We start from the raw sequence: 55,079 nt of genomic DNA, 5'->3' as shown, positions 1-55,079 counted from the left end.
ACCCCGCCCTGCGGACCGCCCTCGACGACCTGGCCGACGCCCAGAGCCGCACGCCCGAAGAGGTGGCGCTGGACGCCGTACGCGTACACCTGCGCCAAGAGGGCGCCCGCGTGCGCGCCGTCGCGGAGGGGCTCGCGCGCCACCACGCCGACCTGCTGAGGAGGCTCGGCGAATGACGAGGGAGACGGGTGACACCCGGTACCTGACCGTCGACGAGGTCACCGCCATCGCCGAGGTCGCCTTCGGCGGGCGGCCGCCCGAGGCGCGAGCCCCCGGGCTGCTCGCCTCCGCCGTGCACCGCCCCCGCGCCCGCATGTTCGGCACGGCCGCCTACGACGACCTGTACGAGCAGGCCGCCGCCCTGCTGCACGCACTCGCCGCCAACCACCCCCTCGTCGACGGCAACAAGCGCACCGCCTGGCTGTCCACCGCCACCTTCCTCGCCCTCAACGGCGTCGACCTGGCCGGCGCGGACCAGGACACGGCGTACGCGCTGGTCGTCGACGTCGCCTCCGGCGCCGAGGCGGAGGTCGGGAGGATCGCGGGGCGGCTGAGAGGGCTGTGACGTCGGTCCCACCCACAGGTGACCCGGCCCGGTCCGCGCGTTGACCGGCTCGGGGCGCCGGTAGGGTGGCCCGGTTGTCATACGTAGCCGAGCCGTCAGGCTCCCTCGCACGAGCCGCCCGACCCCCAACGGAGACCGTGACTACCACCGCCGGCACCAGTTCCGCCTCGCACCACCTGTCCCCGGCGTTCCCCGGCCGCGCCCCCTGGGGTACCGCCAGCAAGCTGCGCGCCTGGCAGCAGGGCGCGATGGAGAAGTACATCCAGGAGCAGCCGCGGGACTTCCTGGCGGTCGCCACCCCGGGCGCCGGCAAGACGACCTTCGCGCTCACCCTGGCCTCCTGGATGCTGCACCACCACGTGGTGCAGCAGGTGACCGTGGTCGCCCCGACCGAGCACCTGAAGAAGCAGTGGGCCGAGGCCGCCGCCCGCATAGGGATCAAGCTCGACCCGGAGTACAGCGCCGGGCCGCTCGGCCGGGAGTACCACGGGGTCGCCGTGACGTACGCCGGTGTCGGCGTCCGGCCCATGCTGCACCGCAACCGCGTGGAGCAGCGCAAGACGCTCGTCATCCTCGACGAGATCCACCACGCCGGTGACAGCAAGTCCTGGGGCGAGGCCTGCCTGGAGGCCTTCGAGCCGGCGACCCGGCGGCTCGCCCTGACCGGTACGCCCTTCCGGTCCGACACCAACCCCATCCCCTTCGTGACGTACGAGGAGGGCAACGACGGCATCCGGCGGTCGGCGGCCGACTACACCTACGGCTACGGCAACGCCCTCGCCGACAACGTCGTGCGGCCCGTCATCTTCCTCTCCTACAGCGGCAACATGCGCTGGCGCACCAAGGCCGGTGACGAGATCGCCGCCCGGCTCGGCGAGCCGATGACCAAGGACGCCATCAGCCAGGCCTGGCGGACCGCGCTCGATCCGCGCGGTGAGTGGATGCCGTCCGTGCTGCGGGCGGCCGACCAGCGGCTGACCGAGGTCCGGAAGGCCATCCCGGACGCGGGCGCCCTCGTCATCGCCTCCGACCAGGACTCGGCACGCGCGTACGCCAAGCTCATCCGGGAGATCACCGGCAGCTCGGCGACCCTCGTCCTGTCCGACGACTCCGGCGCCTCCGAGCGGATCGACGAGTTCAGCGCGAACAACGACCGGTGGATGGTCGCCGTGCGGATGGTGTCCGAGGGCGTCGACGTGCCGCGGCTGGCGGTCGGGGTGTACGCCACCACCATCTCGACGCCGCTGTTCTTCGCCCAGGCCGTCGGTCGTTTCGTGCGGTCCCGGCGGCGGGGCGAGACCGCCTCGGTGTTCCTGCCGACCGTGCCCGACCTGCTCTCCTTCGCCAACGAGATGGAGCGCGAGCGCGACCACGTCCTCGACAAGCCCAAGAAGCAGGGCGAGGAGGACCCGTACGCCGAGTCCGAGAAGGAGATGGACGAGGCGAACCGGGAGCAGGACGAGGACACCGGTGAGCAGGAGCAGTTCTCCTTCGAGGCGCTGGAGTCCGAGGCCGTCTTCGACCGGGTGATGTACAACGGCGCCGAGTTCGGCATGCAGGCCCACCCGGGCAGCGAGGAGGAGCAGGACTACCTCGGCATCCCCGGGCTGCTGGAGCCCGACCAGGTGCAGCTGCTGCTCCAGAAGCGGCAGGCCCGGCAGATCGCGCACAGCCGCAAGAAGCCGGACGAGGAAGCCGACCTGCTCGAAGTGCCCGCCGAGCGGCGGCCGGTGGTCTCCCACAAGGAGATGATGGAGCTGCGCCGGCAGCTCAACACGATGGTCGGTGCCTACGTCCACCAGAGCGGCAAGCCGCACGGGGTGATCCACACGGAGCTGCGGCGCGTGTGCGGGGGGCCTCCGGCGGCCGAGGCGACGGCGGGGCAGCTGAAGCAGCGGATCACCAAGGTGCAGGAGTGGGCCACGCGGATGAAGTGACCTCCGTGGTGCGTCTGCGGGTTGTGGGTGGTTGCTCGCGCCCACGCGGCGGGAGCCGCACATCGACACAGCCCCCCGCCCCTTCGAGGCGTGCATACCGCCCCAAACGGAAGCACTACACCCCGTCCCGTGCCCGGATTCTGGACGGAGCCTTCCGCTCAGCGAACCTGCTTCGCTACTGTCCCGCTACGCACACGCCCCGTGGCAGCGCCGCCGCGGAGCGCAGCCGTGAAGCGACGCGGCCCGGACAGGCCGGGCCGCCGGCCGATCGGCGGCCTCTGAAGCGCGTTACCGACGGGACTCGGTGACGCATCCGCCGACCGGGGGGCCGCCGACCTCACCACTAAGGAGTGGGCGTCGTGACCGCGGAGACCTCCCAGACGCTCGACCGGGGACTGCGTGTCCTCAAACTGCTCGCCGACACGGACCACGGGCTGACCGTGACCGAGCTCTCCGTCCGGCTCGGCGTGAACCGGACCGTCGTGTACCGGTTGCTCGCCACCCTGGAGCAGCACGCCCTCATACGCCGTGACCTCGGCGGACGTGCCCGGGTCGGGCTCGGGGTGCTGCGGCTGGGACGGCAGGTCCACCCCCTGGTCCGCGAGGCCGCGATGCCGGCGCTGCGTTCCCTGGCCGAGGACATCGGCGCGACGGCGCACCTGACCCTGGTCGACGGGGCGGACGCGCTGGCCGTGGCCGTGGTGGAGCCGACCTGGACGGACTACCACGTCGCCTACCGGGCCGGATTCCGGCACCCCCTGGGCCGCGGCGCCGCCGGCAAGGCGATCCTCGCGGCCCGCCGGCACCCGATGACCGACCCCGGCTACACGCTGACCCACGGCGAGCTGGAGGCGGGCGCGTGCGGGGCGGCGGCGCCGCTGCTGGGCGTGACGGGCGTCGAGGGCAGCGTGGGTGTGGTGATGCTGGCCGAGGCGGTGCCGGAACGGGTGGGGCCACGGGTCGTCGACGCGGCCCGGGAGGTCGCGGAGGCGCTGCGCTGACGCCCGCCGGGTAACGGGGGAGAGGGCCCCGCACGCCCTGGTCCCGGCGGTCTCCCCCTCCCGCGTTAGATTGATCCCGTGTTCTCTCGCCTCACGCGCCCCCGGACCATCGCCGTCTGCGCCCTGCCCGTCGTGGCCCTGCTCGCGACGGCGGCGCTGGCGCCGTTGCCGTTCTCGGTGGCGCAGCCGGGGCTGACGGCGAACGTGCTGGGCGAGAACAAGGGCACGCAGGTGATCACCGTCTCGGGTGCGCCGGTCCGGGACACCCGGGGCGAGCTGCGGATGACCACCATCGAGGCGACGTCCCCGGACACCCGCGTCTCGCTGCCCGAGGTCATCGACAGCTGGTTCCGCACCGACCAGGCGGTCATGCCGCGCGACTCCGTCTACCCGAGCGGGGACAGCGTCAAGGAGATCGAGCAGCACAACGAGAAGCAGATGAGGGAGTCCCAGGACGCGGCGACCCAGGCCGCGCTGGGATACCTAGGCCTCGACGACAAGGACGTGAAGGTCAGCCTGAAGCTCGCGGACGTGGGCGGGCCCAGTGCGGGGCTGCTCTTCTCCCTGGGGATCATCGACAAGCTCGACGGCGACGGCACCGGCGGGGATCTGACCGGCGGCCGGGTCATCGCCGGTACGGGCACGATCGACGCGGCCGGCCGGGTCGGTGCGGTGGGGGGCGTCGCCCTCAAGACCCAGGCCGCGAAGCGGGACGGGGCGACGGTGTTCCTGGTCCCCAAGGCGGAGTGCGGGGATGCGCGTGCCAACCTGCCGAAGGGCCTGCGGCTGATTCCGGTGACCACGCTGAAGAGCACGGTGAGTTCCCTGGTGGCCCTGGAGACGGGCAAGGGGTCCGTGCCGAGTTGTTAGTGGGCGGTCGCCGTTCCGGGGCGGGCGGCGAGTCTTAAGCCCACTTCCACGAGGGTCCAGCCCAGACGCGTACGCAGGTCGGGGCGGTGCGGCGGACGTGGTCCGGCCTCGGCGCGCAGTTCGGTGGCACGGGCGTGGTGCAGGGTGAGATGGATGTCCGGGTGCATGGGTGGGGGCCTTTCACGGCGTCGTCTGGGTGGGGAAGACGTGCGTGTGGACGCGTACGGTCTCGGCGTCCGGGGTGCCCTCGGCCAGCGGACGGTAGCTCTGGACGAGGTCATGCATCTTGGCGACCAGCTCACGGGCGAGTTCGGGAGTGAGCCGCAGGGTGAAGTCGCTGAGGTCCGTGGCCCCGTCCCATTCCTCGCCCCACTCACTCGTGTTGCCGAGCCAGGTCGCGACTTCCCGGGTGTGCACGTTGGCGAGCTCGTACCGGAAGAGGGCGACAGCTCCCCGCACGGCCGGGTCCGGGTCCTTGATCAGGGTCTCGTCGAGTTGCACGCCCTGGTCCACCGCCTTCCACCAGCGCTCCCGTCCCTTGCCCCGCTCCGGGTCGTCGGCGACGAAGCCGTGCGCGGCGAGCTGCCGTAGGTGGTAGCTGGTCGCACCGCTCGACTCGCCCAGTTTCTCCGCCAGCCCGGAGGCGGTCGCCGGCCCGCCGCGGCGCAGGGCGATCAGCAGCTGCATCCGCAGGGGATGGGCCAGGCCGCGCAGGGAGCGGGCGTCGAGAAGGCGGGGTGCCGGTTCGTCGGGCATGCATGCAAAGGTAGCGTTGCAAAGCTCTCTTTGCAACGGGTTCTTTGTACCTCACCCCTCCTTGACGAACCCCTCCTCCACCATCCAGTCCAGCGCCACCTGGTGCGGGTCCTCCCCGTCCACGTCCACCTTCGCGTTCAGCGTCTGCGCCACGGAGTTGTCCAGCCTCGCCGTCACCGGGTTCAGGACGTCCGCGATCGCCGGCCACTCCTTCAGGGACTTCGCGTTGATCATCGGCGCGGCGTTGTAGTTGGGGAAGAACTTCCGGTCGTCGTCCATCACCGCCAGGTTCATGGACTTGATGCGCCCGTCGGTGGTGAACACCTCACCGAACGTGCAACTGCCCTTGTTCGTCTGGGTGTAGATGATCCCGGTGTCCATCTGCGTGATGTTCCGCGCCGGGACGTCCATGCCGTAGGCCTTCTGCATGCCCGGCAGCCCGTCCGCCCGGTTCGCGAACTCGACCTCCACGCACAGCTTCACCGCCCCCGGATCGGACTTCGCCAGTTTCGCCACGTCCGACATGGTCTTCGTGCCGTACTTCTTCGCGTTCTCCTGGTTCATCGCCAGCGCATAGGTGTTGTCGAGCTTCGACGGCGGCAGCCAGACCAGCCCGTTCCCCGCGTCCTCCTTCTTCACCGCCTCCCACTGCTCCTGCGGATCGGTGATCGGCTTGCTGTGTCCGAGGTAGGTGATCCAGGCCGTGCCCGTGTACTCGTACCCGGCGTCCGCGTCGCCCTTGCGGACCGCCTCGCGGCTGCCGATGGAGCCCTGGATGCCGGTCCGGTCGATCACGTCCGCCCCGGCCGCCTCGAACGCGATGCCCATGATCGAGCCGAGGATCAGCTGCTCGGTGAACGACTTCGACGTCACGGTCAGTTGCGCGCCCTTCAGCGGCTCACCCCGGCCGATCGACCCCGGCTCCACGTCGTCGGTCAGCGGGGATCCGCTGGTCAGGCCGCAGCCGGCCGCCGCCAGCAGTAGGCCGGCCGCCGCCAGGCACGTACGCCGCCTCATGGCTGCAACCCGCGTGGCCGCAGCAGCAGTTCGGCGATGGACGCCAGCCAGTCCACCAGCAGCGCCAGCACCACCGTGAGGATCGAGCCCAGCACCAGCACCGGCATCCGCTGATTGGTGATGCCGGTCGTGATCAGCACGCCGAGGCCGCCGCCCCCGCCGAAGACCGCCAGGGTCGCCGTACCGACGTTCAGGACGAGGGCCGTGCGCACGCCCGCCAGGATCAGCGGGACCGCCAGCGGGAGTTCGACCCGGGTCAGCACCCCCGTCGGGGACATGCCGATGCCGCGGGCCGCCTCCAGCAGGGTCGGGTCGTTCGCCTTCAGGCCCGTGATCGTGTTGGAGAGCACCGGCAGGATGGCGTAGACGATGATGCCGATCAGGGCGGCCCTGCGGCCGATGCCCAGCCAGATCACCAGGAGCGCCAGCAGACCGATCGCCGGGGTCGCCTGCCCCATGTTGGCGAACGCCATCGCCACCGGGGTGGCCCTGCTCACCGCCCCGCGGGTCAGCAGGATGCCCAGCGGGATCGCGATGATCAGCACGAAGAACGTGGAGATCACGGTCAGTTCGATGTGCTGCCACAGCGCCTTGCTCACCTGGCCGCCCGACAGGGCGTTGCGGGTCAGCGCGTCCAGGTCGGCCTGCTGGAACCACAGCCAGGTGGCGAGCAGTACGGCGATCAGGGCGACCGGCAGGAACGTCAGCTTCTGCCAGGTGAGACGGGGCGGCCGGCGCTCGGGCGGTGGCGCCTCGGGCTCGTCGAGGTGTTCGGAGGTCTCCTCGGCCTCCGTGGCGGTCACCGCTGTCCTCCCGGGCCGCTCACGCCCGCCGGACCCGCGGCCCCCTCCTGCTCCGCGTGCGTCTGCGAGGCCCGCAGCGACTCCAGTTCGTGCTGGTGCTCCATCGCGTCGAGGCGGTCGGCCTCCAGCATCTCGTGCACGGAGTTCATGAGGGTCTCCATGTCGACGACGCCCGTGTACTCGCCGCGCCGCCCGGTCACCACCACCCGCCCGGCGTTGTCCGTGAGCACCGCCTCCAGCGCGTCCCGCAGCGTCGCGTCCCGGGTGACCGTGTCGCTCACCAGGGTCCCGGCGCGGGCCAGCGAGCCCCGGGCCCGCATCAGGTCGCCGCGCCGCAGCCACTTGTAGGGGCGGCCGCGCCGGTCGAGCAGCAGGATCTCGTTGCTGCCGCTGGTCCGCAGCCGGTTGAAGATCTGCTGCAACGGGTCGTCGACCGTGACCGTCGGATACTCGGTGATCTCCACGTCCCGGACGCGGGTCAGGTTCAGCCGCTTCAACGCCGCACCGGCGCCGACGAAGCCGGACACGAAGTCGTCGGCCGGGTTGGTCAGGATCGCCTCCGGAGTGTCGAACTGCGCGATGTGCGACCGCTCGCGCAGCACGGCGATCCGGTCGCCGATCTTGATGGCCTCGTCGAAGTCGTGGGTGACGAAGACGATCGTCTTGTGCAGCTCGTGCTGAAGCCGGATCAGCTCGTCCTGGAGGTGGTCCCGGGTGATCGGGTCCACCGCCCCGAACGGCTCGTCCATCAGCAGCACCGGGGGATCGGCGGCCAGCGCCCGCGCCACGCCCACGCGCTGCTGCTGCCCGCCGGAGAGCTGACGCGGGTAGCGGCCGTGGAACTCCCCGGGGTCCAGGCCCACGAGGTCGAGCAGTTCGTCCGTCCGCTCCTTGATCCGGGTCTTCGGCCAGCCGATCATCTTCGGGACGATGCCGATGTTCTGCGCGACCGTCATGTGCGGGAAGAGCCCGGCGGACTGGATGGCGTAGCCCACCTTGCGGCGCAGCTTGACCGGGTCCATGTCGGTGACGTCCTCGCCGCCGATGCGGATACGGCCGCCGGTCGGCTCGATCAGCCGGTTGATCATCTTGAGGGTGGTCGACTTCCCGCACCCCGAGGGGCCGACGAAGACGACGACCTCGCCCGCCTTGATCTCCATGCTGACGTTGTCCACGGCCGGCTGCGGACTGCCGGGGTAGCGCTTGGTCAGGCTCTCCAGCTCGATGGACGCGCCGTGGTCGCCGGTCGTCTCAGGCACGGATCCCCCTGGGGATGGTCAGCCGTCCGATCAGGACGTACGCGGCGTCGAACAGCAGGGCCAGGACGATGATGCCGAGCGTGCCCGCGAGGACCTGGTTGAGCGCGTTGGCGCTGCCCAGCGAGGCGAGGCCGCGGAAGATGACGTTGCCGAGACCGGGGCCGGAGGCGTACGCCGCGATGGCGGCGATGCCCATCAGCATCTGGGTGGACACCCGGATCCCGGTCAGGATCGGCGGCCAGGCCAGCGGCAGCTCGACCCTCAGCAGCCGGGCCGGGCGGGACATCCCGATGCCCGTGGCCGCGTCCACCAGCGTCGGGTCCACCCCGCGCAGCCCGACGATCGCGTTGCGCACGACCGGCAGCAGCCCGTACAGCGTCAGCGCGATCACCGTGGGCGGCACGCCGAGGCCCACGAGGGGGATGAGCAGACCGATCAGGGCGAGCGCCGGCACGGTCAGGATGGTGGCGGTGGTCGTGGTCGCGAGGTTCCCGGCCCACTCGCTGCGGTAGGTGGCGACCCCGATCAGCACCCCGAGCAGGGTCGCCACCACCATGCACTGGAAGACGGCGCTCGCGTGCTGGTAGGCGTCCGTGAGCAGTTGCTGGTGCCGGTTGACCAGGTACTCCCAGAAGTTCACACGCGCTCACCCCACGACTCAGGTCTCCTCCGCGGCCTGCTCCACGAGCGGGATGATCCGCAGCGGAACGGGGTTCTCCATGACGATCGCCGTGGAGGCCCGGACGATGCCATCAAAACCGACGACCCGGTCGATCACACGCTGGAGATCGGCGTTGGAGCGGGCCACGAGGCGGCACATCATGTCCCCGGTGCCGGTGGTCGTGTGCAGCTCCAGCACCTCCGGCACGGTCGCCAAGTGGGCCCGTACGTCCGGCCCTTGCCCCTGCCGGATCTGTAGCGTGGCGAACGCCGTGACCGGGTAGCCGAGCGCGGCCGGATCCACCTGCGGGCCGAATCCGCGGATGACTCCGTTCGACTGAAGCCGGTCCAGCCGCGCCTGCGCGGTGCCGCGGGCCACCCCGAGCCGCCGGGACATCTCCAGCACCCCGATCCGCGGCTCGCGGGCGAGCAGCAGGATGATCCGGCCGTCCAGATGATCGATCGCCACAGCAGCCTCCCGGCATGGTCATCCTGTACAGAAGGGCGGCCGATACGGCCGTATTGCTGAACAGATTGCCCAGTCAAAACACAAACTATTGCGCACCTTGCCGAGCAGGGAGACCCTGCGGCTATGACGCAGACCACACACCACACTCCCGACACCGCCCGGCAGGCCGACCCCTTCCCGGTCAAGGGAATGGACGCGGTCGTCTTCGCCGTGGGCAACGCCAAGCAGGCGGCGCACTACTACTCCACCGCCTTCGGCATGCAGCTGGTCGCGTACTCCGGACCGGAGAACGGCAGCCGCGAGACCGCTGCGTACGTCCTGGAGAACGGCTCCGCCCGCTTCGTCCTCACCTCGGTCATCAAGCCCACCACCGAGTGGGGCCACTTCCTCGCGAAGCACGTGGCCGAACACGGCGACGGGGTCGTCGACCTCGCCATCGAGGTCCCGGACGCCCGCGCCGCCTACGCGTACGCCCTGGAGCACGGCGCCCGCTCGGTCGCCGAGCCGTACGAGCTGAAGGACGAGCACGGCACGGTCGTCCTGGCCGCCATCGCCACGTACGGCGAGACACGCCACACCCTCGTCGAGCGCTCCGGCTACGACGGCCCGTACCTGCCGGGTTACGTCGCGGCCCAGCCGATGGTCGAGCCGCCCGCGCAGCGCACCTTCCAGGCGATCGACCACTGCGTCGGCAACGTCGAGCTCGGCCGGATGAACGAGTGGGTCGGCTTCTACAACAAGGTGATGGGCTTCACGAACATGAAGGAGTTCGTGGGTGACGACATCGCCACCGAGTACAGCGCGCTGATGTCGAAGGTCGTCGCCGACGGCACGCTCAAGGTCAAGTTCCCGATCAACGAGCCGGCCATCGCCAAGAAGAAGTCCCAGATCGACGAGTACCTGGAGTTCTACGGCGGCGCGGGCGTGCAGCACATCGCCCTCAACACGGGCGACATCGTCCAGACGGTCCGTACGATGCGGGCGGCCGGCGTCGAGTTCCTCAACACGCCCGACTCCTACTACGACACGCTGGGGGAGTGGGTCGGCGAGACCCGGGTCCCGATCGACACCCTGCGCGAACTGAAGATCCTCGCCGACCGCGACGAGGACGGCTACCTGCTCCAGATCTTCACCAAGCCGGTCCAGGACCGTCCGACCGTCTTCTTCGAGATCATCGAGCGCCACGGCTCGATGGGCTTCGGCAAGGGCAACTTCAAGGCCCTGTTCGAGGCGATCGAGCGCGAGCAGGACCGCCGCGGCAATCTGTAGCCGCCGGTGCCGCCGGTGCCGCCGGTGCCGCCGGTGCCGCGGGTCGTGCGGGGTCATGGGTCGTGCGGGTGTCACGGGGCACCTGCACGACCCGTCGGTACGACGACCCCACCCGGGCAGCCCAAGGGTGCCGCCGACGGGGTTCACACCGATGGCGCCGGCTGCGAACCTGTGATCATGAGCCGTATCGAAGCGCCCCGCTCCGAGGACACCGCAGCGACCGGCGACCTCGTCGACCTGCTCCTCGGCGGCCTCCCCGCCGAAGCGGTCCTCACCGATCCCGACGTCACGGCCTCCTACGCCCACGACATGGCGAGCTTCTGCCCCGCCGGCGCCCCGGCCGTGGTCGTGCTGCCCCGCACGACCGAGCAGGTGCAGCACGTGATGCGCACCGCCACCGCCCTGCGCGTCCCCGTCGTCCCGCAGGGCGCCCGCACCGGGCTGTCCGGCGCCGCCAACGCCTCCGACGGCTGCATCGTGCTGTCCCTGACGAAGATGGACCGGATCCTGGAGATCAACCCGGTCGACCGCATCGCCGTGTGCGAACCGGGCGTGGTCAACGCCGCCCTGTCCCGCGCCGTCGGCGAACACGGCCTGTACTACCCGCCGGACCCCTCGAGCTGGGAGATGTGCACCATCGGCGGCAACATCGGCACCGCCTCCGGCGGCCTGTGCTGCGTGAAGTACGGGGTGACCGCCGAGTACGTCCTCGGTCTCGACGTCGTCCTCGCCGACGGCCGCCTGATGTCCACCGGCCGCCGCACCGCCAAGGGCGTCGCCGGCTACGACCTGACCCGCCTGTTCGTCGGCTCCGAGGGCTCCCTCGGCATCGTCGTGCGGGCCGTCCTCGGGCTGCGCCCCAAGCCGCCCGAGCAGCTGGTGCTGGCCGCCGAGTTCGCCTCCGCCGCCGCGGCCTGCGACGCCGTGTGCCGGATCATGGAGGGCGGCCACGTCCCGTCACTCCTCGAACTCATGGACCGTACGACCGTCAAGGCCGTCAACGCCATGGCGCAGATGGGCCTCCCCGAGAGCACCGAGGCGCTGCTCCTGGCCGCGTTCGACACCACCGCCCCGGCCGCCGACCTCGCCGCCGTGGGCGCCCTGTGCGAGGCGGCCGGTGCCACCCAGGTCGTGCCCGCCGACGACGTGGCCGAGTCCGAACTGCTGCTCCAGGCGCGGCGCCTGTCGCTCACCGCGCTGGAGGCGGTCAAGGGCGTGACGATGATCGACGACGTGTGCGTGCCGCGCTCCCGGCTCGCCGAGATGCTCGAAGGCGTCGACAGGATCGCCGGAAAGTACCGGCTCACCATCGGCGTCGTCGCCCATGCGGGGGACGGCAACACCCATCCGACGGTCTGCTTCGACCCGGCCGATCCCGACGAGTCCCGGCGCGCCCGCGAGTCCTTCGACGAGATCATGGCCCTCGGCCTGGAACTGGGCGGCACCATCACCGGCGAACACGGCGTCGGCGTCCTGAAGAAGGAATGGCTCGCGCGCGAGATCGGCCCCGTCGGCATGGAGATGCAGCGGGCCGTCAAGCAGGCCTTCGACCCGCTGGGCATCCTGAACCCGGGCAAGCTCTTCTGAGCCCGGGGCCCTCACTGGGCGAGCAATTGGGCCAGCTCGTCGTCCAGCCCGAGCTGCTCGCCCTCCGTCCCCGGCGGGACCACCCGCAGCGTGCGCTCCAGCCAGGCCGACACCGCCGCCGCCGGGGCCTCCAGCAGGGCGTCCCCGTCGGGTGAACTCAGCGCCATCAGCACCACGCTGCGCCCCTCGGTCTTCGTCGGCCACACCCGCACGTCCCCCTGCCCGCACGGCCGGAACACGCCCTCGACGAGCAGGTCCCGGGCGAACGTCCAGTACACCGGGTGCTCGGTGTCGGTGTGGAAGGTGACGTGGACGGCGTAGGGGTCGTCCGTGAGGTACCCGAGCCGGGCCGGCACGGGGATCCTGCGCTCCGGCGACAGGACGAGTTTCAGCTCCAGTTCCCGCTCCACCACGGTGTGCACGGCGGTCTCCCTTCTCCTGACGGCTGCCCGCGAGGGCCGGTCGGGAGGAGAGAGCGGGCGGGGGACGCGGCATTACGCGCCTTCCCGGAAGTTTTTTCGCAGGGGGATCCGCCGGAGCGGCGCGGTGCGTAGCACATCGGTGCTCGAAAGGGGTGGGTCCGGTGGGAGCGGCGGTGGGCCCCCCGCACGTCTGATAGATGTGGAGGCCCCCATTTGGCCCCCGAGCAGATACGGGACGACGGACATGAGCGCCCCAACCCCGGCCCCCGGTGACGACAGGCCCCGCGAAGGGTATTACCCGGACCCGTCCATTCCTGGATATGTCCGGTACTGGAACGGCGCTTCCTGGGTGCCGGGCACCAGCCGTCCGGCACCCCGGGACGGCGAGTCGCTCGCGCCGCCGCCCGGAGCGGGGGCGGCGCAGCCCGCCTCGGTCGAGGAGACCGGCCCGCACTTCTTCGACGAGGACCCGGTCGAGGAGGCGTCCGAGGCGCCGTCCGCCGCCGACGTCCAGCACGGCAGCCGTCCCGAACCGGCCTCCGCCTGGGGCGCGGACCGCTCGCGTCAGTCCGGCTTCGGCGGCGACCAGGACCGCCGTGTCTCGTGGGGTGCGCCGCAGGGCGCGCAGGGCGCCGACCCGAGGGTGTCGCCCGCCGGCCCGCGGCCCGACGGGGAGTCGGCCCGCGGCGACGGCACGGCGGACGCCCCGCAGGCCGACCGGGAGGCGAACGCGGCGGCGGGGGGCAGCACGTTCGTGTTCCGCCGTCCGACGGGGCAGACGGGACAGCCGGGTGGAGGGGCCCCGGCCGATGCCCCCGACGACGGCACGATGACGTTCCGCGCGGTGTCCCCGCGCCCGGGTCCGGCCGGCGGCGGCTCGAAACCGGCCGGGGGGCCGGGGGGTTCGGGTTCGGACCGCGGGGCGGCGGGATCCGGTGGCAGTGCCGGCGGCGCCGGCTTCGGGCCGGCGGGATCGGCCGGCGGCGCGGCGGCGCCCGGCTTCGGAGGGCCGGGCGGGGCCGCGGGCTCCGGTTTCGGGCCGGTGGGGTCGGGCGGCGACCCGGCCGCTCCAGGCTCCGGCGGGCAGGGCCGTGCGGCCGGTTCCGGCTTCGGTCCGGCCGGCTCGGGCAGCGCTGCGGCGCCCGCCTTCGGCGGGACCGGAGCGGCGGGCTCAGGCGCGGGCACGTCGGGACCGGCGTTCGGTGCGCAGGGCGGGCCGGCCGGTTCCGGGAGCGGTTCCGCGGGGCCCGGCTTCGGTGCGGGCAAGGCGGCAGCCGCCCGCGCCTCCGCCGCGCAGCCCGGGGCCGGGGGCGCGGCGGCCCAGGCCCCGGGGGCAGCCCCGACGGCGTTGTCCGGACCTCAGGCGGCGCCCACCGTCCCCGCACAGTCCGGCGGGCCCGGCAGCGGCCGGCCCGGCGCCGCGGCCTCCGGTACGCCCCTCAGCGCGGGTCCCGGCGGCGGCCAGTCCTCCTGGGCGCAGCAGGTGCACCGGCTCGCCGGAGCCGGCGGCGGTGACGAGCAGCCCGTCACACCCTGGAAGCCGCCGGTCGAGGACGTGTTCCAGGCGGCCGCCCGGCGCCAGGCGGAGGCCCGCCCGGCCGGACTCGGCAAGCGGCTGGTGGCCCGGCTGCTGGACACCGTCGTGCTCGCCGCGCTCACCGCCGCGGCCGCCGTCCCGCTCGGCACCAAGGCGATCGACCACGTCAACGAGAAGATCGACGCGGCCAAGCTGTCCGGCGAGACCGTCACGGTCTGGCTGCTGGACGGCACCACCTCGCTCTACCTCGGCATCATCCTGGCCGTGCTGCTGCTCGCCGGTGTGCTCTGCGAGGTGCTGCCCACCGCCAAGTGGGGCCGCACCCTCGGCAAGCGGCTGATGGGCCTCGACGTCCGCGACATCGAGGGCCACGACTCGCCCGGCTTCGGCGCGGCCCTGCGCCGCTGGCTGGTCTACAGCGTGCCCGGGCTCCTCGTGGTGGGGATCGTCGGCGTCGCCTGGTGCCTCTTCGACCGGCCCTGGCGCCAGTGCTGGCACGACAAGGCCGCGCACACGTTCGTGGCGGGCTGACCTCCCTCGGACGGATGTCCGCCGGATGCGAAGCCGGGGGGTTCGCGGTCGACTCGGGCCATGAGCAGCGAACCGCCCTCCGGCTCCGGCCAGGAGCCTCCGGAAGACGACCCGTTCCGCAAGCGCCCCCCGAACGAGCCACCGGGCCAGGGCGCGGACTCGCCCTACGGCAGCGAACCCCCGCCGTACGAGGGCGGCGGCCCGGGCGGTCCCGGCGGTCCGGCTGACGGCTCCGGAGGCGGCCCCTACGGCGGTGATCCGTACGGCGGCGGTTCCTACCCCACCGACCCCCTCGCGGGGATGCCCCCGCTCGCCGACAGTGTCAAGCGCACGCTCGCGCGCGTCATCGACATGATCCTGGTGGGTGCCGTCGTCTGGCTGATCACGTGGGGTTTCGGCGTCAACGAGTACGACGTGGACAGCGACCGCATCGAGGTCAGCAAGTCGTTCTGGCAGTCGGGGGTCGCCGCCGTCCTCTACATCGCCTACGACACCGTCCTGACCGCGCGGACCGGCCAGACCCTCGGCAAGAAGCTGCTGCACATGCGGGTGGCCAACCTGGACAACGGTGCGACGCCCTCCGTGCAGAACGCGCTGGCGCGAGCCGCGGTGCTGTGGCTCCCGTTCGCCTTCTGCTGCGCGTGCGTCTGGACCGCGATCTGCGGAGGCTGGAGCTTCTTCGACCGGCCCTACAAGCAGGGCCTGCACGACAAGGCGGCCAAAACGGTCGTGGTCAGCACCGATTGAGGCGCAGAACGATCAACCGGGGTGCAGCGGGTGGTCAGGAGGCCGCCCGTTCGCGTACCGGTTCCGGGGCCGGCGCCGGGATCGAGGCCCGTACGGGTTCCAGGGGTACGGGCTGTGCCACGGCGGCGGGGCGCTTCCCGGACAGCGGCACCGTCATGGCGACCAGCAGTCCGAGGGCGAGCGCCGCGACGGCGATGACCGCGATCCCCGCACCCGAACTCGTCTGAGACAGCAGCAGCATGGCGAAGGTCGAGAAGATCACGGTGCACGAACCGTAGGCGAGCTGTGCGGCAGTCGGACGGGGCATGGCCATCATGTCCTCGAAGTGGGGGTCCACGGCGGTGTCGGGCTGGCATTGCGCCGGTTTCCGGGCGTCCGGCCTTCCGACATTCTCACCGGCAGGGTGCCCGACCGGAACCGGCGGTAAGCGTGACCTAATCAACAAGGGCGGTGCACAGGGGGCGCACGGAGTCATGACGTCCACGTAGTGGACATATGCACGCGCCCGCACGGCCGGTGGGGAGGGCCTCGGGACAACCGTTTGGTTGTCCGTAAAACGAACGTTGCCTCCGCATAGTGCACTTGACTTGTGCAAGTCAAGGTCTGTCTTTTCTTCTAAACCTCTAGTCAAATGTCGTCACTTGACTACACGCGTTGATCACGCGCGCGCGGATTTCCACGACCGGGACCCTGCCTGCCGCGCGCCCGAACGCGGGGGAGGATCTCAAGTGACCAGTAGACCCTGGACGTTCAGAGCGGCCGCCATAAGCGTGGCGCTCACGGCGGCCACTGCCACCGCCTCGACCTACGCGGTGGCCGACGACGCCCCGGCCCCCCGGTCCACCACCGTGGACCGGCACGACCCGGCGGAACGTCACCACGACGAGCACGACCTCGAAGGACCGCTGAGCAAGACGCAGGACGCCCAGCGCCAGGAGGCCCTCAACCAGGTCCTGTCGGGCAAGAGCAAGGTCAAGAACCGCGAGGGCTCGAAGGTCGTCCAGCTCAAGAGCAAGAAGGGCGACGCCAAGTACGTCGAGCTCGGCCGCGAGAAGACCGACAAGATCTTCACGATCCTGGTCGAGTTCGGGGACCAGATCGACAGCCGCTACGGCGGCACCCCGGGCCCGCTGCACAACGCGATACCCAAGCCCGACCGCAAGAAGGACAACTCCACGGCCTGGCGGGCCGACTACGACCGGGACTACTTCCAGGACCTGTACTTCGGTTCGGGCAAGGGCGTCGACTCCGTCAAGACCTACTACGAGAAGCAGTCCTCGGGCCGCTACTCGGTCGAGGGCGAGGTCTCCGACTGGGTCAAGGTCCCCTACAACGAGGCGCGCTACGGCAACAACGCCTGCGGCGACACCAACTGCTCCAGTGTGTGGAACGTCGTCAGCGACGGTCTGAACGCCTGGGTCTCCCAGCAGAAGGCAGCGGGGAGGACCGACGCGCAGATCAAGGCGGACGTCGCGCGCTTCGACGAGTGGGACCGCTACGACTTCGACGGCGACGGCGACTTCAACGAGCCCGACGGCTACATCGACCACTTCCAGATCGTGCACGCGGGCGAGGACGAGTCCGCGGGCGGCGGCGCCCAGGGCACCGACGCGATCTGGGCGCACCGCTGGTACGCCTTCGGCACCGACGCCGGCGCCACCGGCCCCGAGAACAACAAGCTCGGCGGCGCGAAGATCGGCGACACCGGCATCTGGGTCGGCGACTACACCGTCCAGCCGGAGAACGGCGGACTCGGCGTCTACGCCCACGAGTACGGCCACGACCTCGGTCTGCCCGACCATTACGACACCGCGGGCGGCGAGAACTCCACCGGCTTCTGGACGCTGATGTCGTCCGGTTCCTGGCTCGGCACCGGCAAGAACGAGATCGGTGACCTGCCCGGCGACATGACCGCCTGGGACAAGCTTCAGCTCGGCTGGCTGAACTTCGACAAGGCCAAGGCCGGCGTCAACTCCTGGCACAAGCTGGGCGTGGCGGAGTACAACACCAAGCACAAGCAGGCCCTGGTCGTCGACCTCCCCAAGAAGGCGGTCACCACCGAGGTCGTCACCCCCGCCGAGGGCAAGACCCAGTGGTGGAGCGGCAGCGGTGACAACCTCAAGAACACCCTGACGCGTTCGGTCGACCTGACCGGCAAGGCGAAGGCGCAGCTGACCCTCGACGGCTGGTACGACATCGAGGCCAACTACGACTTCCTCTACACCGAGGTCTCGACCGACGGCGGCGCCAACTGGACCGCTGTCGACGGCACGGTGGACGGCCAGCCGATCCAGCGCGACGCCAGCGACAAGCCGGTCCTGACCGGCACGGTCGACGGTTACAAGAAGCTCGCCTTCCCGCTCGACGCCTACGCGGGCAAGAAGATCGACCTCCGCTTCCGCTACCAGACCGACGGCGGCGTGGCCCAGAAGGGCTTCGCGGCCGACGCGATCACGGTGACGGCCGACGGCGCCCCCGTCTTCACCGACAACGCCGAGAGCGCGGACGCCGCGTGGAAGGCCACCGGCTTCTCCCGCATCGGCGCGTCCTTCACCAAGGACTACGCGCAGTACTACATCGCCGAGAACCGGCAGTACGTGTCGTACGACAAGACCCTGAAGGTCGGCCCGTACAACTTCGGCTTCACGGCGCGCCCGGACTGGGTGGAGCACTACGCGTACCAGAACGGCCTGCTGATCTGGAAGTGGGACACCTCCCAGGCGGACAACAACACCAGCCAGCACAAGGGCACCGGTCTGGTCCTGCCGGTCGACTCGCACCCGGACGCGCTGAAGTGGGCCGACGGCACGCTGATGCGCAACCGCATCCAGTCCTACGACTCGCCGTTCAGCCTCTACCGCACCGACGGCATGACGCTGCACAAGGCGGACGTGGCGAAGTACATCCCGGGCTCGAAGGGCGTCTCGGTCTTCAACGACCGGAAGAACGACTACTACGACGAGTCGAACCCCACCGCGGGTGTCAAGATCACTGACACCAACACGAAGATCAAGATCCTCAAGGAAGCCAAGGACGGCTCGACGATCGAGCTGGAGGTCGGCGCCGCGGGTAGGTAATCCGCATCCTTGCAGGTCAGAACATGATCGGCGGTGACCCACTGGCGGGTCACCGCCGATCCGTGTTTAGGTGCGTCCTGTGGCTCTCTTATTGACACCGACCGACACGGGGGGATGAGCGCATGGCCGCAGGAGGCTTCTGCAAGCTGCCGAACGGCACGGTGGTGGTGGCACTGAACCTGCCCAGCCCCGCCGCCGACGGCCCCGGCGCCGTCCGCGTCCTCGTCCACTCGGTGAACCGGGCCCGGGCCCTGACCAGGCTCCGCAACCTGGGTCTGCGGTCGGTGTACCTGCGCGGCAACGCCGCCCCGCCGACCCCCGACGAGATCACGGCGGTCCTGCACCACCCGGACGGCCTCATATGGCGCACGGCCCCCGACAACGGTGTCGCGTCGAGCCCGGACCTGGCCCAGGAGCTGTGGCGGCCGATCAGGGCGCTCCTCAGGCGCCCGACGGCCCAGACCTGACCGGCGGACGCCCCTCCGGCCCCCGGGGCTACTGCACGACCGGCTTGCCCGACAGCTCCACGCCCGCCCGGCGCAGCTCCTCCAGGGCCCGCTCGGTGCTCTCCTGGGCCACCCCGGCCGTCAGGTCCAGCAGGACCTGCGTACGGAAGCCCTCCCGGGCGGCGTCGAGGGCCGTGGCACGCACGCAGTGGTCCGTGGCGATGCCGACCACGTCGACCTCGGTGACCTCGCGCGAGCGGAGCCAGTCGGCCAGGGGCGTGCCGTTCTCGTCCGCGCCCTCGAAACCGCTGTACGCCGCCGAGTACGCCCCCTTGTCGAACACCGCGTCGATCGAGCCGGAGGCGACAGCGGGGGCGAAGTTCGGGTGGAAGCCCACGCCCTCCGTGCCGGCGACGCAGTGCGCGGGCCAGGAGCGGGCGTAGTCCGGGTTGGTGGAGAAGTGGCCGCCGGGGGCGATGTGGTGGTCGCGGGTGGCCACGACGTGCTGGTAGCCGGAGCCGGCCGCCTGCCCGATCAGTTCCGTGACGGCTGCGGCCACGTCGGCACCGCCGGCCACCGCGAGGCTGCCCCCTTCGCAGAAGTCGTTCTGCACATCGACGACGATCAAGGCGCGGCGCATGGTCGGTGTCCTTCGGCTATGAGGTCGGCAAGCCCGGCCGTTGAGCCACCGAGCCTATTGACAGAGGGGAGCGGACGGGAAGGGCCACAGGTCGGCGCATCTCGGCACACCGCCTTTAGCTACCCGAGCTGTCGTGCAGGTACTCCGTGGGAAGGACGGGCTCCCCGCGCGAGAGCTGCGTGGCCGACATCGGAAGACCCGCGCGCGCCCTCGTGTGCCGCTCGCGCGCCGCGTCCAGGGGCTCGCGCGCCACCACCTCGCCGCCCTTGACCAGCTCCACCAGCAGCTGCCGGTCCGCGAGCCCGGCCGGCACCGGCCCGGTGCCGATCACCTCGGCCTCGGCGACCCCGTAGGAGTCCAGCCGCCGCGCGGCCCACTTGCGTCCGCCGATCGACGTCTTGCCGCCGCTGGACTTCTTCGCCACCGGCACCAGCGGCGCCTTCGGGCCCGCGGACTCGGCCCGCGCGACCAGCTTGTAGACCATCGAGGAGGTGGGGTGGCCGGAGCCGGTCACCAGCTGCGTCCCGACGCCGTAGGCGTCCACCGGGGCCGCCGCCAGCGACGCGATCGCGTACTCGTCCAGATCCGACGTCACCACGATCTTCGTACCGGTCGCGCCCAGCTCGTCGAGCTGCTGCCGCACCCGGTGCGCCACCAGCAGCAGATCACCGGAGTCGATGCGGACCGCGCCCAGCTCCGTCCCGGCGACCTCGACGGCCGTGCGGACCGCCTCGGCGACGTCGTAGGTGTCCACCAGCAGCGTGGTGCCCCGGCCGAGGGTGTTCACCTGGGCCTGGAAGGCGTCCCGCTCGCTGTCGTGCAGCAGGGTGAAGGCGTGCGCGGAGGTGCCGACGGTCGGGATGCCGTAGCGGAAGCCGGCCGCCAGGTCGGAGGTGGTCGCGAAGCCGCCGACGTACGCGGCCCGGGACGCGGCCACCGCGGCCAGCTCGTGGGTGCGCCGGGCGCCCATCTCGATCAGCGGCCGGTCGCCCGCGGCCGCCGACATCCGCGAGGCCGCCGCGGCGATCGCCGAGTCGTGGTTGAGGATCGACAGGATCACGGTCTCCAGCAGCACGCACTCGGCGAAGGTGCCCTCGACCCGCATGATCGGCGAGCCCGGGAAGTACACCTCGCCCTCCGGGTAGCCCCAGATGTCGCCGCGGAACCGGTAGCCGGCCAGCCAGTCCAGGGTCTCCTCGTCGACGATCTCCCGCTCCCGCAGGAAGGACAGCACGGCCGAGTCGAAACGGAAGTTCTCCACCGCGTCCAGCACCCGGCCGGTGCCGCCCACGACGCCGTAGCGGCGCCCGTTCGGCAGCCGCCGGGTGAAGACCTCGAACACGCTCCGCCGCTCGGCCGTGCCCGCCGTCAGGGCGGCCCGCAGCATCGTCAGCTCGTACTGGTCCGTGAAGAGCGCCGTCGAGGGAACATCCACCGGCAGCCCAAGGTCCGCTGTGTTCATGAGGAGGAGCGTACCCCCATTTCGTCAATCTGACGATTGCAGTCCGCGGACACGCGATCGCCTTGCGGCCAGGCCCGTTTGTGCGACTACCCCCCTCGGGTGGCAGCATGGGCAGTGTGACGTCACCCGCGCCCCTGGAGATCGAACGCACCGAGTCGGCGGAGGAGGTCTTCGCCGTACCCGAGCCGGACGTCCCGTGGGTCACCATCGTCCACAACGACCCGGTCAACCTCATGAGCTACGTGACGTACGTCTTCCAGTCGTACTTCGGCTACTCCAAGGACAAGGCCACCAAGCTCATGCTCGACGTCCACCACAAGGGCCGGGCGGTCGTCTCCAGCGGCAGCCGCGAGGAGATGGAACGCGACGTGCAGGCCATGCACGGCTACGGCCTGTGGGCCACCCTCCAGCAGGACCGCAAGTAGCCAGCACCCCGCCCAGCAGCGAAAAGGCGTTCATGCCCGGAACCTTCGAACCGCTCCCCGGCGGCGGCGCGGCCGTCGCCCTCGACGACGTCGAGATCTCCATCATCCGGTCGCTGGCCGTCCAGCTCCTGGAGCTCATCGGCCCCGGCCCCGCCGAGGACAGCGGCGACCCGCTCGCCGACCTGTTCGCCGAGGGCCCCAGCGAACCGCCCAGCGACCCGGTCCTGAGGCGGCTCTTCCCGGACGCCTACAGCGACCCCGAGCAGCCCGCCTCGCCGCGGGACGCCGAGGAGCAGAAGGCGTACTCCGCGGAGTTCCGGCGCTACACCGAGAACGACCTGCGGGCCGGCAAGCGGGACAGCGCCCTGGCGGTGATCCGCTCCCTCGACGCGCTCTCCTCGGCCTCGGCCGGCGAGGGCGGCGCGGTGCTGAAGCTGTCGCCGGCGGAGTCCCAGCAGTGGCTGGGCGCCCTGAACGATCTGCGGCTCGCGATCGGCTCGCGGCTGGAGATCACCGACGACGAGGACACCGACCTCCTCTACCGCCTCCCGGACACGGACCCGCGCAAGCCGATGGTGATGGCCTACCTGTGGCTGGGTGGACTCCAGGAGACGCTGGTCGGAACCCTTATGGCCTGATCAGTGCAGGTTTTGTGACCGGCGGGTGACCGAAGGGTGTTCGCTCAGAGGACACTCAAATCCGGATAACGATCCCGTCACCGCACCCGCCTCCTATGGCCCCCTCGAAAGCGTTTTGTCCGCTTTTCCCTGTGTGGTGTGCCACATCCCACCCCTGTGATCAGTGTTGCGGCCGTGATAAATCTTCACGACCGCCCGGCAGAACACCACCCGAATGTTCGGCCGGGTGCGCCACCGAGCCGGCAACCGCCGGCCAGGCACGAGCGGGCTTCCGGGCCCGCTCAGCTCCATCATTCCGGGGGGATCGAAACCCGATCCGAGGCCGACGAGGGCCGGGATCGGCATGGAGAAAGGCGCACCACACATGACCTCTGCGCAGGTCGAATCGGAAAACGTCTCCGAAGAGGGGTACGAGCGCGGACTCGGCAGTCGCCAGGTCCAGATGATCGCGATCGGCGGCGCCATCGGCGTCGGCCTGTTCATGGGTGCCGGAGCGAACATCGCCAAGGCGGGACCCAGCATCATCCTCATGTACGCCCTCGCCGGCGTCGTGATCTTCTTCATCATGCGGGCCCTGGGCGAGCTCCTCCTCTACCGGCCCGTCTCCGGCTCCTTCGCCGAGTACGCCCGCGAGTTCCTCGGCCCGTTCTTCGGGTTCGTCACGGGCTGGACCTACTGGCTCATGTGGGTGGTCACCGGCATGGCCGAACTCACGGCCGCCGCGATCTACATCCACTTCTGGTTCCCGGAGATCCCCCAGTGGGTCAGCGCCCTGGTGTTCCTGGTGGTGCTCTTCGGCGTCAACCTGATCTCCGTCAAGATCTTCGGCGAGGTCGAGTTCTGGTTCTCGATGATCAAGGTCACCGCCATCATCGGCATGATCGTCATCGGCCTCGGCGTGCTCACCCTCGGCTTCTCCGACGCCGGTGACACCGCCACCGTCTCGAACCTCTGGGCGCACGACGGTTTCTTCCCGAACGGCATCGGCTCCAGCCTGATGACGCTCCAGGGCGTCATGTTCGCCTACCTCGCCGTCGAGCTCGTCGGCGTCACCGCGGGCGAGTCCGAGAACCCCGAGAAGACGCTGCCCAAGGCCATCAACACCCTGCCCTGGCGCATCATCGTCTTCTACGTGGGCGCCCTGCTGGTGATCCTCTCCGTCGTCAAGTGGACCGAGTTCTCCGCCGGCGAGAGCCCCTTCGTGCACGCCTTCGGCAAGATCGGCATCCCCCTCGCCGCGGGCATCGTGAACTTCGTGGTGCTCACCGCGGCCCTGTCGTCCTGCAACTCCGGCATGTACTCGACCGGCCGGATGCTGCGCGACCTGGCCGCCAACAGCGAGGCTCCCCAGGCGTTCGGCAAGCTCAACGCCCGCAAGACGCCCGCCGTCGGCATCACGGTCTCCGTCGCGCTCATGGGCATCGGCGTGGTCCTGAACTACGTCGTCCCGGAGAAGGCGTTCCTCTACGTCACCTCCGTCGCCACCGCGGCCGGCATCTGGACCTGGATGATGATCCTCGTCAGCCACATCCGCTACCGCTCCGCGGTCGACGCGGGCCGGCTGCGCGCCTCGTCCTTCCCCGCTCCCGGCGGTGCGCTCTTCAGCTGGGTCGCGCTGCTCTTCCTCGTCGGCGTGACCTGCATGATCGCGTACGACAAGGACGCGCGCGTCTGCCTGTACGTCGCGGCCGGCTGGGCCGTCGCCCTCGGTGTCGGCTGGGCGGTCCTCAAGCGCCGCAACCCGCAGCTCACCGAGCGCCGCGGCGACGCGGAGTTCGAGAAGGTCGGCTGACCACCCCGCGGGACGCCCAGCCGCAGGGAGTACTCGTGGCACTCCCTGCCGCTGCCGCTCAGGGCGTCCGGCATATGGGCCGTTCCGTATCAACCCTCGGTACGGAACGGCCCTTCTGCTTATCCTGACGAGCATGCTGACCATCACCCAGGCCCTCGTCGACCAGATCGTCGCCCATGCGCGCAAGGACCACCCCGACGAGGCGTGCGGCGTCGTCGCCGGCCCGGCGGGTTCGGACCGCCCCGAGCGCTTCATCCCCATGCTCAACGCGGCCATGTCGCCCACGTTCTACGAGTTCGACTCCGGCGACCTGCTCAAGCTCTACCGCGAGATGGACGACCGCGACGAGGAGCCGGTGGTCATCTACCACTCCCACACCGCGACCGAGGCCTACCCCTCCCGTACCGACATCTCCTACGCCAACGAGCCCGGCGCCCACTACGTCCTCGTCTCCACCGCCGACACCGACGGCGCCGGTGAGTTCCAGTTCCGCTCCTTCCGGATCGTCGAGGGCGAGGTCACGGAGGAGGAGGTCCAGGTCGTCGAGGCATACTGAGGACGCCTGAACAGCACGGTCTCACTCCCCGGCCCGGAAACGTCCGCGATGTGGGATCACATTCCAGAACCCGGACCGGGAATCGATACGATGAGCCCATGGTTTTCCACGACGTGAGCGACAAGACGCCGGGCGAGCTGCTCGTGGCGCGGCTGCACGTCGACCTGTGCAGGCTCGCCAGCGCCATCTGTTGACGCAGGTCCCTGCCGCCGTACGGCCGTGAGCCGCGGCGCCGCACACACGCACCACCCCGCCGTTCCTGCGCTGCCGCGCGCCCTGACCGACTACTCCCGACAGGAGCCCTGAAGCCATGGCCATCGAGGTCCGCATCCCGACCATCCTCCGCACCTACACCGACGGTCAGAAGGCAGTGGAGGGCAAGGGAGACACCCTCGCCGAGCTCTTCACCGACCTCGAGACCCGGCACGCCGGCATCCAGGCCCGCATCGTGGACGGCGACAGCCTGCGCCGCTTCGTCAACGTCTACCTGAACGACGAGGACGTCCGCTTCCTCGACGGCATCAACACCAAGCTGTCGGACGGCGACAACGTCACGATCCTGCCGGCCGTGGCCGGCGGCATGGTCTGATCACCGATGCGCTACGACTCCCCCCTGGCCGCGGTCGGCAACACCCCCCTGGTGCGCCTGCCGCGGCTGTCGCCGTCCGCCGACGTGCGCATCTGGGCGAAGCTGGAGGACCGCAACCCGACGGGGTCCGTCAAGGACCGTCCCGCCCTGCACATGATCGAGCAGGCGGAGAAGGACGGCCGCCTGACCCCGGGCTGCACCATCCTCGAGCCGACGTCGGGCAACACCGGTATCTCCCTGGCGATGGCGGCGAAGCTCAAGGGCTACCGCATCGTCTGCGTGATGCCGGAGAACACCTCGCAGGAACGCCGGGACCTGCTGGGCATGTGGGGCGCGGAGATCGTCTCCTCCCCGGCGGCGGGCGGTTCCAACACCGCCGTGCGCGTCGCCAAGGAGCTCTCGGCCGAGCACCCCGACTGGGTGATGCTCTACCAGTACGGCAACCCGGACAACGCGGGCGCCCACTACGCCACGACCGGCCCCGAGATCCTCGCCGACCTGCCGTCCGTCACGCACTTCGTGGCCGGCCTCGGCACCACCGGCACCCTCATGGGCGTCGGCCGCTTCCTGCGCGAGCACAAGCCGGACGTCCAGATCGTCGCCGCCGAACCGCGCTACGACGACCTGGTCTACGGTCTGCGCAACCTCGACGAGGGCTTCGTCCCCGAGCTGTACGACGCGTCCGTCCTCACCAGCCGCTTCTCGGTCGGCTCGGCGGACGCGGTCACCCGTACCCGCGAGCTGCTCCAGCAGGAGGGCATCTTCGCCGGCGTGTCCACGGGCGCCGCGCTGCACGCCGCGATCGGCGTCGGCAAGAAGGCCGTCAAGGCGGGGGAGAGCGCCGACATCGTCTTCGTCGTCGCCGACGGCGGCTGGAAGTACCTCTCGACGGGCGTCTACACGGCGGCCACCACGGAGGAGGCCATCGAGACGGTCCAGGGCCAGCTCTGGGCGTAGCCGACGGCGACAACCGACACACGAAGGGCTGGAGTCCTCGACTCCAGCCCTTCGCGGTGGCTCAGCCCGCCAGGTACCGCACCCGGTCCCACAGCGCCGCGTCCACCACGCCGACCCGCCGCCGGAAGCCCCACACCGGGACCTCCCGCAACTCGTCCGTCTCCAGGAAGCTCGCCCGGGCCCGGACGTCACCCACCGAGCCGGGCGGCAGCGGGATCACTCCGGCGCCCCCGCCCCGGAACCGGGTGGTGATCTTCGCGACCGTCGCCCGCTCCCCGCGCACCGCCAGCACCAGACAGGGGCGGTCCTTCGTACGGGCCTCGTCCTCGTAGGGCACATCGGCCCACCAGATCTCCGCCGGCTGCGGCCGGCCCTCCGGCACGGCGGCCGGTGCCGCCGTCCGGATCCGCCGGGCGGACGGCCGCCGCCCCCGGCCCCAGCCGTCGACGAGCGTGGCGACGAGCGCGAGCAGTACCACCGCGGCGAGCGCCAGCCACCAGGACGTGTCCATACTGAGACGTTACCGGCGCCGCCCCTGCCGCGCGCCCCCCTCGCGAGGATCACCTGCCGGCCGTGCCAGCCGAACCGGTGACACCACAGGTGAGTTCGCCCACAACAGGCCTTTGTGGAGGAGCTAACGGAGGTTTTGCGCCTTACGCTCGACGGACCGCACGACCCCCGACGCCCCTCTCAGACTTATCCCGCCAGCGGAGGTTTCTGCTTCATGAAGCTCACCGTCGTCGGCTGCTCGGGGTCGTTCCCGTCCGCGGAATCGGCCTGCTCGAGCTACCTCGTCGAGGCCGACGGCTTCCGGCTGCTTCTCGACATGGGCAACGGTGCCCTGGGCGAGTTGCAGCGCCACTGCGGTCTCTACGACCTCGACGCGATCTTCCTCAGCCACCTGCACGCCGACCACTGCATCGACATGTGCGCGTACTTCGTCGCGCGCTACTACCGCCACGACGGCGGCCGCTGCGATCCACTCCCCGTCTTCGGCCCCGAAGGCACGGAACACCGGCTGACCACCGCCTACGCGGACACTCCCTCCGCCTCCTCGATGAGCGAGGTCTTCGACTTCCACACGGTCAAGCCGTCCACCTTCGAGATCGGCCCGTTCACGGTGCACACCGAGCGCGTCGCCCACCCCGTGGAGGCGTACGGCATCCGGATCGAGCACGGCGGCAGGGTCCTGACGTACTCCGGCGACACCGGCGTGAGTCCCGCGCTGGACGAACTCGCCCGGGACGCCGACCTGTTCCTGTGCGAGGCGGCGTTCACGCACGGCAAGGAGAACATCCCCGACCTGCACCTCAACGGCCGCGAAGCGGGTGAGACGGCGGCCCGGGCCGGAGCCCGCCGGCTGGTCCTCACGCACGTCCCGCCGTGGACGGACCCGCAGGTCAACCTCGCCGACGCCCGCGAGGTGTACGACGGTCCGGTGGACCTCGCCGCGCCCCGGCAGACGTACGAGATCTAGCCCCCCACGCGTTCCGGTACCGCACATACCGCGCACGCGGAGGGCCCCGGAACCCGCTCGGGTTCCGGGGCCCTCCGCGTGGCGCGGGCCTACTTGGCCTCGGCCTTCTGCAGCTCGGCGAGTTCCTCGTCGGACTCGCGGCCCGGCGTCGGCAGGTTGAACTTGGTGATCGCGAAGCGGAACACCGCGTAGTAGACCGCCGCGAAGCACAGACCGACCAGGGCCAGGCCCCACGGGTTGGTCGCGATGCCGAGGTTCAGCGCGAAGTCGATCGCACCGGCCGAGAAGCCGAAGCCGTCCTTCATCCCGAGGGCCCAGGTCAGCGCCATCGAGACACCCGTGAGCACCGCGTGGATCGCGTACAGCACCGGCGCGATGAACATGAAGGTGAACTCGATCGGCTCGGTGACGCCGGTGACGAACGAGGTCAGCGCGAGGGAGAACATCATGCCGCCGACGACCTTGCGGCGCTCGGGCCGGGCGCAGTGCACGATCGCCAGGCACGCGGCCGGCAGGGCGAACATCATGATCGGGAAGAAGCCGGTCATGAACTGCCCGGCGGTCGGATCGCCGGCGAGGAAGCGGGCGATGTCACCGTGCTTGCCCTCGTACTCGCCCGCCTGGAGCCACGGGAAGGAGTTCAGCAGGTGGTGCATGCCGACCGGGATCAGCGCACGGTTGGCGACACCGAAGATGCCCGCGCCCACGGCGCCGGAACCGACCAGCCACTCACCCAAGTTGTGCAGGCCCGCGCCCAGGACCGGCCAGATGTATCCGAAGACGACGCCGATGATCAGACCCGCGAAGGCCGACAGGATCGGGACCAGCCGGCGGCCGCCGAAGAAGCCGGCCCAGTCCGGCAGCTTGGTGCGGTAGAAGCGCTGGTAGAGCAGGGCGACGACGATGCCCATGACCACGCCGCCGAGGACACCGGCGTTGACCGCCTTCTCCACCATGACGACCTTGCCGTCGACGGCGGTCTCCACCTTGGGCTGGTTCGGGTCGGTGAAGGTGGCGAGCACCCGCTGGAAGACCAGGTAGCCGGTGACGGCGGCGAGCGCCGTGGAGCCGTCCGACTTCTTGGCGAAGCCGATCGCGATGCCCACGGCGAACAGCAGCGCCATGTTGTCGAGGATCGCGTTGCCGCCCGCGGCCATGAAACCGGCGATCTTCGTCAGGAAGGCGGGGAACTCCGGGCGGCCCAGCATGTCGTCGTTGCCCAGCCGGACCAGCAGGGCGGCGGCGGGCAGCACGGCGACCGGCAGCATCAGGCTGCGGCCGATGCGCTGCATGACGGCCATCACGGCCGAGCCCTTCTTCGGGCTCGCGGGCGCGGCGGTGTCTGTGGACATGAACTTCCTCCAGGGGGCACGGCGCCGCCCAGGGAGAATTCAGCGGGGGACGGCGGCGTCTCAAAGAAAGGGGAACGCGGTCATCACCGCGCGACCTCCACCAGTGAGTGGTGTAGACCAGTTGTAGCACGGTAGGCCGAACGAGTGGAACCCGCCAATTCCACCCGCTGTGACGATCACGCCTTGGCGCTGTCCTCGACCTCTTCGGCGGGTTCACGCCCCGGAGTCCTCAGGTCGAACTTCGTGATCGCGAACCGGAAGATCACGTAGTAGAGGAGCGCGAACCCCAGCCCGATGGGGACGATCAGCCACGGTCTGGTCGCCAGATTCCAGTTGATGACGTAGTCGATCAGCCCCGCCGAGAAGCTGAACCCGTCGTGCACCCCCAGCCCCCACGTCACCGCCATCGAGGCCCCCGTCAACAGCGCGTGCACCACGTACAGCGCCGGCGCGACGAAGAGGAACGAGTACTCGATCGGCTCCGTGATGCCCGTGACGAACGACGTCAGCGCCACCGACAGCATCAGGCCGCCGACCTCCTTGCGCCGGTCCGGCCGTGCACAGTGCGTGATCGCCAGCGCCGCCGCCGGCAGCGCGAACATCATGATCGGGAAGAACCCGGAGGTGAACTGGCCGGCATCCGGATCCCCCGCCAGGAACATGTTGATGTCACCGTGCACCACCGTCCCGTCCGGCTTCGTGAACGAGCCGAACTGGAACCAGATGGGCACGTTCAGGAACTGGTGCAGCCCCACCACCAGCAACGCCCGGTTCGCCACGCCGAACACGCCCGCGCCCCACGCGTCCAGCCCGTCCATCCAGTCGCTGAAGCTCTCCAGGGCGTCACCGACCGGCGGCCACACCCACAGGCACAGCGCGGCGAACGCGATCGCCACGAACGCCATGATGATCGGCACCAGCCGCCGCCCGTTGAAGAACCCCAGCCAGTCCACCAGCCGCGTCCGGTGGAACCGGGCCCAGAAGAACGCCGCCAGCAGCCCCATCACGATCCCGCCGAACACCCCCGGGTTCTGGAACGCGAACGCCGTGACCTCCCGGTCCCCGTCGGTCACCTGACACCCGACGTTCGGCACCGCCACCGACCCCTCGGGGCAGTCCTCGGGGAACTGCCGCAGCACCGTGAAGTACACGAGGAACCCGACCACCGCCGCCAGCGCCGTCGAACCGTCCGACTTCTTCGCCATCCCGATCGCGACGCCCACGCAGAACAGCAGCGGCAGCCCCAGCGAGCCGTCCAGCAGCGCACCGCCCGCACCGACCATCACCTTCGAGACGTTCGTCCAGCCGAGCCCGTCGTCCCCGAACACATCCGGCTGCCCCAGCCGGTTGAGGATCCCCGCCGCCGGCAGGACCGCGATCGGCAGCTGAAGACTGCGGCCCATCTTCTGCAACCCCTGGAACAGCCGGTTCCAGCGAGCGCGGGCGGGGCTGACGGCGGCATCGGCGCCGGCAGGGCTGTCGGCACTCATTCCGGTCCCCTTTGTCGAGAGGCGGGTTTGTGGTGTAGACCAGTCGTTCGACGGTTGCGCCGACGTGACGCCATCCTTGGGCACACACGACAGGGCCGCTCGCGAAGTTGGGCCAACTGTGGGTTACTGCGACAAAGCGGTTCGGATCAGGGAGAACGAACATGGCCAGCAAGGCTGAGAAGATCGTTGCCGGGCTCGGCGGCATCGACAACATCGAAGAGGTCGAAGGCTGCATCACCCGCCTGCGGACCGAGGTCGTCGACCCCACCAAGGTCGACGAGGCCGCCCTGAAGGCCGCCGGCGCCCACGGCGTCGTCAAGATGGGCACCGCGATCCAGGTCGTCATCGGCACCGACGCCGACCCCATCGCCGCGGACATCGAAGACATGATGTGAAGAGCGGGGATCGTCCCGGGTTTCACCCCCTGACACCCCCAGCGCATCACGGGCCCCTCCCACCGCGGGAGGGGCCTTCCGCACGTACGGATAGGCTCAGCCGCATGTCTCGAATCGACGGCCGCACCCCCCAGCAGCTCCGCCCCATCACCATCGAGCGCGGCTGGAGCAAGCACGCCGAAGGCTCCGTCCTGGTCTCCTTCGGCGACACCAAGGTCTTCTGCACCGCCTCCGTCACCGAAGGCGTCCCCCGCTGGCGCAAGGGCAGCGGCGAAGGCTGGGTCACCGCCGAGTACTCCATGCTGCCCCGCGCCACCAACACCCGCGGCGACCGCGAGTCCGTCAAGGGCCGCATCGGCGGCCGCACCCACGAGATCAGCCGCCTCATCGGCCGGTCCCTGCGCGCCGTCATCGACTACAAGGCCCTCGGCGAGAACACCATCGTGCTCGACTGCGACGTCCTCCAGGCCGACGGCGGCACCCGCACGGCCGCGATCACCGGCGCCTACGTGGCACTGGCCGACGCCGTCGCCTGGGCCCAGGGCAGGAAGCTCATCAAGGCCGGCCGCAAGCCCCTCACCGGCACCGTCTCCGCCGTCTCCGTCGGCATCGTCGGCGGCGTCCCCCTCCTCGACCTCTGCTACGAGGAAGACGTCAAGGCCGACACCGACATGAACGTCGTCTGCACCGGTGACGGCCGCTTCGTCGAGGTCCAGGGCACCGCCGAAGCCGAGCCCTTCGCCCGCGACGAACTGAACGCCCTCCTCGACCTCGCCGTCGCCGGCTGCGCCGACCTCGCCGCCCACCAGCGCACCGCACTCGACGCCGTCCTCGAGAAGTAAGCCGTCCTCGAGGAGAAGCCGTCCTCGAGGAGAAGCCGTCCTCGAGGAGAAGCCGTCCTCGAGGAGAAGTCCTCGAAAAGTAAAGGGCACACCAAGACGGGTGCTCGGCTCGGGCAACCGAGCCGAGCACACTCGCGTCTGAAGGAGTACGGGCGCACGGCTCATCCCTGTGCGCCCGGCCAGCCACGCGGGCCCGACCGGCCCGCCGAACGAGAGGGACCGCTCCATGGCCGCGAGCCGCCGACGCCGCACCGCAGCCGTCGCCGCCACCCTGGCGGCCGTCGTGCTGACCGCCGGACTCACCACCGGCTGCGCCGCCGTCGACAAGGCACTCGACTGCGTCCAGACCGCGGAAGCCGTCGCCGACAGCGTGACCGAGCTCCAGCAGGCCGTGGACAACGCGTCGAACGACCCGACGCAGATCGACGAGTCCATCCAGTCCATCGGCGACAACCTCGACAAGATCGGCGACAAGACGGACAACGCCGACCTGGACAAGGCGACCGAGGACATGCGCAAGGCTCTGTTCGAGGTCCAGGGGGCCGTCGAGAACGGCGACGAGACGCCCGACATCAGCCCGGTCACGGACGCGGCGGGCGAGTTGACGAAGGTGTGTACGCCGTAGCGCTGCGCTGGCGGGGCCGGGCTTCTCGTCTGCCGGGTTCTGTCGGTGGGCGCGTGCCGGTGCGTGGGGGCTGGTCGCGCAGTTCCCCGCGCCCCTGACGGGGCACGATCCTGCCCGGGCAATACTGGGGGCCATGAGTCGCCTGATCCTCGCCACCCGTAACGCCGGGAAGATCACCGAACTTCGCGCGATCCTCGCCGAAGCCGGGCTGCCCCACGAACTCGTCGGCGCCGACGCCTACCCGGACGTCCCCGATGTCAAGGAAACGGGCGTGACGTTCGCCGAGAACGCCCTCCTCAAGGCCCACGCCCTGGCCCGGGCCACGGGCCTCCCGGCCGTCGCCGACGACTCGGGCCTCTGTGTGGACGTCCTCAACGGCGCCCCCGGCATCTTCTCCGCCCGCTGGGCCGGCCGGCACGGCGACGACAGGGCCAACCTGGACCTGCTGCTCGCCCAGCTCTCGGACATCGCCGACGAGCACCGCGGCGCCCACTTCGCCTGCGCGGCGGCCCTGGCCCTGCCCGACGGCACGGAGCGTGTGGTCGAGGGACAGCTCCGCGGCACCCTCCGCCACGAGCCCACGGGCGCGGGCGGCTTCGGCTACGACCCGATCCTCCAGCCGGAGGGGGAGCGGCGCACGTGCGCCGAACTGACCCCCCAGGAGAAGAACGCGATCAGCCACCGGGGGAAGGCGTTCCGCGCGCTGGTGCCCGTCGTGCGCGAACTCCTCGGCTGAACTCTGGTGCGGCCGGAGGGACTCGAACCCTCACGGGAGTTACCCCACTGGGACCTAAACCCAGCGTGACTGCCAGTTCCACCACGGCCGCCTGGCGTTGCCCGGCCATGCTACTGGTCGGGCAACGTCCTCAGACCCCCAGATCCTTGATGATCTTGGCGACGTGGCCCGTGGCCTTGACGTTGTACAGGGCGCGTTCGACCTTGCCCTCCTCGTCCACGACGATCGTGGAGCGGATGACGCCGACGACCGTCTTGCCGTACAGCTTCTTCTCGCCGAAGGCGCCGTAGGACTCCAGGACCTGCTTGTCCGGGTCGGCGAGCAGGGTGACCTTCAAGGACTCCTTGTCGCGGAACTTGGCCAGCTTCTCCGGCTTGTCGGGGGAGATGCCGATGACGTCGTAGCCCGCGCCCGCCAGCAGCTCCAGGTTGTCCGTGAAGTCGCAGGCCTGCTTCGTGCAGCCGGGCGTGAGGGCGGCCGGGTAGAAGTACACGATGACCTTGCGGCCCTTGTGGTCCGACAGGGACACCTCGGTGCCGTCGGCGTCGGGCAGGGTGAAGGCGGGGGCCACGTCCCCCGGCTGGAGTCGCTCGCTCATCGGGCCAGCGTAACCGGGGGTGCTGACAGTGTGATGACCCGTGGAGCTGACAGACTGTCCTGCACAGGCTTCACACCGACTTCGGAGGCGACACGGTGGCGGACACGGCGGACTCCAGGACCCCGGCGCAGATCGAGGCGGACATCAGGCGCCGCCGCGCGACCCTGGCCGAGACCCTCGACGAGATCGGGGTGCGCGTGCACCCCAAGACGATCGTCGGGGATGCCAAGGCCAAGGTCGCTTCCAACATTGATCACACCCTCGGACGCGCGTACGTGGGGGTCAACCGGGCCGTCACCGATGTGCGCGCCCGGTTCGTGGACGAGGACGGCGCGCCCCGGCTTGAGCGTGTCGTGCCCGTCGCGCTCGTCGTCGTGGGCGTGGTCGGGCTGCTCGCGGTCAGCACGCGGCGGCGCAAGGGCTGACCCGACTGCGTACGTTTGCGGGGAAGACAGGTAGGTTTCAGGGCGTGAGCGCCAAGAGAAACGAGCACAGTACCCATCCGGACAAACTGCCGATCCGGATGCTGCACGACCGCGTACTCGTGCGGCAGGACACCAGCGAGGGCGAGCGGCGCTCCGGCGGCGGCATCCTGATCCCCGCCACGGCGGCGGTGGGCCGGCGGCTGGCGTGGGCCGAGGTCGTCGCGGTGGGGCAGAACGTGCGGACGGTGGAGGCGGGCGACCGGGTGCTGTTCGACCCGGAGGACCGCGCCGAGGTCGAGGTGCGGGGGATCGCGTACGTGCTGATGCGCGAGCGTGATCTGCACGCCGTGGCCGCGGACCGGTTCGAGGGCGCCGAGGACTCGACGGGCCTGTACCTCTAGGACCTGTGGCGAAGGGGCCGGTGACCACCGTCACCGGCCCCTTCGCCGTGTCGTGCGGCTTTGCTACGTTGGAGGGACCCCCGACGAGACGCGCCGTACCGGGATCAAGGCAAAGACGACGCACCGACACCGTCAGCCCGTATCCCGGAGGTGCCCGTCATGGCCTGGGTTCTGCTCGTCGTCGCCGGTCTGCTGGAGGTGGGCTGGTCGGTCGGCATGAAGTACACCGACGGCTTCACACGTCCGCTGCCCAGCCTGCTCACGGGCGTCGGCATCGTCGCCAGCATGCTGCTGCTGTCGCAGGCCGCCAGGACCCTCCCCATCGGAACCGCCTACGGCGTGTGGGTGGGGATCGGTGCGGCCGGGGCGGCGGTGTTCGGCATGGCGGTGCTGGGTGAGCCGGCGACCGCCGCCCGGATCTTCTTCGTGTGCCTGCTGCTGGTCGCCGTGGTAGGGCTGAAGGCGACCAGCGGTCACTGACGGCTCCTGAGCCGTCGTGGCGCTACTCGCGGCGGGCGGTCTGCGGGACCACGCCCCAGCCGGGGCCGGTCGGGCCGCCCGTCGCGCCGCCGTCGCCGGTGTCGCCGCCGCCACCGCCCTCCGTGGTGCCGCCGTCGGCCGTACCGCCGTCCGTCGTACCTCCGTCGGTCGTGCCGCCGTCCGCGGTGCCGCCGCCCGTGGGCGACTCGCCGCCGGTACCGCCGTCGGTGGTGCCGCCGTCCGTCTGGCCCTCGGTCTGCCCCTCGGGGGCGCTGGGGCTCTGCTCGGGCGCCTGGCTGCCGGTCTCCTCGCCGCCGGTGGTCGTGCCGCCGTCGGCGGTGCCGCCGGTGGTGGGGTCGGCGGGGGCCTCGCTGCTGGGGGCCTGGGAGACGTTGGCGCCGGGCTGGAGCCTGAGGTCGAACTCCTTGGCGGGCTTGCCCTTGAGGGCGTCCTGGGTGAACTGCGTCCAGATCTCCGCGGGCGCCCCGCCGCCGTTGATGCGCGGCAGGCCCATGGCGCCGTAGAGCGACTTGTGGGCGGCGGTCACCGGGTCCTGGCCCATGACGGAGACGACGGTAGCGAGGTCGGGGGTGTAGCCCGCGAACCAGGCCGCCGTGTCCTCCTCGGCGGTGCCGGTCTTGCCGGCGACCGGGCGGCCCGCGGCCTGGGCGGCGGAGGCCGTGCCGTTCTGGACGACGCTGCGCAGCATGGAGGTGGTGGTGTCGGCGGCCTCGCGGCTCACGGCCTGCCGGGTGCGCCGCTCGGGCAGGTCGACCGGCATGCCCTCCTTGGTGACCTTCTCGACCATCGTGTAGGTGCCGTGCCGTCCGTGGTTGGCCAGGGTGGCGTAGGCCTCCGCCATGTCGAGGACGCTGGCGGTGGCCGTGCCGAGCGCGATGGCGGGACCGTCGGCGAGGTCGGGGGTCGTCTCGGGGACGCCGAGGTCGATCGCGGTCTGCTTGACCTTCGCGGGGCCGACGTCAGCGGCCATCTGCGCGTACACCGAGTTCACGGAGCTGTCGGTGGCCTCGGTGACGGTGATGTCGCCGTAGGAGCGCTGGTCCTCGTTCTCGGGGTTGTACGGATCGCCGGCCCAGCCCTGGACCACGCGCTTGTTGGTGCCGTCGTAGATCGTGTTCGGGGTGATGACGCGGCCGTCCTGGGTCTCCGAGTGGTTCTCGACGGCCGAGGTGAACACGAAGGGCTTGAACGTGGAGCCGACCTGGAAGTCCCTGCGGGTGGCGTTCGGCGTGTACTGCTTGACGTAGTCGATGCCGTTGTACATCGCCACGACCTTGCCGGTCTTCGGGTCGACGGAGGCGCCGCCCGCGCGGACGTAGGTGTCGACCTTGTTCTTCTTCTTGTCGAGCTTGGACATCAGCTTGTCGTTGACGGCCTTCACGAACGCGTCCTGCTTGTCCTTCTGCAAGGTGGTCGTGATGCGGTAGCCGCCGGCGTCGAGCTTGCTCTCGTCAATGATCTTGTTCTGGGTGAGGTAGTCCTTGACGATCCGGACGATGTAGCCGCGCTGCCCGGACATGCCGGTGGAGAGGGTGGACTCCTTCGGCATGGGGAACTTCATGCCGGCCCGCTTCGACTCGCTGAGCCAGCCCTTCTTGACCATGCCGTCCAGGACGTAGTTCCAGCGGGACTCGGCGGCCTTGCGGTTCTCCGGGTGGGCGACGACGTCGTACTGGCTGGGGGCGTTGACGAGCGCGGCGAGGTAGGCGGAGCGGGCCGGGTCGAGGTCCTTGGCGTCCATGCCGTAGTAGGCCTGGGCGGCGGCCTGGATGCCGTAGGCGTTGCGGCCGAAGTAGCTGGTGTTGAGGTAGCCCTCCAGGATGTGGTCCTTGCTGACCTCGCGGTCCAGCTTGATCGCGATGAAGAACTCCTTGGCCTTGCGCGTGACGGTCTGTTCCTGGCGCAGGTAGTAGTTCTTCACGTACTGCTGGGTGATCGTGGAGCCGGACTGCTTGCCCTTGCCGAGGGCGGTGTTCCAGGCGGCGCGGACCATGGCCTTGGGGTCGACGGCGGACTCGGTGTAGAAGTCGCGGTCCTCGGCGGCCAGGATCGCGAACCGGGCGTCCTTGGAGATCTGCGGGAGGGTGACGTTCTCCCGGTTGACCTCGCCGTCACGCGCGATCACCGAGCCGTCGGCGTACAGGTAGACGTTGGCCTGCTTGGTGGCGAGCGCGTTGGCCGGGGGGATCTTCACGAGGGAGTAGCCCAGGAAGAACCCGCCGACCAGCAGCAGGACGACGATGACGAAGCCGCCGAGCGTCATGCGCCAGGTCGGGATCGCCCGGCGCCAGCCGGTCCGCTTCGGTTTCCCGGCCGCCGTGGCCGCGGGCGTGCCCGGGTCGCCGTCGGCGTGCGCCTGCGGCTGGCTCGCTGCCCAGCCCGGATTCGGCTGCTGCGGCTGAGGCTCGTCACTCATGTCGTGCACGGACTCCTGTTTCGCGTCGTACGTCGTTCCCGTACGTCTCTGCTCGCTCTTGCGCCCCTGTGATGAAGACTGTCCCATCCGTTGATCAGTTCCCTGATCGAGGGCCGTGTCGTGTGCCGTGTGGGGGACGGGCCGCGTGCGGGCGGGTGCGCGGGCGGGCACGGGGCGAAACGTGCTGCTCCGCACGCCTGCCCGAATCGTGATCTCGCCTGCGCGACATTCGCCCGAAGGGGGACACGGCCGTGATCGTGACGGCTCGTACGCTCCGCCCGGCCGGCACCGCCGCCACGCTGCTCGCCCTGGCCACGGGCGCCTCGGCCCACGCGGACGCAACGGATCGTACCGTCTGGGCCGGTGCGCACCCGCCCCGCGGCACCCCCGCCGCTCCCCGAAATCGCGTGGCACGCCCGATCCCGGACCACTAGGCTCCTGCGCTTCGGTGCCGGTGGCGAGGAGGGCTGTGGATGTGGGCTCGGGACGGTTGTACGCGGCCGTCGCGGCGGGTGGCTTCCGGCGGTACGCGACCTACCGGGCGGCCACGGTGGCCGGGGTGTTCACCAACACCGTCTTCGGCGTCATCCTCGTCTACACGTATCTGGCTCTGTGGCACGAGAAACCGCACCTCGGGGGGTACGACCAGGCGCAGGCCGTGACCTACGTATGGCTGGGGCAGTGCCTCTACGCGACCCTCGCGATCCAGGGCGGCGGCGCCGAGAAGGACCTGATGGAGCGCATCCGCACCGGTGAGATCGCCGTCGACCTGTACCGGCCGGCCGATCTTCAGCTGTGGTGGCTGGCGGGGGACGTGGGGCGGGCGTTGTTCCAGATGCTGGGGCGGGGGGTTGTCCCGTTCGTGTTCGGCGCGGTCTTCTTCCCCATGGCGCTGCCGACGGACGTCGCCCCGTGGGCGGCATTCCTGGTGACGTTGCTGCTGGCCACGGTCGTGAGCTTCGCGATCCGCTACCTGGCGGCGCTGAGCGTGTTCTGGCTGATGGACGGCACGGGCGTCAGCCAGGCCCTGATGGTCACGGGGGTCTTCTTCTCGGGCATGGTGCTGCCGCTCAACGCCTTCCCGGGCGCGCTGGGGGAGGTGGTGCGGGTGCTGCCGTGGGCGGCGCAGATCCAGATGCCGGCGGACGTGCTGATGGGGGAGACCGACCCGCTCGGGGCGTTCGCCTTCCAGGCGGCGTGGGCGGTGGCGCTGCTCGCGGCGGGGCGGCTGCTCCAGTCGGCGGCGACGCGGCGGGTGGTGGTGCAGGGTGGCTGAGCGCGGTGCCCTGGCCGAGGGGCTGCGGGCCTACCGGCTGATCGCCGGGATGTGGATCCGGTCGAGCATGACCTACCGGACCTCCTTCGTCGTCACGGTGTTCGGCAACCTGACGGTGACCGGCCTGGACTTCGTGGCGATCCTGCTGATGTTCTCGCAGGTGGACTCGCTGGGCGGCTGGTCGCTGCCCGAGATCGCCTTCCTGTACGGGTTGTCCGTGACGTCGTTCGGCATCGCCGATCTGGCGCTCGGCTCGATGGACGTCCTGGGCGCCCGGATGCGCGACGGCTCCTTCGACACGCTGCTGGTGCGTCCGGCGCCGGTGCTCGCCCAGGTCGGGGCCGACCGGTTCGCGCTGCGCCGGCTGGGCCGGATCACGCAGGGCGTGGTGGTGCTGGGCTGGGCGCTGGTGTCGGTGGACGTCGACTGGAGTGCGCCGAAGGTGCTGCTGGTGCCGGTGACGGTGGTCAGCGGCGCGGCGATCTTCTCGGCGGTGTTCGTGGCGGGCGCGGCCTTCCAGATCTACGCCCAGGACGCCGCCGAGGTGCAGAACGCGTTCACCTACGGCGGGACGACGCTGTTGCAGTATCCGCCGACGGTGTTCGGCAAGGACCTGGTGCGGGGCGTGACCTTCATGCTGCCGCTGGCCTTCGTCAACTGGGTGCCCGCCGCCTACGTACTGGGACGGCCGTACCCGGTCGGGCTGCCCGGGTGGACGGCGTTCGCCTCGCCGTTGGTGGCGGCCGTCTGCTGCGGGCTGGCCGGGATGGCGTGGCGGACGGGGCTTCGTTCGTACCGGAGTACAGGGAGTTGACCGGAATGGACAGCGGGTTCATCGAACTCGACGGCGTCGAGAAGGTCTTCGAGGTGCGCAGGAAGACCGGCTTCATGAAACGGGAGCGGCGGCAGGTGAGGGCCGTCGACTCGATCTCCTTCCGGGTGGAACGCGGTGAGATGGTCGGCTACATCGGGCCCAACGGCGCCGGCAAGTCCACCACGATCAAGATGCTGACGGGCATCCTCACGCCCAGCGCGGGCCGGCTCAGGGTGGCCGGCATCGACCCCTCCCGGGAACGGACGCGGCTGGCGCACCGCATCGGCGTGGTGTTCGGGCAGCGCACCACGCTGTGGTGGGACCTGCCGCTGCTCGCCTCCTACCGGCTGATGCACCGCATGTACCGGATCCCGGACGCCCGTTACCGGGAGAACCTCGACCGCCTGGTCGAACTCCTCGACCTGGGCGACCTGCTGGACGTGCCGGTACGGCAACTCTCCCTCGGGCAGCGGATGCGCGGCGACATCGCGGCGGCGCTGCTGCACGACCCGGAGGTGCTGTACCTCGACGAGCCGACGATCGGCCTCGACGTCGTCTCCAAGTCGAAGGTGCGCGAGTTCCTGCGGGAGTTGAACACCGAGCGCGGCACGACGGTGCTGCTGACCACGCACGACCTCCAGGACATCGAGCAGTTGTGCAAGCGGGTGATGGTCATCGACCACGGCCGTCTGATGTACGACGGCCCGCTCGCCGGGCTGCACGAGGTCGAAGAGAGCGAGCGGACCCTGGTCGTGGACCTGGAGCGGGAACTGCCGCCGATCGACGCACCGGCGCCCGCGCGGGTCGTCCGCGTGGAGGGCCCGCGCCAGTGGCTGGCGTTTCCGGCGGGGGAGTCGGCGGCGCCGCTGGTGGCGCGGATCGCGGCCGAGTACCCGCTGGTGGACCTGTCGGTGCGGGAACCGGACATCGAGGCGGTCATCGCCACCATGTACGGGGAACAGGCCGAGCGGGCGATCTCGTAGCCCCCGGCGGGGTGAACTCGTAATCTGCTGTGTATGACCGACGATGCCCTCCCGGACCTCCGCGCCTCCGACGCCGACCGTGAACGGATCGCCGAGATCCTGCGGGACGCCCTCGCCGAGGGCCGTCTCGACATGGCGGAGTTCGAGGAGCGGCTCGACGCGACGTACCGGGCCCGGACGTACGGGGAACTGGCACCGATCACCCGGGACCTGCCGGCCGCGGGCGTGACCGCCCCGGCGGTGTCCCTGACGAAGGACCCGGCGGCCGGGACGGACTGGTCCGGGCGGATCGTCGGCGGCGAGGGGTCCTCCACGGGGGCCGTCGCCGTGATGTCCGGCTTCCAGCGCAAGGGACGCTGGACGATGCCCCGGCGGTTCACCTGCTTCGCCTTCTGGGGCGGCGGGGAGATCGACCTGCGCGAGGCGAACTTCGCGGACCGCGAGGTCGAGGTCAACGCGATCGCGATCATGGGCGGCGTGGATGTGATCGTGCCGCCCGGCGTCGAGGTCGTCGTCCGCGGCATCGGCATCATGGGCGGCTTCGACCACCGTGAGGAGGGCGTGCCGGGGGAGCCGGGCGCCCCGCGGGTCGTCGTCACGGGCTTCGCGTTCTGGGGCGGTGTCGGGGTGCAGCGGAAGCTGACCCGGGCGGAGAAGCTGCGGATCCGCGAGGAGCGCCGCCAGGAGAAGCTGGAGCGCAAGGCGGGGCGGCGGGAGCTGGACGAGCCGCGCCGACGGGACTCCCACTGGGAGCACTGACGCCGGGCCCCGGCAGCCGGGTGCCCGCCGCCTGAGGTCGGGCAGCGGGCACGGAAAGGGACGGAACGGGGCGGGGCGGGGCGGGGCTACAGCTCCGCCGGCGCCGATCCCTTCAGCGTCTCCAGGTCGAAGGACTCCGCCATCCGCGCGTACCCCTTGTCGCTGGGGTGCAGGTGGTCCCCGGAGTCGTAGTCGGCCCGCAGCCGTCGCGGGTCGTACGGGTCCCGCAGCGCCTGGTCGAAGTCGGCCACGGCGTCGAACACCCGCCCGGCGCGGATCTCCGCGTTGATCGTCTGGCGGACCGCCTCCCGGGCCTCCGTGTACCCGCGGTGCCCGTAGAACGGCATCAGGGTCGCTCCGACGACCTTCACGCCGCGCGCGTGGGCCTGCCCGACCATCGTGCGCAGGCCGTTCAGGATCGCGTTCGGGTCGGCGAGCCGCGGATTGCGCAGGATGTCGTTGACGCCGAGGTCGATGACGACGACCTTGACGTTCGTCCGCTCCATGACGTCCCGCCCGAAGCGGTTCAGCCCGCTGGGGTTGTCCGCGGGGCGGCCCAGCCCGTCGGCGAGGACCTGGTTGCCGCTGATGCCCTGGTTGACGACGCTGTAGCGGGGCAGGTCACGCCCGGCCGCGATCTCCGCGCGCAGCCGGTCGGAGAGCACGTCGGTCCACCGGCTGTTGGTGTCCGGCGTCGAGGTGATGCCGTCGGTCAGCGAGTCGCCGAGGGCGACGATCGTGCCGTCGGACTCGTTGCTCAGCACGTCCAGCGCGGTCAGGTAGCGCCAGGAGCCGGTCCGCTCGGTGTACGGGGTGCCGGTCGTGTCCTGCGCGTGGTCGCCCTGGGCGACGTAGGAGACCTGCCGGGCGTGCCGGTGGTAGGTCACCGGGCCGGAGCTGGTGGGCGTGTAGGTGGTGATCAGGACGTCGGAGTCGTGCGGGACGACGACCCGCACCGCGTCGCTCATGACCTGCCGGCCGGGCGGGATGACGACCGTGGGCCCGCCGCCGAAGGTCAGCTGCCGCATGGTGTCCGCGAGGGCCGCCGCCGTACCGCTGCCCGCGGACACGGCGATCGTCGCCCGCGTGATGTTCAGCGGGGACTGCCCGTAGAGATTGGACAGCGTCACGCGGGCACCCGTACCGCCGACGCTGGTGTGGACGACGTTGCGTACCGAACGGTCCGCCATGCCGGTCGTCTCGGTGCCGGGTTCGGCGGCGGAGGGGGACGTGGACCAGGTGCCGACCCAGGTGCCGGTGGAGGCGGGGGCCGCGGAGTTGGGGGCGCGGCCGTCGCCGAGGGCGTTCCGGTTGCGCAGGCCGTCGTCGGACGCCACGCCGACGTATATGGCGGTGGAAAGGGCCACGATCGCTGCGACGACCAGGGCCAGGAGGGCGTAGCCACGTCCTCGGGTCATGCTGTTCAGTTCTCCTCGGGCGATGGGAGCCCAAGGCTCCGATCTGATGTGCCCATGATGCGGCATGGGCCGGGGGGAGCTCACAGGACCCCATGGCATTACCCCCTCCCGACAGACGCCGGGAACTCCTGTTCCGTTCCAGGAGTCGGTCAGGAAGGGACAATGTGTGCGGGATCACCAAGCGGGTGGAGCGGATGGAACGGACGAAAGCAGCAGAAAAGGGTGCCGGTACCGGAGGGCAGCATGCCCGGCCCGGCGGCGCGGTGAACCGTGCGATGACGACGTTCAGCCCGGCGGACGAGGAGAAACAGCGCGGCGTGCGGCAGATGAAACTGACCGCCACCGGTCTGCTGTTGTTCGTCGCGCTGGTCTACGTCCTCGCCAAGTGGGCGCAGAACTCCGGCGCCGGCCCCTGGGCGGGCTATGTCGCCGCGGCCGCCGAGGCGGGCATGGTCGGCGCGCTCGCCGACTGGTTCGCCGTCACCGCCCTCTTCCGGCACCCCCTCGGCATCCCCATCCCGCACACCGCGATCATCCCCACCAAGAAGGACCAGCTCGGTGTCTCCCTGGGCGAGTTCGTCGGCGAGAACTTCCTCTCCGAGGACGTCGTACGGCAGCGGCTGCGCGCGGTCGGCATCGGCAGCCGCCTCGGCGCCTGGCTCGCCGTCCCCGAACACGCCGACCGGGTCACCGCGGAGCTGTCCACCGCCCTGCGCGGCGCCCTGACGGTCCTGCGCGACTCCGACGTCCAGGCCGTGGTCGGCGAGGCCATCACCCGCCGCGCGAACGCCCAGGAGATCGGACCCGGCATCGGCAAGATGCTGGAGAAGGTCGTCGCCGACGGCGGCCACAAACGGGTCGTCGACCTCGTCGTCAACCGCGCGCACGACTGGCTGGTGCTGCACCGCGACGAGGTGATGGACGCAGTGGAGGGCGGCGCGCCCGGGTGGACGCCGAAGTTCGTCGACCGCAAGGTCGGCGAGCGCGTCTACCGGGAACTGCTGCGCTTCGCCACCGAGATGCGCGACATGCCCGGCCACCCCGCCCGCGGCGCCCTCGACCGCTTCCTCACCGACTTCGCCTCCGACCTCCAGTCCGACACCGACACCCGCGCCCGCATCGAGCGGCTCAAGGGCGAGGTGCTGGGCCGCGGCGAGGTCCAGGACCTCATCGCGAGCGCCTGGACGGCCGTACGGTCCATGATCGTCGCCGCGGCCGAGGACGAGCGCAGCGAACTGCGGCTGCGCGTGCGGGCGTCCCTGCTGTCGCTGGGCACCCGGATGGCGGCCGAGCGCAAGGTGCAGGACAAGGTCGACCGGTGGGTGGAGGACGCGGCCGTCTACGTCGTCACCACCTACCGCAAGGAGATCACCTCCCTGATCACGGACACGGTGGCGAGCTGGGACGCCGAGCACACCACGAAGAAGATCGAGGCCAACATCGGCCGCGACCTCCAGTTCATCCGCATCAACGGCACGGTCGTCGGCTCCCTGGCCGGCCTGCTGATCTACACGGTCTCCCGCGCGCTGGGGGCGTAAAGCCGGGGCGTAAGAAAAGGCGCTCAGGGCACTCGACCCGGGTTCGCTCGATGTGGAGGGAGCCCATGACCACCGCGCAGGCCGAGACCGGCCGAACCGTGACGACCGACATCCCCGCCCGCCTCGACCGCCTCCCCTGGTCGCGCTGGCACTGGACGATCGTCATCGGTCTCGGCACCGTGTGGATCCTCGACGGACTCGAAGTCACCGTCGTCGGCAACATCGCCAGCCGCCTGTCGGAACCCGGCAGCGGTCTGCCCATCACCTCCGGCGAGGTCACCGGCATGGCGGCCGCCCTCTACGTGGCGGGCGCCTGCCTGGGCGCGCTCTTCTGGGGCCGCCTGACGGACAAATGGGGCCGCAAAAAACTCTTCATGATCACCCTGGCGGTCTACCTGGGAGCCACGGCCCTCACCGCGATCTCCTTCGACACCTGGTGGTTCTTCCTCTTCCGCTTCCTCACCGGCTTCGGCATCGGCGGCGAGTACGCCGCCATCAACTCCGCGATCGACGAGCTGATCCCCAAGGAGTACCGCGGCCGCACCGACCTGATGATCAACGGCAGCTTCTGGCTGGGCGCCGTCTTCGGCTCGCTGCTGTCGATCGTCGCGCTGGACACCGACATCTTCGCGGCGAACGTCGGCTGGCGCCTCACCTTCGCCCTCGGCGCGGTCCTCGCCCTGGTGATCCTCCTGGTGCGCCGGCACGTCCCCGAGAGCCCGCGCTGGCTGCTGATCCACGGCCGCGACGACGAAGCGGAACGCATCGTCTCCTCCATCGAACGCAAGATCGAGGAGGAGAGGGGTGAGCCGCTGCCGCGCCCCGAGGGCGAGATCACCATCCACCAGCGCCGCAGCGTCTCCTTCGTCGAGATCGGCCGCACGGTCTTCTCCGACTACCGCCGCCGCGCCATCCTCGGTTTCTCCCTCTTCATCGGCCAGGCCTTCCTCTACAACGCGATCACCTTCGGCTTCGGCGCGATCCTGACGACGTTCTTCGACGTCCCGAGCGGCAACACCGGCTACTACTTCGCGGTCATCGCCCTCGGCAACTTCTTCGGCCCGCTGCTCCTCGGCAAGCTCTTCGACACGGTCGGCCGCCGCATCATGATCTCCGGCACGTACATCCTGTCCGGCCTGCTCCTCTTCGGCACGGCCTGGCTCTTCGACCAGGGCTCCCTGAGCGCGGCCACGATGACGGCGTGCTGGTGCGCGGTCCTGTTCTTCGCCTCGGCCGGCGCGTCCAGCGCCTACCTGACCGTCTCCGAGGTCTTCCCCATGGAGACCCGCGCCATGTCGATCGCGTTCTTCTACGCCATCGGCACGGCAGCCGGCGGCATCAGCGGCCCGCTCCTCTTCGCCAAGCTCACGGAATCCGGCGTCGTCGGCGACACGGTCCTGGCCTTCTCGATCGGCGCGACGCTGATGTGCCTGGCGGGCCTGGTCGCGGCACTCCTGGCGGTGAAGGCGGAACGCCGCTCCCTGGAGGACATCGCGAAGCCGCTGACGGCGGCGGACGGCGGGGCCGAGGGTGGCGCCTCCGGCGGTTCGGGGGAGAGTCGGGCGACGGCCTGAGGACGCCTCGGCCGACGCTGTCCGGGGCGGTGCGAGTCTGCCCTCCAGCCTGGACAGCCGTCGGCCGAGCACCGCGTCGGCTGCCCGCCGGAGATGCGGCGGGCAGCCGAAATTCGCTCACCTCGCCACTCAAAGATTCCGAGTGGACGCCACCAGGTAACGGGTGTGGACTGGATATCTGGGGTGGAGGTGGAAGACGATGAAAGGGCTACCATTTCGGCTCGAAATCATTGAAGGTGCTACCGAATGGATCGTTCGGTGTTACTCCGAGTGCGGCGAAGCGAGCATACGTGTCGCGCCTCCCTATTCGGAAGGTGAGCTCCAGGTCGCGCTGGCGCACCTGGGAACGGCACTTACCAGGTCGTACAGTGCGGCAGTAACCCGTGGTACGGCCACGCCCGAGAAATCGGTTCGAGAATTCGGAAAACGCCTCACCGAGGTGGTCATTCGCGACAAAATATCCTTTCAGTTGGATCGGTGTATGCATCGAGCCAAGACTGAGGGAAGGCCATTGCGCATCCTGTTGCGTACGGATGGCCCGCACCTGGGCAGCATTCCCTGGGAATACCTGGTGGACCCCTCCCAAAAGGACTACCTCGCCCTTCGTGTTCCCGTAGTGCGTGATCTACGGCTGATGGACCCCGTTCCGCCGCTTGCACTCACTCTTCCGCTTCGAGTGCTCGGAGTGTCCGCGCGTCCGAGTGACCTCCCTTCCCTGCAAGGGAAACGGGAGCGTGAGCGGATAGAACGGGCTCTCCAGCGGAACAGCTCCGACAATGTGGACGTCCACTGGCTTCCCGGTGATCGCTGGCAGGATCTCTCACAGGCTTTGCGGTCCGGCACGTGGCATGTGCTGCACTGCGTCTGTCACGGCGGATTCGACGAGGATCTCAATTCGGGATACATACAGCTGTCCGGCGAAGACGGATCTGCGATGCGCTTCCACGCCGGCGACTTCGAGCGGCTCATCAGCGACTGTCCGCATCTGCGCCTCATTGTCCTGAATGCTTGTGACTCCGCTGTGAGCGGAGCCGAGGACGTCTTTACGAGCACCGCGGCAAGTCTCGTGCTTGCCGGCGTGCCGGCCGTCGTCGCGATGCAGTACGAGATCACGGACGAGGCCGCCCTCGTCTTCGCTTCGTCGTTCTACGAGCGGATAGCAGACGGGCTTCCCGTCGACCGGGCGGTCACGCGGGCCCGCGAAGAAGTGAAGATGCGCCAGGGCAGTCTGGAGTGGGCCACCCCCGTCCTGTTCCTCGCGTCCGACCAGACCCGGGTGTTCGCCTCAGCCGAGGACCCGCCAGAGCGCCCCAGAACTCCGCCCTCCCGGCCCGACTTCATGACAGATCCGATCACCCTGATCAAGCCGACACTCGAGCAGCAGTTGCCCCAAAGGATCGGTGTGCTCACAGATGTCGGGCCATGCTCCCGCCTGGCACTCGGACCCGCGAATCTGCTCGCTACGGCCTGTGAGGACGGCCTGATCCGGGTCTTCACGGCCACGGACGGGGAACTGGTTGCCCAATGCCCGCCCGTGCAGCGTGAGAATCCCGTTTCCCTGGCCTGGAGTCCCTGGCGACGGCACGTGGCCAGTCGGCATGACGACGGCGCGGTGGTGGTCTGGGACCTGCAAACCGAATCCGCGGTATGTGTCATCAGTCCCGGAGGGCAGAGCGACACCCTTGCTTTCAGCGCTGACGGCCGCTGGCTGGCGCTGACTGTGGGCAATCGTCTGCAGGTCTACGACGCGCGTGGAGCGCGGGTCCGCGAACTTCAGGCCTGGCCGGCGAAGAAGGGCGGGATGCTGCGCACGGGTGACAAAGCGACACCCGGGCCCCTGACTTTCACACCGGGTGACCGGTACGTACTCGTAGCCTGCGGTGACAACTCGGTACGACAGCTGAACGCACACGGGCAGTCCGTCATGACCTGGCCGCACCACCAAGCCGTCCTCTCCCTTGCTTGCACAGAAGACCTCGTGGCTACCGGCTGCCTGGACGGGCAGGTGCGTTTCTGGTCCTGGCAGGGCCGGCTCCTCCGCCGCACAGGATATGGAAAGCCCGCTCGGCACCTGGCGTTCTCCACCGAATACCCGGTGCTCGCCGTGGCCGATGACGAAGGCACCGTGACCTTCCGCGACCTGAACAGTGGGAAGTCGTCCATAGCGGCCAAGCTGGCGGGTCAGCCGGCCGGTGTGGCGTTTCTCGAAAACGGCGCGGGCTTCGTGACCGGCACACGCACGGGTGTGATCGAGCGTTGGGCGCTGCCCGACTGGATCCTGGACATGGAGGCGCATCATGACAGATCCGGAGGTTGAGATCTTCTGGCCTTCGTCGCTCCCGACCGATCCGGCCACAGACGCGCAGGGCCTGCTGCACGAGGCCGGAATCCACAGCACATGTATGTTGCGCCCGACACGGCGAGGGGCGGCCGACGTCGTGCTCGTGCTGGTCACCACAGCTGTCCTCGATCCGTTTCTCCGCACTCTGTTCCAGGGGCTCGCCGAGGAGGCTCACAGGGGCTTGAGGATGTTTGTCGACCGGCTGCTGGCACGACCGTCGAGAAACCAACAGACGCCGGAAGAATTGGTAATTCAAGTGTCCGAAGGTGGTCGCATCTCGTTCACGACGGGCCTTCCGGAGCAGGCGTACCAGCAGGCCGTCGACCTGGATGCCCGCGAAGGACGTTGGGCCTGGGACGCGCAACGTGTCATGTGGGTCCCCGTCTGAACGAAGAATCCGGAGGGAGACAACCGGCCATGGCAGACAATCGCGCATCGCAATCACCCGACGACGGGTCATGGGGACCACAGAGTCCTTGGCAGGAGTCGTCCACGTCGTCGCAAGGCCGGCAATCGCAAATGCCGGAAGATCACCAGCAGTTCAGTCAGCAGCAGTGGCAGGGCGCTTACCCAGGGCAGAGAATGACGCCGCCTACTTACATGGTGGGGGCCATTCTTGTCACGCTCTTCTGCTTCCTCCCGACCGGAATCGCCGCCATCGTCTTCTCCTCGCAAGTCTCGGCCAAGGCCAATGCGGGCGACCTCGCAGGAGCTGCTGAATCCTCACGGAAAGCCCGGCTCTGGGTCATCGTCAGTCTGGCGGCCGGCGTGGTCGCCTGGATCATCTTGATGGTTGTCTCCCTGTCCACGTCCAGCACCACGGCCCTTGTGCCGGCGCCGTGAATCCACTGCGTTCCGGGGCTCGACGGCCGGGATGGGCTCCGACGGCGCGTCCCGTCCGCGACGCTTGGACGGGTGCCGGGGTCTTCGCGACGTTGTGCGTCGTCACAGCCCTCGTGGACCCCACACGTGCCGGTCGATTCCCTGCCTGTCCCTTCCGGACCCTCACTGACTTCGACTGTCCGGGCTGTGGCAGCCTGCGTGCGCTTCACGAGCTCACCCACGGCCACCTGATGGCCGCGGCGGACTACAACCTGCTGCTGGTCGCATTCCTGCCCTGCGCTGCGGCGGTGTGGCTGCGCGCCGTCACGGGCAGAGCTCGCCGCAGGGTTCTTCCCAAGTGGAGTGCACCGGCGACGATCACCGTGCTCGTCGTCTGGGCCGTGCTCCGCAACCTGCCCGTGCTCGGAGGAGTGCTGGGCGCTTGAACAGCAGTGTGAGGGAGCGGGCCGGCGCGAGCACCCACCAGCGCTCCCCGCAGGCGTCCCGGTGTTACTCGGCCTCGCGGCGCACCCGATCCCGCCGCCGCAGCAGGAGCACCCCACCCGCAACGGCGGTGACTCCCGCAGCGGCGGCCCACCCGACGGCCTCTTCGGCACCCGTGGCGGCCAGGTCCCGCCCCGAGGCGGTCGAGGGGAGAGCCGTGGCGGTCGCAGCCGTCCGAGCCCGGGCATCAGCCCCCGTGGCGGACGATTCAGATTCAGGTGCTGATGCCGGGGCCGTCGGGTCCGTCGCCCTGTCCCGCGTGAACGCCAGCGTCCCGAACCCCAGCTGGTCGAAGCCCCCGCTGTTGGGCCCGTAATCCCCGCCCCCGCCCTCCGGCGCGGCCTTGGCCGCCGCCCGTGTGAGGTACGACGCCGACAGTCCCCGCCGCTTGGTGTAGTGGTTGGCGATCATCGCCCAGATGGGCCGGGTCATCGTCGGATCCACGCTCGCGACATCGGACGCGGTCTCACTCCCCGACCAGCCTCCGATCGCCCCCTTCCGCCGCGTGTTCGCCGTGTACGGCACATCCCCGCCCAGGCTCCACTTGGCCACGTACTGCGCCCCCTTGAGGAACCGGCTGTCGTCGTACCCGTACAGATCGATCCCCTGGTTCCACGCCATCTCGCACACCGTGCCCATCAGCCCGACCCCGAGCAGCGCGTGCCCCTGGTCCCGCCCGGCCTCGACCCACTCCCCGAGCCCGTCCTCGTGGACGACGGGGATGGCGTGCCGTACCGACCCCATGCCGTCCCCGTGCTTGAAGTACTCCACGGCCCGCTCGATCACGGCCCGTTCGTCGCAGAAGATCCCGGTCGCGAGCACACACGCGATGGCCGCCAGGTCCCAGTTGGGCCAGTAGTTCGTGACGACGGCATTGTTGTGCCTGGTCAGGAAGTCGTCGCTCAGCGGGTGGAAGACGTCGCGCAACAGCTCCTGCGCTCGGCCCAGGTCGAAGTCCCCGTGCCCCCGCACCAGTTCGGCGGCGTTCGCGAACTGGTAGCCGTACAACCCCGCCGCCAGGAACCGGTCGGCACTGCCCTCCAGCCTGGTCAGCTTCCCCGACCAGGCGTTGAGGATCGCCACGGCGGTGTCGGCGTGCTCCTCCTCACCGCTGACGTGAAAGCGCAGGGCGTTCTGGTACGCGGCGTGGATGTCGTTGTAGAGGATCCCGTAGTTCTCGGGCGTACCCGACCCCCGGTACACGACCGCCTGCGGATTCGGCCGCCACCCGCTCTGCGCATGCCGGTTGGCCGTGAGCTCGGCGAACCCGGCGGCGTACGGTCTGGCACCCGTCTTCACCTCGGCCGCCATACGGTCCAGATCGGCACGGGTGTGCAGCAGCCCGGGGTGAGCGAGGGGTGCTCCGGCGGCGCCGGCCGGTGTGGCGAGTGCGGTCGTGGTCACGGTCGCAGTCGCACCGATGCCGATACCGATGCCCGCTGCCTTCACCATGCTCCGGCGGCTGATCTGTCGTGTCACGTCGTCGTACCTCAGCGTCAAAAGTCGCGTACCTGCGGGGGACGGTGAGGAGACGGCCCGGTGGTGCGGGCGATAACAGAAACTGCGCTATAGTTGATCTGCGTCCAGTCGCCGGAACTCCGGTGGGCGGACAGTGCGTTGGTGGTCCAAGGAAAGACGCCCCACTTCCTGTGGGGAAATGCAGGTGCAAGGCCTGCCCGGCGCTCCAGACAAGAACCCCGGCCCTGAGTCTCAGGGCCGGGGTTCTTCGTTGTGCCTCCCGCCGGCCGCCACGGTCATGTCGCGCGCAATGACCGACACGGTCCCGACACGGTCTCGGCCCGGTCTCCGGTCACATACGTCATCAGCCACGCCGTCGGGCCTGCCCCTGCGATCAGGAGAAGGAGCATCCTCGGGTTTCGGCACGGCGAAGGAGGGCGACAGTTCCTTCAGTGCCGACGGAGGGGGGCCGTGGCAGTGCAGGCCGACGACAACTCCTTTGCGCGGTTCCACGACCACTTGGAGGCTCTCGCTGCCGATTCCGGGCTCTCCGCCGGCGGAATCCCGGGCAAGCTGGGCCTGGTGCGGGGAGGCCTGATCTTCGCCCTGGGGCACGCGTCCTCGCTCAGGGCGCTGGAGCAACTGCGCCGCTGGTCGGCGTCCCACTGGCGGCGGGCCGGGACGAGTCCGGGCGGCCCGGAGGCCGTTTGGTGCGATCTGGCCGGCGTCTCGCTGCGCCTCGCCTTCCAACTGGCCGATGAGAGCGACTCCTCCGTGCAGACGGGCATGGGTGCGCTGGCCCGGCAGATGACGGTCGCCGCGCACCGGCGATTCCTGGCCCGATCCGTGGATCCGGTGACCGGTTCCCGCGAGGACTACGACCAGGCGCTCAAACGGGTCTTCGAAGAGACCTCCCTTCGGTACATGGACCGCCGCACGATGCCGCTCTACCGCCGACTGGCCACCGGTGCGTTCGCCGCCGCCCACGCCGACGGCGGTGCCTCGGCGAACGCGGCGGAGCAGGCCGGACAGCGGTACGTCCCGGGGGTGTTGGCGGAGGTCGGCGGCATCCCCGTTCCGTCCGGGCACCCGCAGGCAGGGGCACGCGTGCTGGGGCGGCTGGTCGCGGACCGGGAATGGGAGGCGGAGATGACCACCACCGGAGCGCCGGACCGCGGCGGCAGCGTCGTGGCCATGCTGGCCACCCGCCGGTTCGACACCTTGCTGGGACTCCCGCCGCCCGCCGACTGAGAGCGACGCAGTGGCACGAGTGTTCTACATCCGGAAATGTACCGAAGTCATGGTGGGTTTCCGCGAATAGGGCTGATGGTATGAGTTCAGGGCTGATAATCGGCTAGGCAACGGCTCCACAGTCATTGCCCGGCGAGGGGAGCAGAACTGGACGCGACCGCCAGGCCCGAAGGCCCCGGCGACACCCCTGGGATGAGCGCGGCGGCGATCGCCCGGCTCTCCTACGACCGGCGCCGGGTCATGACCGAGTACCTCGACATCCTTCGGTCCCGAGGGGAGGACACCCAGCTCGTCGAGTCCGTGATCGCGGCGTGGGACGAACACGGCGGGGACCCGATCGACGACAACTGCCGGTTCGCGGCCCAGGCCGTGGCGGGCACTCTGGCAGAACTCGGCTACGACCGTGCGGTCCTCGACCGCTTCGAGATCTGCGCCGTGGCCCGACAGTCGATCAGCGCCGCGGGGCAGGCCTACGGGGACGGCTCGGCACTGATACGGATCTCCGATGCTCTCTTCGCCTTCGCGCACCTGTATTCCTCGCACCTGGCGTACGCCAGGACCAAGGAGTCGGCCCTGGCCTCTTTACGAGCCGTTCTCCGCCGGCACATGCGCGACGAGAGCGGCCTGGACGAGGTCCTGCTCACCGCGTCACTGCGGTTCAGCGCGCTGCACCAGCGGGTCCTGGGAGGAGCGATGACGCCCGTTCTGGCTCTCGGAGCACCCCAAGAGAGCGACGCGGACCGGTACCTGACGCACTGTCTGCGCTTCGTGGTGGCCCACGAGTACAGCCATGTCCTGCTCGGCCACAGCGCGGCGTCTGCCGGCGTCTCCTCCTGCTCCGGCGACCCCCGGTGGGAAACCGAGGCGGACGAACTGGCCCTGCGGACGGTCTTGCACGCGCAGCGTGGACACGGGCCGGGGACCGCGCTGCACGCTGGGCTCGGAGCTCTGCTGGCGATGGTCGTCGTGCAGTTCACGGAGCGGGCCCTGTACGTCCACCGCGGCAGCACACATCCCCCGGCTGCCGAGCGGCAGGAAAGGCTCGTCCGGTCCCTGCCGCTGCATGTCGCACTGCCGGCCAGGCAGTACGGCGACACTCTGACGGCGCTCACCGACCGGGCGGCAGACTTCACGCTCCACGCGGCGGCCGTGCCGTGGCAGCCGGTGCTGGAACACCCGGGCGTGGTCCGCCATGCCATCTGGGACGACTACCGCGACGACATGACGCGGTACGCCGAGATCCAGTCCGGCGCACCGGACCAATTGGCCTCAGCCCTCCGCGCCCTGGGCGGCGGGCACGGCACCGCGGTCCCGGCCGGTGCCGAGGCCATGCTGTCGGGCCGGTCCCGTGAAGGGCTCCGGCTGTGGGGCCTCGCGGACCGGCGGATCGAGGAGATCACCGATCCCGCACTGCCGCTGTCCTTCTGGGCGCTGCTGGAGGACATCAGGGAATCGCTGCCCGTCGTCGGCATGGCTCCCGCCGACCAACTGGAGTTGGCCCTGCACGCCGCAACGCTGACCCAGCACGTACTCATGAAGGAGACCCGCCGATGACGGCAGCCGACCGCGTCCCGCTCGACAAGTACCAGTCGATGACCGAGAACGAACTCTACGAGGAGCTGGGACGGCACCTGCTCGGGTCCGGCCCCGGCATGACGCCGGACGACCGGCGTGAAGCCCGGGACTTCGGCCGTACCTGGTTCCACAACCAGTACGACCGCCTGCGGCACAGCGTGTGTCTGCACCCGAGACTGCAAGGCTTCAGGGACAACAGCGTCTCCGACAGCCTGATCGACGCGGGTGCCATCTACGGCGCCGCGCACCAGGTGCTCAGCGACTCCGTCCAGGCCGCGATCGTGGCCGTGCTGGCCACCCGCATAGGGCTGTCCGCCTTCTGCGCCGGCGTATCACCCGACGGTCCCCCCGAAGCCTGACCCGCTCGTGTCGCACGTCGACGGAGGGCGAGCCGCCGCCGACGACGTGCTCGAACCCCGACCCGTCATCGGCGCCGCAGGAGGGCCGCTCAGGCGCGCCGGTCCGCCACCGCCCACGACGCCAGCCCCACGGCCCCCGCCACCCCGAACACGGCAGGCCAGGCGCCCACCTTCTTGGCCAGCGGATGAGACCCGGCGAAGGCGGCGACGTACGCGGCCGACAACGCCCCCGCGGCCACTCCACCGGCCTGCTGACGCCACTGCCGTGCGGCCACCACCCCGGCCGCGGCCAGTACGACCCCGCCGAGCGGCCGCTGCCTGGTCCAGCGGGCCACGCCGTACCCGCCCACGAGCCCGCTCGCGGCGACCACCGCACTCGGAACCTTCGCCATACCTGCCTCCTGCGTCCTGCACCCTGCTGGGGATCTTGAGGCTAGCCCGGACGGCTTCCGGACCCCGAACCTGAGCCCAGGCTTGTCAAGTTTCCTCCTCCGAGCTATATAAGAAGACGCAGGACCCGTAGGGCATCGCACCCGGCACCTGAAGAGAGGAGTGACCAGTGATGCTCATGCGCACGGACCCCTTCCGTGAACTCGACCGACTCACCCAGCAGGTCTTCGGCCCCGCCGCCAACCGCCCGTCGGCCATGGCGATGGACGCCTACCGCTCCGGGGACGACTTCTTCGTCCACTTCGACCTCCCCGGCATCGACCCCGAGACGATCGAACTGGACGTCGAGCGCAACGTCCTCAACGTGCGAGCCGAGCGCAGGTCCCCCGCCCCCGAAGGCGCGGAACCGCTCGTCGCCGAGCGTCCCACCGGCACCTTCACGCGCCAGCTCTTCCTCGGCGACACACTCGACACGGAGCGCATCGACGCCTCCTACGAGGCCGGCGTCCTGACCCTGCGCATCCCGGTGGCCGAGCAGGCCAAGCCCCGCCGCATCCAGATCTCGGGCGGCGACACCCGCCGGCAGCTCAGCAGCTGACCCCACCGCCCGCCCAGAGGTACGTCGCGCCGCCCGCCCCCTACCCCCCCGCGCGCCACCGCCCCCGCACAAACCAGCCCCCCCCCCCCCAACGAGGCCAACCCCCCCCCAAAAAACCACCACCGGGGCCCCCGTTAAGAACCACCCCC

At 70.2% G+C, this 55,079-nt stretch carries 58 protein-coding genes, 1 tRNA gene and 1 riboswitch (1 of these 60 running past the window's edge); of the genes, 40 read left to right on the top strand and 19 right to left on the bottom strand.

From position 1 onward, the window contains the following. The 5 genes from AB0E85_RS12695 to AB0E85_RS12675 form a co-directional block, all read left to right on the top strand. Positions 1 to 176, top strand: the 3' portion of a protein-coding gene (locus tag AB0E85_RS12695) for a hypothetical protein (protein ID WP_361925450.1). 25 nt of this gene lie to the left of the window's left edge; only the last 176 of its 201 coding nucleotides appear in the window; its start codon lies beyond the left edge, outside the window; its stop codon occupies positions 174 to 176. Then, the gene (locus tag AB0E85_RS12690; protein ID WP_361925448.1) at positions 173 to 565 is read left to right on the top strand and encodes a type II toxin-antitoxin system death-on-curing family toxin; all 393 of its coding nucleotides are present in this window, start codon (positions 173 to 175) and stop codon (positions 563 to 565) included. Before AB0E85_RS12695 ends, AB0E85_RS12690 begins: the two co-directional genes overlap by 4 nt. A 137-nt stretch (positions 566 to 702) precedes the next feature. Next, the gene (locus tag AB0E85_RS12685) at positions 703 to 2,502 is read left to right on the top strand and encodes a DEAD/DEAH box helicase (RefSeq protein WP_361925446.1); all 1,800 of its coding nucleotides are present in this window, start codon (positions 703 to 705) and stop codon (positions 2,500 to 2,502) included. A gap of 359 nt (positions 2,503 to 2,861) precedes the next feature. Beyond that, positions 2,862 to 3,503 (top strand): helix-turn-helix domain-containing protein, encoded by a 642-nt coding sequence (locus AB0E85_RS12680; protein WP_361925444.1) that lies wholly within the window; start codon positions 2,862 to 2,864, stop codon positions 3,501 to 3,503. A 78-nt stretch (positions 3,504 to 3,581) separates the two neighbouring features. Further along, positions 3,582 to 4,373, top strand: coding sequence for a S16 family serine protease (locus AB0E85_RS12675; protein ID WP_361925442.1), 792 nt, complete (start codon positions 3,582 to 3,584; stop codon positions 4,371 to 4,373). Between the two features lie 180 nt (positions 4,374 to 4,553). Here the strand turns inward: AB0E85_RS12675 and AB0E85_RS12670 are convergent, their stop codons facing one another. The 6 genes from AB0E85_RS12670 to AB0E85_RS12645 are packed head-to-tail and all read right to left on the bottom strand — an operon-like array spanning position 4,554 to position 9,337. Then, the gene (locus tag AB0E85_RS12670) at positions 4,554 to 5,129 is read right to left on the bottom strand and encodes a helix-turn-helix domain-containing protein (RefSeq protein WP_361925440.1); all 576 of its coding nucleotides are present in this window, start codon (positions 5,127 to 5,129) and stop codon (positions 4,554 to 4,556) included. 51 nt (positions 5,130 to 5,180) lie between these two features. After that, positions 5,181 to 6,146 (bottom strand): glycine betaine ABC transporter substrate-binding protein, encoded by a 966-nt coding sequence (locus AB0E85_RS12665; RefSeq protein ID WP_361925438.1) that lies wholly within the window; start codon positions 6,144 to 6,146, stop codon positions 5,181 to 5,183. Next, complete coding sequence (locus tag AB0E85_RS12660; RefSeq protein ID WP_361925436.1) at positions 6,143 to 6,949, bottom strand: ABC transporter permease; 807 nt, start codon at positions 6,947 to 6,949, stop codon at positions 6,143 to 6,145. The genes AB0E85_RS12665 and AB0E85_RS12660 overlap by 4 nt, the downstream gene beginning before the upstream one ends. Then, complete coding sequence (locus tag AB0E85_RS12655; RefSeq protein WP_361925434.1) at positions 6,946 to 8,208, bottom strand: betaine/proline/choline family ABC transporter ATP-binding protein; 1,263 nt, start codon at positions 8,206 to 8,208, stop codon at positions 6,946 to 6,948. Before AB0E85_RS12655 ends, AB0E85_RS12660 begins: the two co-directional genes overlap by 4 nt. Then, positions 8,201 to 8,848, bottom strand: coding sequence for an ABC transporter permease (locus AB0E85_RS12650; protein WP_102911187.1), 648 nt, complete (start codon positions 8,846 to 8,848; stop codon positions 8,201 to 8,203). Before AB0E85_RS12650 ends, AB0E85_RS12655 begins: the two co-directional genes overlap by 8 nt. 18 nt (positions 8,849 to 8,866) lie before the next feature. Further along, on the bottom strand, positions 8,867 to 9,337 hold the full coding sequence (locus AB0E85_RS12645) for an Lrp/AsnC family transcriptional regulator (protein WP_184558654.1): 471 nt from the start codon (positions 9,335 to 9,337) through the stop codon (positions 8,867 to 8,869). A 123-nt stretch (positions 9,338 to 9,460) separates the two neighbouring features. On the opposite strand from AB0E85_RS12645, the gene hppD reads away from it, so the two are divergent. Then, the gene (gene hppD / locus AB0E85_RS12640; protein WP_361925431.1) at positions 9,461 to 10,606 is read left to right on the top strand and encodes a 4-hydroxyphenylpyruvate dioxygenase; all 1,146 of its coding nucleotides are present in this window, start codon (positions 9,461 to 9,463) and stop codon (positions 10,604 to 10,606) included. Between the two features lie 171 nt (positions 10,607 to 10,777). Continuing rightward, entirely contained in the window at positions 10,778 to 12,193 is a 1,416-nt protein-coding gene (locus AB0E85_RS12635) for an FAD-linked oxidase C-terminal domain-containing protein (RefSeq protein ID WP_361925429.1), read from the top strand. Between the two features lie 11 nt (positions 12,194 to 12,204). On the opposite strand, the gene AB0E85_RS12630 is transcribed toward AB0E85_RS12635, so the two are convergent. Next, complete coding sequence (locus AB0E85_RS12630; RefSeq protein WP_361925426.1) at positions 12,205 to 12,615, bottom strand: SsgA family sporulation/cell division regulator; 411 nt, start codon at positions 12,613 to 12,615, stop codon at positions 12,205 to 12,207. A 244-nt stretch (positions 12,616 to 12,859) separates the two neighbouring features. On the opposite strand from AB0E85_RS12630, the gene AB0E85_RS12625 reads away from it, so the two are divergent. Both AB0E85_RS12625 and AB0E85_RS12620 read left to right on the top strand, forming a co-directional pair. Continuing rightward, on the top strand, positions 12,860 to 14,683 hold the full coding sequence (locus AB0E85_RS12625; RefSeq protein ID WP_361925424.1) for an RDD family protein: 1,824 nt from the start codon (positions 12,860 to 12,862) through the stop codon (positions 14,681 to 14,683). 60 nt (positions 14,684 to 14,743) lie between these two features. Beyond that, positions 14,744 to 15,430 carry an RDD family protein gene (locus AB0E85_RS12620; protein WP_361925422.1) on the top strand — a complete coding sequence of 229 codons (687 nt, stop codon included), beginning with the start codon at positions 14,744 to 14,746 and terminating at the stop codon, positions 15,428 to 15,430. Positions 15,431 to 15,464: 34 nt separating this feature from the next. Here AB0E85_RS12620 and AB0E85_RS12615 read toward each other — a convergent pair whose 3' ends face one another. Next, positions 15,465 to 15,737, bottom strand: a complete 273-nt coding sequence (locus tag AB0E85_RS12615) for a hypothetical protein (protein WP_361925420.1) — start codon at positions 15,735 to 15,737, stop codon at positions 15,465 to 15,467. A gap of 421 nt (positions 15,738 to 16,158) precedes the next feature. Here AB0E85_RS12615 and AB0E85_RS12610 point away from each other — a divergent pair, with 421 nt between their 5' ends. After that, complete coding sequence (locus AB0E85_RS12610) at positions 16,159 to 18,507, top strand: immune inhibitor A domain-containing protein (protein WP_361925418.1); 2,349 nt, start codon at positions 16,159 to 16,161, stop codon at positions 18,505 to 18,507. A gap of 122 nt (positions 18,508 to 18,629) precedes the next feature. Beyond that, positions 18,630 to 18,974, top strand: a complete 345-nt coding sequence (locus AB0E85_RS12605) for a hypothetical protein (protein ID WP_107455229.1) — start codon at positions 18,630 to 18,632, stop codon at positions 18,972 to 18,974. Between the two features lie 28 nt (positions 18,975 to 19,002). Here the strand turns inward: AB0E85_RS12605 and AB0E85_RS12600 are convergent, their stop codons facing one another. Then, a complete protein-coding gene (locus tag AB0E85_RS12600; RefSeq protein ID WP_361925415.1) occupies positions 19,003 to 19,593 on the bottom strand; it encodes an isochorismatase family protein in 591 nt (196 codons plus the stop codon). A 115-nt stretch (positions 19,594 to 19,708) separates the two neighbouring features. Continuing rightward, on the bottom strand, positions 19,709 to 21,055 hold the full coding sequence (locus AB0E85_RS12595; RefSeq protein ID WP_361925413.1) for a nicotinate phosphoribosyltransferase: 1,347 nt from the start codon (positions 21,053 to 21,055) through the stop codon (positions 19,709 to 19,711). A 107-nt stretch (positions 21,056 to 21,162) separates the two neighbouring features. On the opposite strand from AB0E85_RS12595, the gene clpS reads away from it, so the two are divergent. From clpS to AB0E85_RS12560, 7 genes are all read left to right on the top strand, one after another. Further along, positions 21,163 to 21,480 carry an ATP-dependent Clp protease adapter ClpS gene (gene clpS, locus AB0E85_RS12590; protein WP_031102986.1) on the top strand — a complete coding sequence of 106 codons (318 nt, stop codon included), beginning with the start codon at positions 21,163 to 21,165 and terminating at the stop codon, positions 21,478 to 21,480. A gap of 32 nt (positions 21,481 to 21,512) precedes the next feature. Next, positions 21,513 to 22,118, top strand: a complete 606-nt coding sequence (locus AB0E85_RS12585) for a DUF2017 domain-containing protein (RefSeq protein ID WP_033308161.1) — start codon at positions 21,513 to 21,515, stop codon at positions 22,116 to 22,118. A 364-nt stretch (positions 22,119 to 22,482) separates the two neighbouring features. Then, complete coding sequence (locus tag AB0E85_RS12580; protein WP_361925410.1) at positions 22,483 to 23,910, top strand: amino acid permease; 1,428 nt, start codon at positions 22,483 to 22,485, stop codon at positions 23,908 to 23,910. Between the two features lie 133 nt (positions 23,911 to 24,043). Then, entirely contained in the window at positions 24,044 to 24,466 is a 423-nt protein-coding gene (locus AB0E85_RS12575) for a M67 family metallopeptidase (RefSeq protein WP_031140077.1), read from the top strand. 98 nt (positions 24,467 to 24,564) lie between these two features. Next, positions 24,565 to 24,660, top strand: a complete 96-nt coding sequence (locus tag AB0E85_RS12570) for a putative leader peptide (protein WP_311125941.1) — start codon at positions 24,565 to 24,567, stop codon at positions 24,658 to 24,660. Positions 24,661 to 24,776: 116 nt separating this feature from the next. Further along, a complete protein-coding gene (locus tag AB0E85_RS12565; protein ID WP_030837819.1) occupies positions 24,777 to 25,055 on the top strand; it encodes a MoaD/ThiS family protein in 279 nt (92 codons plus the stop codon). A 6-nt stretch (positions 25,056 to 25,061) separates the two neighbouring features. Continuing rightward, on the top strand, positions 25,062 to 26,012 hold the full coding sequence (locus AB0E85_RS12560; RefSeq protein ID WP_361925407.1) for a cysteine synthase: 951 nt from the start codon (positions 25,062 to 25,064) through the stop codon (positions 26,010 to 26,012). 61 nt (positions 26,013 to 26,073) lie between these two features. On the opposite strand, the gene AB0E85_RS12555 is transcribed toward AB0E85_RS12560, so the two are convergent. Then, a complete protein-coding gene (locus tag AB0E85_RS12555) occupies positions 26,074 to 26,523 on the bottom strand; it encodes a type II toxin-antitoxin system PemK/MazF family toxin (RefSeq protein ID WP_361925405.1) in 450 nt (149 codons plus the stop codon). A gap of 213 nt (positions 26,524 to 26,736) precedes the next feature. On the opposite strand from AB0E85_RS12555, the gene AB0E85_RS12550 reads away from it, so the two are divergent. Then, on the top strand, positions 26,737 to 27,489 hold the full coding sequence (locus AB0E85_RS12550) for an MBL fold metallo-hydrolase (RefSeq protein WP_355830850.1): 753 nt from the start codon (positions 26,737 to 26,739) through the stop codon (positions 27,487 to 27,489). Between the two features lie 89 nt (positions 27,490 to 27,578). Here AB0E85_RS12550 and AB0E85_RS12545 read toward each other — a convergent pair whose 3' ends face one another. Both AB0E85_RS12545 and AB0E85_RS12540 read right to left on the bottom strand, forming a co-directional pair. Beyond that, positions 27,579 to 28,841: a PTS transporter subunit EIIC gene (locus AB0E85_RS12545; RefSeq protein WP_361925402.1), complete on the bottom strand. Its 1,263-nt coding sequence runs from the start codon at positions 28,839 to 28,841 to the stop codon at positions 27,579 to 27,581. 176 nt (positions 28,842 to 29,017) lie between these two features. Beyond that, positions 29,018 to 30,331 (bottom strand): PTS transporter subunit EIIC, encoded by a 1,314-nt coding sequence (locus AB0E85_RS12540; protein ID WP_361925400.1) that lies wholly within the window; start codon positions 30,329 to 30,331, stop codon positions 29,018 to 29,020. A gap of 161 nt (positions 30,332 to 30,492) precedes the next feature. On the opposite strand from AB0E85_RS12540, the gene AB0E85_RS12535 reads away from it, so the two are divergent. The 4 genes from AB0E85_RS12535 (at position 30,493) to rdgB (ending at position 32,929) form a co-directional block, all read left to right on the top strand. Then, positions 30,493 to 30,726 (top strand): PTS glucose/sucrose transporter subunit IIB, encoded by a 234-nt coding sequence (locus AB0E85_RS12535; protein ID WP_361925398.1) that lies wholly within the window; start codon positions 30,493 to 30,495, stop codon positions 30,724 to 30,726. Between the two features lie 104 nt (positions 30,727 to 30,830). Beyond that, positions 30,831 to 31,568, top strand: a complete 738-nt coding sequence (gene rph, locus AB0E85_RS12530) for a ribonuclease PH (RefSeq protein ID WP_033308151.1) — start codon at positions 30,831 to 30,833, stop codon at positions 31,566 to 31,568. Between the two features lie 226 nt (positions 31,569 to 31,794). Then, entirely contained in the window at positions 31,795 to 32,193 is a 399-nt protein-coding gene (locus tag AB0E85_RS12525; RefSeq protein WP_361925396.1) for a hypothetical protein, read from the top strand. 133 nt (positions 32,194 to 32,326) lie between these two features. After that, complete coding sequence (gene rdgB, locus AB0E85_RS12520) at positions 32,327 to 32,929, top strand: RdgB/HAM1 family non-canonical purine NTP pyrophosphatase (RefSeq protein WP_361925394.1); 603 nt, start codon at positions 32,327 to 32,329, stop codon at positions 32,927 to 32,929. A 4-nt stretch (positions 32,930 to 32,933) separates the two neighbouring features. Here the strand turns inward: rdgB and AB0E85_RS12515 are convergent. Further along, positions 32,934 to 33,020: transfer RNA gene (locus AB0E85_RS12515), tRNA-Leu, on the bottom strand. 39 nt (positions 33,021 to 33,059) lie between these two features. Next, complete coding sequence (gene bcp, locus AB0E85_RS12510) at positions 33,060 to 33,527, bottom strand: thioredoxin-dependent thiol peroxidase (RefSeq protein ID WP_033308146.1); 468 nt, start codon at positions 33,525 to 33,527, stop codon at positions 33,060 to 33,062. Between the two features lie 95 nt (positions 33,528 to 33,622). Between bcp and AB0E85_RS12505 the strand changes: the two genes are divergently transcribed. The 3 genes from AB0E85_RS12505 (at position 33,623) to AB0E85_RS12495 (ending at position 34,833) form a co-directional block, all read left to right on the top strand. After that, positions 33,623 to 33,952 (top strand): DUF3618 domain-containing protein, encoded by a 330-nt coding sequence (locus AB0E85_RS12505; protein WP_033308145.1) that lies wholly within the window; start codon positions 33,623 to 33,625, stop codon positions 33,950 to 33,952. A gap of 44 nt (positions 33,953 to 33,996) precedes the next feature. Further along, a complete protein-coding gene (locus AB0E85_RS12500; protein WP_031140106.1) occupies positions 33,997 to 34,353 on the top strand; it encodes a co-chaperone GroES in 357 nt (118 codons plus the stop codon). Between the two features lie 57 nt (positions 34,354 to 34,410). Continuing rightward, positions 34,411 to 34,478, top strand: a riboswitch (guanidine-III (ykkC-III) riboswitch). A gap of 34 nt (positions 34,479 to 34,512) precedes the next feature. Next, the gene (locus AB0E85_RS12495; RefSeq protein WP_361925391.1) at positions 34,513 to 34,833 is read left to right on the top strand and encodes a multidrug efflux SMR transporter; all 321 of its coding nucleotides are present in this window, start codon (positions 34,513 to 34,515) and stop codon (positions 34,831 to 34,833) included. Between the two features lie 22 nt (positions 34,834 to 34,855). Here AB0E85_RS12495 and AB0E85_RS12490 read toward each other — a convergent pair whose 3' ends face one another. Continuing rightward, on the bottom strand, positions 34,856 to 37,270 hold the full coding sequence (locus AB0E85_RS12490) for a transglycosylase domain-containing protein (RefSeq protein ID WP_361925389.1): 2,415 nt from the start codon (positions 37,268 to 37,270) through the stop codon (positions 34,856 to 34,858). A gap of 475 nt (positions 37,271 to 37,745) precedes the next feature. On the opposite strand from AB0E85_RS12490, the gene AB0E85_RS12485 reads away from it, so the two are divergent. Genes AB0E85_RS12485 through AB0E85_RS12470 form a run of 4 tightly spaced genes read left to right on the top strand, consistent with a single transcriptional unit; the run spans position 37,746 to position 41,102 of the window. Next, positions 37,746 to 38,546 carry an ABC-2 family transporter protein gene (locus AB0E85_RS12485; RefSeq protein WP_361925594.1) on the top strand — a complete coding sequence of 267 codons (801 nt, stop codon included), beginning with the start codon at positions 37,746 to 37,748 and terminating at the stop codon, positions 38,544 to 38,546. Next, positions 38,539 to 39,360 carry an ABC transporter permease gene (locus tag AB0E85_RS12480; protein ID WP_361925387.1) on the top strand — a complete coding sequence of 274 codons (822 nt, stop codon included), beginning with the start codon at positions 38,539 to 38,541 and terminating at the stop codon, positions 39,358 to 39,360. Before AB0E85_RS12485 ends, AB0E85_RS12480 begins: the two co-directional genes overlap by 8 nt. Before the next feature lie 5 nt (positions 39,361 to 39,365). Next, positions 39,366 to 40,343 (top strand): ATP-binding cassette domain-containing protein, encoded by a 978-nt coding sequence (locus AB0E85_RS12475; RefSeq protein ID WP_361925385.1) that lies wholly within the window; start codon positions 39,366 to 39,368, stop codon positions 40,341 to 40,343. A gap of 33 nt (positions 40,344 to 40,376) precedes the next feature. Continuing rightward, entirely contained in the window at positions 40,377 to 41,102 is a 726-nt protein-coding gene (locus tag AB0E85_RS12470; protein WP_361925383.1) for a DUF1707 domain-containing protein, read from the top strand. 86 nt (positions 41,103 to 41,188) lie between these two features. Here the strand turns inward: AB0E85_RS12470 and AB0E85_RS12465 are convergent, their stop codons facing one another. Further along, positions 41,189 to 42,520 (bottom strand): SGNH/GDSL hydrolase family protein, encoded by a 1,332-nt coding sequence (locus AB0E85_RS12465; protein ID WP_361925381.1) that lies wholly within the window; start codon positions 42,518 to 42,520, stop codon positions 41,189 to 41,191. A 164-nt stretch (positions 42,521 to 42,684) separates the two neighbouring features. On the opposite strand from AB0E85_RS12465, the gene AB0E85_RS12460 reads away from it, so the two are divergent. The 6 genes from AB0E85_RS12460 (at position 42,685) to AB0E85_RS12435 (ending at position 49,241) form a co-directional block, all read left to right on the top strand. Further along, the gene (locus AB0E85_RS12460; RefSeq protein ID WP_361925380.1) at positions 42,685 to 44,058 is read left to right on the top strand and encodes a DUF445 domain-containing protein; all 1,374 of its coding nucleotides are present in this window, start codon (positions 42,685 to 42,687) and stop codon (positions 44,056 to 44,058) included. Between the two features lie 65 nt (positions 44,059 to 44,123). Further along, positions 44,124 to 45,632: an MFS transporter gene (locus AB0E85_RS12455; protein ID WP_361925378.1), complete on the top strand. Its 1,509-nt coding sequence runs from the start codon at positions 44,124 to 44,126 to the stop codon at positions 45,630 to 45,632. Between the two features lie 199 nt (positions 45,633 to 45,831). Beyond that, positions 45,832 to 47,949, top strand: coding sequence for a CHAT domain-containing protein (locus AB0E85_RS12450; RefSeq protein WP_361925376.1), 2,118 nt, complete (start codon positions 45,832 to 45,834; stop codon positions 47,947 to 47,949). Beyond that, entirely contained in the window at positions 47,930 to 48,361 is a 432-nt protein-coding gene (locus AB0E85_RS12445) for a hypothetical protein (RefSeq protein ID WP_361925374.1), read from the top strand. Before AB0E85_RS12450 ends, AB0E85_RS12445 begins: the two co-directional genes overlap by 20 nt. Before the next feature lie 29 nt (positions 48,362 to 48,390). Continuing rightward, positions 48,391 to 48,816 carry a CD225/dispanin family protein gene (locus tag AB0E85_RS12440; RefSeq protein WP_361925372.1) on the top strand — a complete coding sequence of 142 codons (426 nt, stop codon included), beginning with the start codon at positions 48,391 to 48,393 and terminating at the stop codon, positions 48,814 to 48,816. Beyond that, positions 48,813 to 49,241 carry a DUF2752 domain-containing protein gene (locus AB0E85_RS12435; protein ID WP_361925370.1) on the top strand — a complete coding sequence of 143 codons (429 nt, stop codon included), beginning with the start codon at positions 48,813 to 48,815 and terminating at the stop codon, positions 49,239 to 49,241. Before AB0E85_RS12440 ends, AB0E85_RS12435 begins: the two co-directional genes overlap by 4 nt. Before the next feature lie 64 nt (positions 49,242 to 49,305). Here the strand turns inward: AB0E85_RS12435 and AB0E85_RS12430 are convergent, their stop codons facing one another. Continuing rightward, positions 49,306 to 50,751 (bottom strand): alginate lyase family protein, encoded by a 1,446-nt coding sequence (locus AB0E85_RS12430; RefSeq protein WP_361925592.1) that lies wholly within the window; start codon positions 50,749 to 50,751, stop codon positions 49,306 to 49,308. 477 nt (positions 50,752 to 51,228) lie between these two features. Here AB0E85_RS12430 and AB0E85_RS12425 point away from each other — a divergent pair, with 477 nt between their 5' ends. The 3 genes from AB0E85_RS12425 to AB0E85_RS12415 all read left to right on the top strand — a co-directional run bounded on the left by AB0E85_RS12425 (position 51,229) and on the right by AB0E85_RS12415 (position 53,942). Continuing rightward, a complete protein-coding gene (locus tag AB0E85_RS12425; protein WP_361925368.1) occupies positions 51,229 to 52,008 on the top strand; it encodes a hypothetical protein in 780 nt (259 codons plus the stop codon). 192 nt (positions 52,009 to 52,200) lie between these two features. Further along, positions 52,201 to 53,562: a hypothetical protein gene (locus AB0E85_RS12420; RefSeq protein WP_361925366.1), complete on the top strand. Its 1,362-nt coding sequence runs from the start codon at positions 52,201 to 52,203 to the stop codon at positions 53,560 to 53,562. Beyond that, positions 53,559 to 53,942, top strand: a complete 384-nt coding sequence (locus AB0E85_RS12415) for a hypothetical protein (RefSeq protein WP_361925364.1) — start codon at positions 53,559 to 53,561, stop codon at positions 53,940 to 53,942. The genes AB0E85_RS12420 and AB0E85_RS12415 overlap by 4 nt, the downstream gene beginning before the upstream one ends. An 89-nt stretch (positions 53,943 to 54,031) precedes the next feature. Here AB0E85_RS12415 and AB0E85_RS12410 read toward each other — a convergent pair whose 3' ends face one another. Then, positions 54,032 to 54,334 carry a hypothetical protein gene (locus tag AB0E85_RS12410; RefSeq protein ID WP_329328604.1) on the bottom strand — a complete coding sequence of 101 codons (303 nt, stop codon included), beginning with the start codon at positions 54,332 to 54,334 and terminating at the stop codon, positions 54,032 to 54,034. A 170-nt stretch (positions 54,335 to 54,504) separates the two neighbouring features. On the opposite strand from AB0E85_RS12410, the gene AB0E85_RS12405 reads away from it, so the two are divergent. Next, on the top strand, positions 54,505 to 54,930 hold the full coding sequence (locus AB0E85_RS12405) for an Hsp20/alpha crystallin family protein (RefSeq protein WP_361925361.1): 426 nt from the start codon (positions 54,505 to 54,507) through the stop codon (positions 54,928 to 54,930). Positions 54,931 to 55,079: the final 149 nt, after the last annotated feature.

Origin of the sequence: Streptomyces sp. NPDC029044, assembly GCF_040637495.1 — a bacterium.
GTDB lineage: Bacteria > Actinomycetota > Actinomycetes > Streptomycetales > Streptomycetaceae > Streptomyces.
Note: the sequence above shows the minus strand (reverse complement) of the source record. Positions and strands in the feature narration are given on the sequence as shown.

Coding starts and splice junctions, on each gene's coding strand:
- AB0E85_RS12690 (WP_361925448.1), top strand. CDS start 173: ATGACGAGGGAGACGGGTGACACCCGGTACCTGACCGTCGACGAGGTC.
- AB0E85_RS12670 (WP_361925440.1), bottom strand. CDS start 5,129: ATGCCCGACGAACCGGCACCCCGCCTTCTCGACGCCCGCTCCCTGCGC.
- AB0E85_RS12665 (WP_361925438.1), bottom strand. CDS start 6,146: ATGAGGCGGCGTACGTGCCTGGCGGCGGCCGGCCTACTGCTGGCGGCG.
- hppD (WP_361925431.1), top strand. CDS start 9,461: ATGACGCAGACCACACACCACACTCCCGACACCGCCCGGCAGGCCGAC.
- AB0E85_RS12625 (WP_361925424.1), top strand. CDS start 12,860: ATGAGCGCCCCAACCCCGGCCCCCGGTGACGACAGGCCCCGCGAAGGG.
- AB0E85_RS12620 (WP_361925422.1), top strand. CDS start 14,744: ATGAGCAGCGAACCGCCCTCCGGCTCCGGCCAGGAGCCTCCGGAAGAC.
- AB0E85_RS12615 (WP_361925420.1), bottom strand. CDS start 15,737: ATGCCCCGTCCGACTGCCGCACAGCTCGCCTACGGTTCGTGCACCGTG.
- AB0E85_RS12605 (WP_107455229.1), top strand. CDS start 18,630: ATGGCCGCAGGAGGCTTCTGCAAGCTGCCGAACGGCACGGTGGTGGTG.
- AB0E85_RS12600 (WP_361925415.1), bottom strand. CDS start 19,593: ATGCGCCGCGCCTTGATCGTCGTCGATGTGCAGAACGACTTCTGCGAA.
- AB0E85_RS12595 (WP_361925413.1), bottom strand. CDS start 21,055: ATGAACACAGCGGACCTTGGGCTGCCGGTGGATGTTCCCTCGACGGCG.
- clpS (WP_031102986.1), top strand. CDS start 21,163: ATGGGCAGTGTGACGTCACCCGCGCCCCTGGAGATCGAACGCACCGAG.
- AB0E85_RS12585 (WP_033308161.1), top strand. CDS start 21,513: ATGCCCGGAACCTTCGAACCGCTCCCCGGCGGCGGCGCGGCCGTCGCC.
- AB0E85_RS12580 (WP_361925410.1), top strand. CDS start 22,483: ATGACCTCTGCGCAGGTCGAATCGGAAAACGTCTCCGAAGAGGGGTAC.
- AB0E85_RS12575 (WP_031140077.1), top strand. CDS start 24,044: ATGCTGACCATCACCCAGGCCCTCGTCGACCAGATCGTCGCCCATGCG.
- AB0E85_RS12570 (WP_311125941.1), top strand. CDS start 24,565: ATGGTTTTCCACGACGTGAGCGACAAGACGCCGGGCGAGCTGCTCGTG.
- AB0E85_RS12565 (WP_030837819.1), top strand. CDS start 24,777: ATGGCCATCGAGGTCCGCATCCCGACCATCCTCCGCACCTACACCGAC.
- AB0E85_RS12560 (WP_361925407.1), top strand. CDS start 25,062: ATGCGCTACGACTCCCCCCTGGCCGCGGTCGGCAACACCCCCCTGGTG.
- AB0E85_RS12555 (WP_361925405.1), bottom strand. CDS start 26,523: ATGGACACGTCCTGGTGGCTGGCGCTCGCCGCGGTGGTACTGCTCGCG.
- AB0E85_RS12550 (WP_355830850.1), top strand. CDS start 26,737: ATGAAGCTCACCGTCGTCGGCTGCTCGGGGTCGTTCCCGTCCGCGGAA.
- AB0E85_RS12545 (WP_361925402.1), bottom strand. CDS start 28,841: ATGTCCACAGACACCGCCGCGCCCGCGAGCCCGAAGAAGGGCTCGGCC.
- AB0E85_RS12540 (WP_361925400.1), bottom strand. CDS start 30,331: ATGAGTGCCGACAGCCCTGCCGGCGCCGATGCCGCCGTCAGCCCCGCC.
- AB0E85_RS12535 (WP_361925398.1), top strand. CDS start 30,493: ATGGCCAGCAAGGCTGAGAAGATCGTTGCCGGGCTCGGCGGCATCGAC.
- rph (WP_033308151.1), top strand. CDS start 30,831: ATGTCTCGAATCGACGGCCGCACCCCCCAGCAGCTCCGCCCCATCACC.
- AB0E85_RS12525 (WP_361925396.1), top strand. CDS start 31,795: ATGGCCGCGAGCCGCCGACGCCGCACCGCAGCCGTCGCCGCCACCCTG.
- rdgB (WP_361925394.1), top strand. CDS start 32,327: ATGAGTCGCCTGATCCTCGCCACCCGTAACGCCGGGAAGATCACCGAA.
- bcp (WP_033308146.1), bottom strand. CDS start 33,527: ATGAGCGAGCGACTCCAGCCGGGGGACGTGGCCCCCGCCTTCACCCTG.
- AB0E85_RS12495 (WP_361925391.1), top strand. CDS start 34,513: ATGGCCTGGGTTCTGCTCGTCGTCGCCGGTCTGCTGGAGGTGGGCTGG.
- AB0E85_RS12490 (WP_361925389.1), bottom strand. CDS start 37,270: ATGAGTGACGAGCCTCAGCCGCAGCAGCCGAATCCGGGCTGGGCAGCG.
- AB0E85_RS12475 (WP_361925385.1), top strand. CDS start 39,366: ATGGACAGCGGGTTCATCGAACTCGACGGCGTCGAGAAGGTCTTCGAG.
- AB0E85_RS12470 (WP_361925383.1), top strand. CDS start 40,377: ATGACCGACGATGCCCTCCCGGACCTCCGCGCCTCCGACGCCGACCGT.
- AB0E85_RS12465 (WP_361925381.1), bottom strand. CDS start 42,520: ATGACCCGAGGACGTGGCTACGCCCTCCTGGCCCTGGTCGTCGCAGCG.
- AB0E85_RS12455 (WP_361925378.1), top strand. CDS start 44,124: ATGACCACCGCGCAGGCCGAGACCGGCCGAACCGTGACGACCGACATC.
- AB0E85_RS12450 (WP_361925376.1), top strand. CDS start 45,832: ATGAAAGGGCTACCATTTCGGCTCGAAATCATTGAAGGTGCTACCGAA.
- AB0E85_RS12445 (WP_361925374.1), top strand. CDS start 47,930: ATGACAGATCCGGAGGTTGAGATCTTCTGGCCTTCGTCGCTCCCGACC.
- AB0E85_RS12440 (WP_361925372.1), top strand. CDS start 48,391: ATGGCAGACAATCGCGCATCGCAATCACCCGACGACGGGTCATGGGGA.
- AB0E85_RS12430 (WP_361925592.1), bottom strand. CDS start 50,751: ATGGTGAAGGCAGCGGGCATCGGTATCGGCATCGGTGCGACTGCGACC.
- AB0E85_RS12420 (WP_361925366.1), top strand. CDS start 52,201: ATGAGCGCGGCGGCGATCGCCCGGCTCTCCTACGACCGGCGCCGGGTC.
- AB0E85_RS12415 (WP_361925364.1), top strand. CDS start 53,559: ATGACGGCAGCCGACCGCGTCCCGCTCGACAAGTACCAGTCGATGACC.
- AB0E85_RS12410 (WP_329328604.1), bottom strand. CDS start 54,334: ATGGCGAAGGTTCCGAGTGCGGTGGTCGCCGCGAGCGGGCTCGTGGGC.
- AB0E85_RS12405 (WP_361925361.1), top strand. CDS start 54,505: ATGCTCATGCGCACGGACCCCTTCCGTGAACTCGACCGACTCACCCAG.